Source organism: Psychromonas saccharinae, assembly GCF_051201515.1.
GTDB lineage: Bacteria > Pseudomonadota > Gammaproteobacteria > Enterobacterales > Psychromonadaceae > Psychromonas.
Genome location: NZ_CP195153.1, coordinates 1,211,101 through 1,268,771 on the forward strand (window position 1 = coordinate 1,211,101; position 57,671 = coordinate 1,268,771).

A 57,671-nucleotide genomic window follows, 5' to 3' on the forward strand; every position below is an offset into this window, starting at 1 on the left:
AGTTATCGAAACCTACCCAGATTTTTTCACCTAGACCATCCCAACTATAAAAACTGAGTATAAAACTTTCAACGATTGGATAAAGTACGTAAATGCTGAATAAAATTAAAGCAGGCGCCATAAATATCCAAGGAATAAATACTTTAGGTATTCGTTGGTGGACAACATTGGATTTATTGTTCGGCCGATTAACGCGTAATGTAGATGTATTTTGATTATTCATATCTGCTCCGTATTTTTTACCAGATATCCATTGCACATTATTGTTTTATGCAATATTTAAACGCATTTCTATGTAACCATTTCAAAAATTTATAGTGGTCACAATACGCCTGAAAATGTTTTACGCAAAAAAAATGGGGTAGCAAAATACAGAAATGAGAGTTTAAGCTCATAACTAAAAATTTAAATATAATCCGCCATATAACGTGAGGTTAAACGTATACATTATTTCTTTATTGAGTTATTTTTTTAAATGGTTTTGTTAAATAAGTAAGATTTTATAGGGGTTCTGAAAATGAACTTATTAGATAAGAATCCTATTTGAATACGTTTTCACTATTGGTTTCTTGCTATTTTATCTTCGTGATAGCGATGTGTGTTTTGATATGTATTTAGGGTATTGGCACACGCTATTGATAAGCTGTTTATTGGTATTCGTGATGTAACCTCAACTTAAGGTAAGCAAGACTATACAGTTATATTATTTGCGCGTATTGCTAATTAAGTGTTTCTGTTTATCGGTAAATTTACTTTAGACAATGCAAAGTAAATCGCGCGGTATAATATGAATTAATAAATAAGAATAGGGTGTCATGATCCCCGATTGAGATTATGCATTTTATTTGTTGTTTTAAACATTAACCTTTGTACAAGGACTCAAAAATGGCTGCAATTTCCTTGAATAACGTGGTAAAACGTTTTGGTGATATAGAGATAATTCATGGTGTGGATTTAGAAATTCAAGACGGTGAATTTACTGTTTTTGTTGGCCCCTCTGGTTGTGGTAAATCGACATTATTGCGTCTTATTGCCGGACTTGAAGATATTACTTCGGGGGAAATTTCCATTGGTAATGTCGATGTCAGTCATGTTGAACCTGCCGATCGTGGCGTTGCAATGGTATTTCAATCCTACGCGCTTTACCCTCATATGACCGTTGAAGAAAATATGGGGTTTGGTTTGAAAATGGTTGGTGTGGATAAGAGTGAAATAAAAAAACAGGTTGATTACGCGAGTAATATTTTACAATTAGGACCATTTTTATCTCGTAAACCAAAGGATTTATCTGGTGGTCAACGTCAACGCGTTGCTATTGGTCGTGCAATTGTGCGCGATCCCGAGGTCTTCTTATTTGATGAACCCTTATCAAATTTAGATGCTGAGCTGCGTGTTGAAATGCGTCTTCAAATAGCCAGTTTACATTCTCAGCTTGGTAATACAATGGTTTATGTAACCCATGATCAAGTTGAAGCGATGACCTTAGCTGATCGAATTGTTATTCTTCGAGATGGTGCGGTTGAACAAGTGGGATCCCCCTTAGATCTTTATTACAAACCTGATAATGAATTTGTCGCAGGGTTTATTGGCTCGCCTAAAATGAATTTTATTGAGGTAGAAGTCGTTAAGGTTGATGGGCTGAATTTAAGTATTGAATTACCCGATCAACAGCGAATTACAATTCAAACTAACGTATCTAATTGCCAATTGGGCGAGAAATTAAAATTGGGAATCCGACCAGAACATATACAATTAACCAAAAGTGAATCGAGTTTATTAATGCTAGATTTCCATGCAGATAATGTCGAACGTTTAGGAAATAGTACTTATTTGTTCGGTCATTATTTATCCCAAGCTAATTTCACTGTTCATATTCCAGCGGATCATCAGGTCGTTAAGGGAGATGATATGAACTTATTCCTAGAGGGGAGTAATTTACATCTATTTAATTCACAAGGCTTATCAATAAGAGATTACAGCACAATATTACGCGACAATAAATAATGGATGTTTATACCCGTTACCAATCAAGATGCGTTTATCAGTCACTAGCTCGGATACCAAGGCAAGGCGTGACATGATGACCTTTCGAGCGATTAACTGCGTTAATCCTCTATCGGTAGATGTAAAAACAAGACTTTACATCTTTAATGGCTAGTCCTTATCGAATGTTATAACGCAGTATTGCCATGGTTTATAAGAAACGAGCTCGTGACCCGCAGGGCAAGACGAGAGGCAAACATCTTCGTTGTTATAAAGTCTCAATTTAACCCGTTAGATCTTCACCTTTATGCCTAGAATCTGCTCACCTCTCGTCTTGCTGATTTCTGCATCTTGAATGGTAACGGGTATATACCATAATATCTCATGTTGCACCTTACTTTGGCATTCGACATTATGTCTGACAACGCCTATTGCGATAACCTGAGGATATTAAGGTACGGTGTTTATTAGTTAAAAAGTAATATGTCTTAACACATTAATTGTAGCTGTAAATTTTTGAGTATTTGAGCTGTTGCTCCCCAAATAAAGTTGTTTTTATAGGGGATACAATAGGTCACTCTTCGATGTTTATTGGCGATTAATGTGTGTAGATAAAAGTTGTGCTCGTCTAATAAAAAATTAACGGGCACTTCTAAAATCCGTCTTACTTCTTGCTCATCAATTTTAATGGTGTGTTCTTCTTCGATAAAAGCAATAAAAGGAGTGACGAGGAAACCACTGTTAGTGGTAATGGGAGTCAGCTTTCCAATTATTGTTATTTCTGTTTCTAAAATACCTATCTCTTCCTGCGTTTCACGTAATGCCGTATTCATTAAGTTATTATCATGTTGTTCATATTTTCCACCGGGGAAACTAATTTGTCCCGGATGATGGCGAAGGTGTAATGCCCGTTCCGTAAGTATTATGGTTAAACCCCGTTGACGTTTTACGATAGGTATTAATACAGCAGCATTATTTAAGATTTTATGCTTGGTGTGGAGCGTATTGTTAATATTATCTAGTTTATTATCTAAATTTAGATTTTTAAATAAGTACTGATTTAAAAATTTTTCTTTATTCATAGGTACCTAACATTTAATAAGATCTAACAATAATGTGAATTCCATGTTTATTGAATGACTGGAGAGCGATTCATTGGAAATGAGATGATTTATGCGGTAGATCATGCCCGTTGTGCTTTTATTTACTATTTATTGAATTTACCTAGATATGATTTTCTATTGTGCTATTTTTATTCTAATTATTTGTGAATTATATTCTTTTTTTTGGTTTTTGTTTTTCATTGTATGTTTGTTAAGCATAAATGACTATTCACCTACGTCACAAGTCTTTTTGAGTATCAAAATAATTTAGCTAATAGATACTTATTAATCGATCTAATTATTTTTATTATGGAAAAGTAAATATGAATAAACAACCTTTTTTATTTGGAATTTTTCTATTATTTCCTATTTTAAATTTTGTTAATGCGGCGGAACAGGATTTTACTGAAATCGGTTTTGATGAGTTGATGCAAATGGAAATCACCTCTGTGAGCAAGAAGAATGAAAAATTATCCGAGGCTGCTGCTGCTGTTTATGTCGTTACTGCCGATGAGATCCGTCGAACTGGGGCAACGAGTATCCCAGAAGTGCTGCGGTTAGTCCCAGGTGTTGACGTCGCCCAAATAGACCCGAATAAATGGTCGGTCAGCATACGTGGGTTTACCGGATTATTTGCTAATAAATTACTCGTATTAATTGATGGACGCAGTGTTTACACGCCTGCTTTTTCTGGTGTTTATTGGGAGTATTTTGATTATTTAATGTCTGATATTGAACGCATCGAAGTTATTCGTGGTCCGGGCGCTACCCTATGGGGAAGCAACGCCGTCAATGGTGTTATTAATATTATTACACGTAGTGCGGGAGAAAACCCTGGTGGTTCAATATCTGTCGATGTAGGTAATGAATATCAAGGTGTGGGAATGCGTCAAGGAGGAAGTCTTTCTGAAAATGCTCAACTTCGAGCTTATGCGAAAGCAAAGCATTTAGATGACTCAAACAATACTGACGGAGATAGCCAGGATAATGGGGGAGATTATTTACAAACTGGATTACGTTTGGATGGTCAACTCAATGATTCTCAAAGTGTTACATTAAAAGGTGATTTATATCGGACAGATTCAGGAGAGCAGCAGAATTTACCTGTTTTAGAAAGTTCATACACAAATCAGATTATCACTAACGATGTTAAGGAAAAAGGCGGTAATATTGATGTCAGTTGGAATAAGTTAACAGGGGTTAATTCTGAATTAAATATAGCATCGAGTTATACTTTTTATGATTACGATGGCATTAAATACGGTAATGATAATTATGCTTTTTCGCTAGAGTTACAACATCAATTTAGTCCATTTACTGATCATGACATCGTCTGGGGAGCGGGTTATAAATTAAATTATAATGACTTTACATCGAAACAATATTTAGACATGGAAAGTGTATCGAGTAACAGTAAAATTTGGAATGTATTTGTTCAGGATTCTATTTTATTCCCCGCTCAAAATATTGCAGTTACGCTTGGTGCTAAGCTTGAACATAATGATTACAGCGGTAGTGATTTTCAACCTAATTTGCGTATCAGTTGGGTGCCGCACGATGATTTAACGTTATGGGGGGCAATATCTCGAGCCAATCGTTCACCTTCATTGGGGGAAGTCGGCGGTATTGTTACCCTTGGGGTAGATGACCAGTCCGGTGTTCAAGTGTTAACACAAGTCCTTGGTAATAAAGATTTCAAATCAGAACAATTAGATGCTTATGAGTTAGGAATCCGTTGGATGCCATATACTAATTTGTCATTTGATCTTGCCACTTTTTATAATGATTACGATGATCTGCGTAGCTCAATTATAGGGGAAATAGATAGTAGCCATTTTGATTACACGGATTACTCTGGGTATTTAATACAAGCACTTGAGCTCGAAAACAATATGGAAGGATATAGTGTAGGGGGGGAGCTATTAGCGACTTGGCAAGCCACTTTACATTCTCGTTATCGCTTTGTTTATAATTACTTGCATATTGATATTACTGATACTGCTTACAATGAAGCAAGTCCCGCGCTTATTTCTTTAATTGAAGATAGGGCGCTTGAGCATCAATTATCTGTTTGGGGAAGTTTTGACTTGTCCGATACTGTCGAATTAGATCTACGTCTTTATTATAATGCGCCACGTTCTTGGTCTTCCTTTCAATATGAAGACGAGAAGATTTCAGGGTATTTTCAAGGAGACATACGTATTGGCTGGCAAGCCACGCCATCATTATCATTAGCCTTAGTTGGACGTAATTTACTGCATAATGAACAACAGGAATTTATTAGTGAATCATGGGGGGCTGCATCGGCAATTGAGCGCAGTGTCTTTCTTAATGGAACGTTAAAGTGGTAATGTTGATAGGATTGCATTATAAATGAGATTACTTCTTAAGCGACTTTATCCCCTTTTGTTATGTGTATTTATGTTTGCATACGCGATGACGCCAGCCTTTGCTCATGAGCTTAAAATGAGTGCGTTGAAAGTCGCTTATATCTACAATATCGCAAAGTTTACAAATTGGCCTGAGTCCACATGGTCTAATGCTTCTGATCCCTTCCATTTGTGTTTTTATGGTGATGATCAGGTTAGCGAGGAGTTTATTCAATTAAAAGATAAACAGATAAATGGCCATCGTATTGAGCTTGTTAAAGTGCAAAGTAACGATGACTATAAAAACTGTCATATTTTTTATATCGATACTGACGAGCGCCGCCGTTATCGTTATTTATTGTCATTGATAGATCAGCATTCTGTTTTAGTCGTAACTGATAACAGTCCTTTTTTTGATACTGGTGGACTTATTAATTTAGTTGAAACAGATCAGCGTTTACAATTTCAAGTCTCTAAAAAACAGTTGGCTGATTCTCAGCTAAAATTCAGTTCAAAGTTACTGAAGCTTGCCATTCTTGTTGATGATATAAGGTAGCTTTATGATCAAAATTAAACATTTTTCATTACGTACTCAACTTACTGCGATAGGGTTAATTCCCGGTGTGTTAGTAACCATTATTTTGATTATTTTGATTGGCTTTATGCAAAATTATTATAGTCACCTTGATTCAGAAAATGAATTGAAAGCTTTGGCGCGTTTAATGGCTTCTCAGAATACGGCAACATTATTTTTTCATGATAAAGATGCAGCAAAAGAAAGTTTGGATAGTTTATCTGCAAAGCAAGAAGTGGCCTTGGCAAGAATTTATGATAAAGAGAGTCAGGTACTGGCTGAGTACATTAAACCCGCATTTTCAAAACGTGTTTCACCATCTTTTCTTGATATGGGGCTTCAACAGCTGCAAGAAAGAGAAATGGATGAGGTGCTTTACCATTTGGAACCGATTAATTTTGAAGGTAAATTATTAGGACAAGTATTATTAATTGATGATTATAGTTTATTAAATGAACGTTTATGGAGCCAATTTGAATTTGCTCCACTCATTTTTGTATTAGGTACTTTACTTGCCTTATTGTTTGCTATTCGCATGCAACGCATTATTTCCTCTCCGTTATTAGACATTACACGCGTGATGGAAGAAGTATCTGAGAAAAAAAATTATCATTTGCGTATACCCGGTGAGCGCAATGACGAAATTGGTTCTTTAATGCATGGGTTCAACATGATGCTAGAGCGGGTTCAAATTCGTGATGAAGAACTTCAACAGCATCGAGATACGTTAGAAGAGAAGGTCGTACAGCGAACCCAAGAATTGATTTTAGCAAAGGAGAATGCAGAAGCAGCCAGTAAAGCGAAAAGTGAATTTTTAGCGACCATGAGTCATGAAATACGTACCCCAATGAATGGTGTGTTAGGGATGACGGAGTTATTACTGACGACGGACTTAAATAAAAGGCAAAAGCGATTTACCGAGACGGCTTATCAATCGGGGAAAAATTTACTGGATATTATTAATGATATTTTAGATTTTTCGAAGATAGAGGCTGGGAAAATGGAGCTAGAATCAATTGACTTTAATTTACGTGAGTTAATTGAAGAGCTTGGGGTGCTATATGGCGAATCTGCATATAACAAAAAAATAGAATTGGTCTTGTCTATTCCACCTGATTTTACAAATGTTTACAATGGCGATCCTGTCCGGTTGAGACAAGTATTAAGTAATCTTATTAGTAATGCCATTAAATTTACGGAACAAGGACAAGTTCTGCTACGGGTGATTGAGTTTGAAAAAGGAAAGTTACAATTTCAAGTGGAAGATACGGGGATTGGTATTTCCGAAAAACAACTGAAGCACATTTTTAGTTCCTTTGTTCAGGCTGATAGTTCGATCACTCGTAAATATGGAGGTACCGGATTAGGCCTGCCAATTGCGCAGCAATTAGTTGATATGATGGGCGGGATTTTAAATGTTAAATCTGAAATGGCAAAAGGCAGTTGTTTTTCATTTACTATTGAACTGGAACCTTTGCAAAATAGTTGCCAATCTAAGCCTATTTCTCTCTCTATTCTTAAGGATAAACGTTTACTTGTCGTTGATGATAACCAGACTAATCGATTAATTGTTAAAGAACAATTGGATGCGAAAGGTATTTATTGCGCATTAGCAGATAGTGGGGCGCAAGCTTTGCAATTATTAGCACGAGCAGAGACTGATAAACATCCCTATGATTTAATTATTTTAGATATGCATATGCCTGAAATGGACGGGCTTGCATTAGCTAAAACAATAAGAGAAACCGTTTCTTGGCAGCAACCTGAAATGATCATGCTGAGCTCCGTTGATCTCGAAAATAAATTGTTAGAAGAAAATAATATTCGTTTTTTCTTAAATAAACCGGTATTGCAAAAAGAACTGTATCAATGTTTGGCAAATACTTTTCATAGGGAAGAGAGTATTAATGCTATTGTGGAAGATGACGTGACCGTTCGAACGTATTTTGATTATCCATATAGTATTCTAACGGTAGAGGATAATCCCGTTAACCAGGAAGTTGCTTTGATGATGCTTGAGTCCTTCGGTTTACGGGTTGATATTGCAAATGATGGTGTCGAGGCAGTTGATGCGGTTAAAGGTAAGGTTTATGATTTAATTTTAATGGATATGCAAATGCCAAATATGGATGGTTTAGAGGCCACAAGGCAAATAAGAAAAATGGAAGATGCCTGTGCAATTCCCAAGGGCAATATTATTGTCGCTTTAACTGCTAATGCGATGGATGGTGATATGGCGTTATGTTTACAGGCAGGCATGAATGGTTATTTGAGTAAACCTTTCTCGACGGATCAGCTCTATGATGCCTTAACACCATGGTTACATATTCCACGTCAAAATAAACAGTCAGAATTTACTGCACAACATTCGCAGAATGAAAATGATTCAAGCATTCATAGTAAGCAATATAATGGTTGTGTTAATCCTCTTGCATTGGAAAAAATAGGTGCGCTTAATCCTGAACAGGCGGATTTATTTATCGCCAAAGTCAGTCGTTTGTTTTTAACTTCATTAGATGAGACGCTGGTCCAATTATACGAACCCATTTTACCGTCAGAAAATATTAGAAAGCTGGCGCATATGTTAAAATCCAGCAGTGCAAACGTTGGTGCGGAAAAATTATCTCAATTATCTAAGCAATTAGAATATGCAGCTACCTCCGATTCCTTATCCTTAATAAAGGAAATAATAGAGGAGATAAAGTTTGAATCTCAGCGGGTAAAAGATTATTTTTGTGAAAGGTTCCCAGATAAAAAGGATGATGTCTAATTGAGGTCCTATGAATAAAAAAACTATATTAGTCGTCGATGATGATGAAATGACGCGGTTGTTGATTCGACAAGCATTGTTATCGGATATTTATGAGGTTATTGAAGCGAAAGACGGTGCGCAAGGGATTGAATTATTTAATGAAAACGTGCCTGATTTAGTACTTTTAGATGTTGAGCTTCCTAAATTAAATGGTTTTGAAGTCTGTAAATTAATGCGCGCGGCTCCATGGGGGCAAAGTGTACCTATTGTTATGTTAACGGGAATGGATGATACGGATTCGATAGATAAAGCATATCGGTTAGGGGCAACGGATTTCATGGTAAAACCGATTAACTGGACCTTACTTAGTCATCATCTGCGTTATGTGCTTCGCAGCAGTTATTATTTCGAATCCATGAAGCAAAGTGAATCTCGATTAGAGTATGCACAGCAAGTTGCAAAGTTGGGCCACTGGGAATTATCAGATAATAACGGTCAATTATTGTTATCTCGTCAATTAGCGAAAATGCTATCATTATCAGCACTTCAGTTTGAACATGGATTTGATTTTTTGGTGGAATTGATTCACCCCGATGAACAGTTTTATGTGAAAGGTGTATTACAGGAAGCGTTTGTTAACGGTGAGGCGTTTAGTTTAGAAGTACGTATTAAGTTGATTAATGATGAGCTATTGTATCTTCATGTACAAGGTGAATTACTAACAAGTAACGATACTGGGATTATTAAATTATCCGGTGTTATGCAGGATATTACCGAACTTAAAAAGTCACAGAAGCAGCTTGTTCATGTTGCTCATCATGACGCATTGACTAATTTACCTAATCGAACTTTATTCCAACAGCACCTTGAGCGTGCTATGCAACGTGCTGATCGTAGTAATTTAAGTGTTGCATTATTATTTATCGATCTCGATCGTTTTAAAAATATAAATGATTCATTGGGTCATGATTCTGGTGATGCATTGTTACGGGAAGTCGCAATGCGTTTTAGTGCTGAGATGCGTCATTACGATATGGTGGCGCGTTTTGGTGGTGATGAGTTTGCGATTATTATTGATTCAGTTAAACATAATGAAGAAGTACTTGATTTTATTCAGCAACTTAAAGATCTTCTTCAAAAACCTTTTCTATTAGCTAATAAAATGGTGCATGTAGAAGCCAGTATTGGTATCAGTCTTTACCCTTCAAATGGAAGAACCAGCGAAGAGTTGTTACGTAACGCTGACACGGCTATGTATCAAGCTAAACGATCAGAGCAATATCATTTTGCTTTTTATTCTAGTGAATTAACCGAAAGTACCATTAGACGTTGGTCCTTAGAGAATGAATTACATCAATCCTTAAAAAATAATGAATTTTATTTATTGTATCAACCTAAAGTGGATGGTTTTACTGAAAAAATAGTCGGAGTTGAAGCGTTAATTCGTTGGGATCGTGAAGATGATACTGCCGTTTATCCCGGAGAATTTATTCCTTTAGCTGAAGAAACCGGTTTGATTATTAATTTGGGTAAATGGGTGATTGAGGAAGCGGTAAAACAATTAATAGAGTGGAAAAACACTATTTTTGCTGACTTGACCATTGCTGTTAATGTTTCTGGAAGGCAAATTTGCGATGAGAATTTTACTGATTTTGTTGAAACGTGCTTACAACAAGCAGATATCAATCCTCAACAGTTGGAAATTGAGCTAACAGAAGAACACTTAGTGTCTAGCCATCATGCGGGTAAAGGAATAGAAACCCTAAGAAGATTATATGATTTAGGGATTAAGATTGCGATTGATGATTTTGGCACGGGGTATTCGTCTTTATCACGTTTGAAACAATTACCTATTTCAACGCTTAAAATTGATAAATCTTTTGTTGATCAAATCCCTGATAATTCGCGAGATGTTGCGATAATAAAGTCGATTATTAGTTTAGCAAAAAATCTTGATTTACAGGTTGTTGCAGAAGGCGTTGAGAAATTAGAACAGCTGCTTTGTTTACAACATTATCAATGTGATTTGATTCAAGGTTTTTATTATTCAACTGCTGTTTCGAGTAAACAAATTGAAGCTCTTTTTTCTCAGGATAGTTTGAAAGAAAATTGCACTTATTCTCAGGCGAAGTAAAGAGACTGTTTAGTTAAACAGTCTCTTTATATGCAATTTAACTCAATGGTTTGATCGCTTTTTTAGCAATTAATAAAGCACGTTTAGGCGCAGGGTATCCTTCCACGGTTTTAGTCGGATCGTTCGGATCTAAATAATCTTCCAAGGATTCGTTAGTCATCCAGGCCGTACTGCGTTGTTCACCGGTTAATGTATCATTAATGTCGACAATTCGAACATCTTCAAAACCACACTTTTCGACCCAAAGTTTTAGTGCGGGGGCACTGGGTAAGAACCAAATATTACGCATTTTTGCATAACGATCATCAGGGACAAGTACGGCTTTTTCATCGCCATCAATGACCAATGTTTCTAGTACTAACTCTCCCCCTTCGATGAGTTGATCCTGTAATTGAGTAATATGATCCATTGGTGATTTGCGATGATATAAGACCCCCATCGAAAATACCGTATCAAAGGCCTGTAGTATTGGTAATTCTTGGATGCCTAATGGTAATAAATGGATGTGTTCATTTTTATTGGCAAAGTGACGAACGGCTTCGAATTGGCATAAAAATAATTCACTTGGATCAATGCCGACAACAAATTCAGCTTCTTCTCCCAACATGCGCCACATATGGTATCCACTGCCACAGCCAACATCTAATACATAACGATATTTAAGGGGACTGATATGGGGTAATAAGCGGTCCCATTTCCAATCACTGCGCCATTCTGTATCAATGTGAATACCATGAATATCAAAGGGGCCTTTACGCCAAGGGTGAAATTTTTGTAATAGATTTTCTAATTTCTTGGTTTCACCATTGGATAGTTCATCACCATTACCAATTTTTACTTGGTCCTTTAGCGTTATATGTTCAGTTTGAATATCGGGGAGCTTATTTAAAACGCGTATCCAACCGGGTAATTTACCGTGTACATGGTCGTTTTCCCATTCATGTAACTGAGAAGGTAGTGTTCGTAACCAGTGGCTTAAACGATTTTTAGCGATAATGCTGTAAAAATTTGTAAAGTCGATCATCTAATGAAATATCTCTTATTTGATTGATATAATTGAGCCAAAATTAAAGCATTGGTACCACAGATTACTGTGAGTGAAACCTGCTTGTTGCAAGCGATCGTAATGCTGCTTAACAGTATCTGCTATTAGTACATTTTCAAGGGAGGAGCGTTTTTGGCTTATTTCTAATTCGCTATAACCATGGCTGCGTTTAAAGTCGAGGTGTAAATCAATTAATAGTTGATGGCTAATTGGATCATCAAAGACAAATTTCTCCGATAAAACCAAAGCCCCTCCAGGAATTAACCCATTATAAATATTCGTTAATAATGCTAAGCGTTTTTCAGGGGTTAGAAATTGTAAGGTAAAATTCAACACGACCACGGACGCATTTTCGATTTTGACATTACAAATATCATCGCAAAGTACTGAAACAGGAATATCAGATTTATAGGCATGAATGGTTTGTTGACAACGTTCTACCATTGCAGGGGAGTTATCGACGGCAATAATGTGGCAGCCTGATTTATTATCTAAGCCACGACGAATTGACAGGGTCGCAGCACCCAGTGAGCAGCCTAGATCATATAAATTAGTATCATCCTTTGCACAACGCTCCGTTATCATGCCAATCGTACTGATGATTTGCTCGTAACCTGGCACTGAACGCTTGATCATGTCTGGGAATACTTGTACGACCTGTTCATCGAAGCTAAATCCATTGACCTGTTCAAGTGGTTTACTATAGATATTGTCTGTTTTGCTCATCTGGTAACCTATTTGGCTTGCTACTTAATATTTTTAAAGTGCGTATTTTACTTAAATTCATTGAGATGGTCATTTTTTTATTTAGCCATGTCACAACTATCTGTTTTCTTTTATAATGAGTTAAATTATTTGTCTTATATAGAAAACAGGAATCAATAATGCGCACGATGTATTGTGGTGAAGTGACCGAGGCGGTCATTGGTCAAGAGGTAGAATTAGTAGGTTGGATAAACAAGCAACGCGATTTGGGTGGTGTAACATTTTTAGATGTACGCGATCGTGAAGGTATTGTGCAAGTGTTTTTTGATGGTGATACTCCTGAAGCAACTGCGGTTGCAGCAACGGTACGTAATGAATTTTGTATTAAAATGAAAGGTATTGTGCGTGCCCGTCCAGAAGGGCAAATTAATAAAAATATGACAACGGGTGGTATTGAGGTTTGTGGTACTGAACTTGAGATTTTAAATCGTGCAGAGCCATCACCGTTAGATAGCAATCAAAAAAATTCAGAAGAACAACGTTTACGTTATCGTTACCTTGATTTACGTCGTCCTGAAATGGCACAACGTATGAAATTTCGCGCTAAGGTAAGTAGTTTTGTACGCCGTTTCTTAGATGATAATGGTTTCCTTGATGTTGAAACGCCAATTTTAACTAAAGCAACACCTGAAGGCGCACGCGATTATTTAGTACCAAGCCGTACTTACAAAGGGCAGTTTTTTGCGTTACCACAATCGCCACAATTGTTTAAACAACTATTAATGATGTCTGGAATGGATCGTTATTATCAGATTGTAAAATGTTTCCGAGATGAAGATTTACGTGCAGATCGCCAACCAGAGTTTACTCAAATTGATATTGAAACATCATTTATGACCGGTGAGCAGGTAATGGAAATTACCGAAAAAATGATTGTTAACCTGTTTAAAGAGATGCTTGATGTTGATTTAGGTGATTTTCCGAAAATGACTTACGCAGAAGCGATGTTACGTTTCGGTAGTGATAAACCAGATCTACGTATTGATTTTGAATTGGTAGAAGTAGCGGATTTAGTCAAAGATGTAGAATTTAAAGTTTTCTCTGGCCCTGCTAATGATGCTGATAGTCGTGTTGCGGCTATTTGTGTACCAGGTGGTGCTAAGCTTTCTCGTAAAAATATTGATGAATATGGTAAATACGTGACTATTTTTGGTGCTAAAGGTTTGGCATGGATGAAAGTCAATGAAGTTGCTAAGGGTCTTGATGGGGTTCAGTCTCCTATTGCTAAATTCTTAAATGAAGAAATAGTTGCACAATTACTTGAACGTACGAATGCAAAGGATGGCGATATCATCCTGTTTGGCGCCGATAAAGCAAATATCGTTGCTGAAGCAATCGGTGGTTTACGTCTTAAGGTTGCAGCAGACCTTGAACTGATTAAAGATGAATGGAAGCCGCTTTGGGTGATTGATTTCCCAATGTTTGAAAAACTTGAAGATGGTAATTTAACGGCGATACACCATCCATTTACAGCACCAGTTGGTTTGACTCCTGAAGAGTTAGAAGCTAATCCAGTCGGTTCTATTTCCGATGCCTACGATATGGTGTTGAATGGTTGTGAATTAGGTGGTGGTAGTGTACGTATCCATAAACAAGATATGCAAGCTGCTATTTTCCGTATCTTAAATATTAGTGACGAAGAAGCTAAAGATAAATTTGGATTTTTACTGGAAGCACTACAATTTGGTGCGCCACCACATGCAGGTTTGGCATTTGGTTTAGACCGCCTAATTATGTTAATGACAGGAACTGAATCTATTCGTGAAGTCATTGCATTTCCTAAAACGGCGACTGCAGCATGTCCGCTAACTAATGCGCCAGGCTATGCAAATCCGGCTGCATTAGAAGAGCTAAATATTGCGGTTATTGAGAAAGAGAAAAAAGAGCTGTAATTTTTGTCTTAATAGATAAAACCAAAAAAGGCGCTGATAATCAATTTATCAGCGCCTTTTTTATTCGATTTAATTTTTATTAATCGACCTGTTTAAATTTATCACTATCTTTACATTTTGCAAAAAGAGAGCCATCACTTAAATTGTAATGCCAACCGTGAATAAATAATTTACCGGCAGCCATTCGTTCCTGAACCCAAGGGAAGGTTTTAAGATTATTTAGCGACTGGATAATGCCTTTCTCTTCACAATTATGATAATGCTCGTCGGTTATATCGTGAGAATGACCCATTACTTCTTCACGCACATGTTCAATTTGTTGCATCCATTTAGTTGCAAATGAATTATTGACCGTATTTGGTGGTGTATCAATCAATGCTTTTATGCCACCACATTGTGTGTGACCCAATACAATAATACTTTCAACTTCAAGGTTAAGTACCGCATACTCTAACGCAGCACTGGTACCGTGAAATTTATCATCACTTTCACAGGGCGGGATTAAGTTAGCAACATTACGAATAACAAATAAATCACCGGGCTCACAATCTAAAATGGTAGTTGGGTCAACGCGTGAGTCTGAACAGCTTACAATACAAATTTTAGGCGATTGACCTTGCTTCGCTAATTTTGAAAGTTTACTTTTATGTTGCTTATAATAACCTTCTTTAAAACGATGGTGTCCTGCGATAAGTTTATCAACTGCTGGCATAGCTTTATTCCTTAATAAAAAGTCGGTTTAATCCATTTTATAGTAAAATATGGATTTACCTAGTTAACCTAATCTTAGGTTATTTTGATAATTACAGCGAGTCTACGCTATTAATTGCATTAATAATAATTAATATATATTATGAAAATCATAAATAATAATTTATGGTTAATGTTTATGCGTGCTTCATTACATCAATTAAAAGTGTTTCATAAAGTGTCTTTGGTCATGAATTATACCAAAGCTGCAAATAGCTTAGGCCTGACTCAACCGGCAGTCAGTATTCAATTAAAACAGTTAGAAGAAAACTTAGATCTGCCATTATTCGAAAAAATTGGTAAAAAGCTCTTTTTAACCCCTGCGGGTCAAACATTAAAAATATTTTGCGATGATATGTTTGAACGGTTTGATAATTTAGATATGGCATTAAGTGCGATGAAAGGGGATTTACAAGGGGAGTTTCGGTTAGCAGCGGTGAGCAGCGCAAAGTATTTCACACCGCATTTATTAGGTGCATTTAATAAACGTTATCCTAAGGTGAATCTTTTACTTGAAGTGGCGAATAGAGAGCAGATAATTCAACGACTAAATGACAATAAAGACGATTTAGTTATTATGGGATTAGTGCCAGAATTAAAGTCTTTAGCAAGTTACCCCTTTGTTGATAATCCAATTGTTGCAATCGCTAGCCCAAATCATCCATTAGCGGGTAATAAAAATATAAAACTGAGTGAATTGTCAGCGCACCCTTTTATTTTTAGGGAAAAAGGATCTGGTACACGTAAAGCATTAGAAGATTTTTTTCATAGGCAAGGGGTGACTATTCAGCCCAATATGTTGTTAGGCAGTAGTGAAACAATTAAACAAGCGGTGATGGCTGACCTCGGTATTTCAGCGCTTTCTCGTCATAGCGTGACATTAGAATTAGCGACAAACAGTCTTGTGGAATTAGATATTGAAGGTTTTCCATTAATTAGAAGTTGGTATCTCGTTCATCACGAGAAAAAGCACTTATCGCCCGTTGCTCAAGCTTTTATTAATTTTACATTATCGCCGGAAGAAAATGTTGCTGAATTATGTGATCGCTTTATGGAACGTTATTTTGTTGAAAAGTGATTATTTTAAAGGGAGAGGCGCTGTTACTTTAGGTCTTAATTAACAGGATAATAAGTCCTGTTTTGCGCCTAAAAAGACACAACAAGAAAAACCTTTAACAGCGCATACCGAGAGAAATTATTTGTAATTACTCAGGCCGTCGCCCTTTAAGCTTATTTCATCGTTGAAAAATGCTCATTTAAACCACTAAACTGCGCTTTTTCGCCTTGAACTAAGCATAAATGGCTTATCCCTGAGCATTTACATTCTATTTATGACAAAAAATCATGAAATTTTAAAGGGTGCTGAGTAGATACAATTATTTAATGCAGGTTAGTACTTTAAATCTATTGTTCTCATTAGTCAGTTTCATATTAGTAAACGCGTTTTGTAGTAAAGGTTCATATTTCAAAAATTTATTAGCCACAATTGATAAAATACCTTTATTTTTCAAGTGGGTCGGTGATTGGCTGATAAATGTTTCTGCTGCGTGGTAATCGGTTTCTTTGCCGGAATGGAAAGGTGGATTAGAAATAAGTAAGTCATACTTATTATTCACATCGGAAAAAACATTAGAAGGGAAAACGTTCCCCTGTAAATTATTTTCGGTCAAAGATAATTTTGCACTGGCCAATGCATAGCTATTAATATCAATTAAATCAATACAAAGGTGAGGGTGTTTCTTGAGTAAATAGCACGCGATAACACCTGCGCCACAACCGAAATCGAGTAACGAGCCTGTTAGGTTTTCGGGTAAATTTTCTAATAAGAGTTCGCTACCTTTATCTAACTCCCCATAACTAAACACACCGGGTAAAGAACAAATCTGTAATTCAGTACCATTAATATTAATAGGATAAGTTTTTATCCATTCAGTTTGCTTAAAAATGGGCACTGCTTTCTCTAATAGTGTATATAAAACACTACAATGTCGTGCAGAATCAATGATATTAGTTTTTGATGCATAAGGTGTTAGTAAGCTACCCGCACTTTTTATTCCGCAATTTTTTTCACCTACAAGGATAATTTCTGCATTATCTTGTAAATATGGCGTGAGGTTTGCTAGTAAATACTGTGTTTCCTGTTTTGCTTTTGGTAAAAATATCAAAAGTAGATCGAATTGTTTGTCTGTTTGATAATTTGCGGTGAAATGGCACTCAGAGGCTGTCAATTTATTGACTAAAACACTGTAATAGCGATAGTCATTAAAGCAAAAAGTGGTTGATTGTGCTAATGTTTCTAAGTGAATGGGGTAATCATCAACAATGTTTCCTGCAACTAAGATATTTTTATCTTTAAAAAGTGATTCGTTACGTTGTAGAAGCTGGCTTGGATTTGAATAAACGTTGTTTGCAAGTGGCATTGTATTTCCTGTAGACGTCAAAGTTGTCTATGCGCTAATTTAGGGAACTAAAAATTGTCAATATTATATACTGAAAATCGATGTAAATGCATAATCTCATAGTATGTCGACCGATATTATTAAGCTAAATATAAGTGATGAGATGGATATAATGAACAAGGAATTAAACGTTAGCGTCTTTAAAACGAATTTAAAATTAATCTCCTATAATACTATGACTTAACTTTAAGAAATATAAATATGCTTAACACTTTTTTCTCCAGCAAGCCCACTGCATCGATTAGTCTATTTTTAGGTATAGATCGAATTGCATTGTGCATTCGACAAAAAAAGCAGGTCAGCCTATTAGCGCAAACTGCTATTACATCGGATTCGCAATGGGCGGAAAAATTTGACTCATGGGTTGATGAATTTAAATTGCATAAATATCAAGTTTCAGTGGTATTGAGTCGCGATTTTTATCAAACCTTTGATATTGAAAAACCCAAAGTAGCAGAAAATGAATTGTTAGCTAGTTTGCCTTTTGCCATTAAAGACTTAATAACCGACAGTATTTTTGATGTCGTGGTTGATTATTATGATCGCCCCTTGGTACCACAGAAGGGGGAAATGATAACCGCAGTCTGTATTGCTAAGCATAAAGTGTTGCAAATTCGAGATATGCTGCTTAAGCACAGTTTGCTGATAAAAGAGATCACTATCGAAGAATTGGCCTTAGCGCGATTATTAGGTGAGACAGAGGAAGTCAATTTACTGCTCTCTCAGCAAAGTAATGAACTCATTCTTACGGTTGTTAAAAGTGGACAATTATTTTTTACCCATCGATTACGTGGATTCAACGAATTATTACAACAACCTTTTGCACAAGTAGAGGAAGAGTTACTCGATGGTTTAAGTCTAGAGTTACAGAGAGTACTTGATTACATTAACTCACAATTACGTTTAGCCTCAATTGCACATTTATATATTGCCGTTGTGTGTCAAGATATACAGTTATTATCTGAAAAGCTTGGTTTGTATCTCGCTAAAAATGTAGTTCCCTTTGGCGAAGATGAGCAATATGACTTTAGCAATATCCTCCCCTATGGCCTGTTAGTGGAGAGCAATGAAGAATGAAAAAACAGATCAATCTTTATCAACCAAGTTGCTACCCTCAGCGGGAAAAGGCAACATTTAAACAATTTATGGTTGTTTTTGCCCTTTCTATTATCTCTGTGATTGCATTAGTACTGGTTTTAAATAGTCAATTGGCTAGTTTGCAGGATAGGTCTGCGCAGCATAAATCAACGATGACTGAAAAACAAAATGAACTAAATCAGTTGATTTTACAATTACAGAATAACAGAGCGCCAGCAGACAAAGTTAAACAACAACAAAATCTCGAAGAAGAGATTGCGGCTAGACAAAATCTATTAGCTAGTTTATCGGGCGTTGAATTAGCGATGACCATCAGCTTTTCTGATTTAATGTGGGGGCTTTCTAGTGCAGATATGCCCACCATCAGCATTGAACAGTTCTCTATAATCGAAGGGAGTTTAAATATTACTGGGAAAGCAAAATACAGCGATTCCGTTGCATTATGGTTAACGAAAGCACAATCAACTGTTGAATTGTCTAATATTAGCTTCGAAAAAATTTCAATGGAATATATTGATGAGCAGCAACTATTTTCATTTAAGTTGATTAATCGTGTTAACAATGCAATCGAAGAGGAGAAGATGCAATGATTAACATGACTCCAATTGAAAATGCATTTAACAAAATAAGTTTACGTGAACGTGTGCTTATATTCGGCGCTTTATTGATTTGTGTATTGTCTATTTCGTATTTTTGGATCCTTGAACCCGCGATGGTAAAGCAAGCAAAAATACAAAAAAACTTACAATCTCAAATAAAACAAGAAGATGATGTAGCGAATGAAATAGCAGAGCTTAAATTACGTTTACAAAAGGATCCGCTCAAAGATATTAATACTAAAATAGCATTTTCCTTACAAACATTAGCGTCATTAGATAAACAGTTAGATGAAAAGCTCGTTAAATTTATTGATGCGAAAAAAATGCCAGTAGCCTTAAGTAAGGTATTAAGTCGTAGTCCTGGCGTTACGGTTGTATCTTTAACTACATTGCCCGTTAGTGCGTTTAATTCATCTATTGAACATAAAAATACGGTTTCTTCAGCAGATAGTTCGACACCAGAAAATATTTTTTATAAGCAAACATTAGAGATTAAATTAACGGGGACTTATGATGCTATTTACCAATATTTTGTCAATCTGGAAGCTATCCCTGAAAAATTTTATTGGTCAGTATTGGCCTATCAAGTGAGTCAATACCCGACTGCAGAAGTAACTATCAGAATATACACCGTTAGCGAACAACAGGACTTAGTGAGTGGTTAAATTTACTTTTTTATTTTTTTTATTTATCGGTATGGGGGCTCAGGCTTCAGGCTTAAGTGATCCGACAAAACCGATAAATTATAAAACGAGCACAAAGGGAGTGACGCAAAGTTCATCTGCGACATTGCCAAGATTGCAAAGCATATTGGGCAGCAGTGGTAATTTAAAAGCGATTATAAATAATGAGCTGTACCGTGTAGGTAAGCAGGTTAACGGTTATCGGATAACGAACATTACATCGGATGCAGTCTCCTTAACCTATCAAGGTAAATCATATCGATTGACTCTATACCCCGATAACAAGAAATTTATTGAATAAATGGCTTTTTTGTAAATAGAAATAATGTTGTTTTAAACGTAAATTTACGTGATGGAAAAGATGAAATGAAAAAAACTATTGTACTCAGTTGTTGCTTTATATTGCTAAGCGCATGTCAAACGACGAAAAAGAATACTGCAGAGCAGCAAAAATTAGTATTACAAAGCAATTTAAATCAACATCAAGTTGAAAATTTGATCGTGCCCGGCGATATTGAAGCTGAGTTATATTCTGAATTATCACAACCATTAGTCGATTTACCTTCTCAGGAAAAGCGCATTGATATTTCAGCAAGGGATGTTGATGCAAGCGTTTTTTTTACTTCATTGATTAATGATTCTGCTTACAGTGTTGCCGTTCATCCCGATGTAACTGGAAAAATTTCTCTTTCTTTAAAGCAAGTCACTTTAGCTGAAGCTCTCAATATTATTGAAGATATGTATGGCTATGAAATAACACGACAAAATAGGATCTATCATGTTTATCCTGCCGGTTTGCGAGTTGCAAGCTTTACCTTAGATTATCTATTTATGAATCGTATGACAGGATCTAGAACCAGTGTCTTATCGACCAATATAAGTTCAGAAGACTCGGATGATTCAGACTCCGATTCAGATAGTTCATCGTCAAGTTCTTCCTCTACAACCGATGAATTCTCAGGTAGTTTTTCAAGTAATGGAATGAATGAAGGGACTGATATCGTTACGGTGACAAATAGTAACTATTGGGCCTATTTAGAAACAAAGATTAAAACACTATTAAAAAACAAGGCGGGGCAAGAGGTCGTTGTTAGTCCAATGTCAGGCGTAGTAACCATTCGTGCTTATCCTAATTATATTCGTGAAGTAAAAGCATTTTTAGAAAAAGAGACCGAAAACCTGAATCGCCAAGTGACATTAGAAATGCAAATTATTGAAGTTGCTTTAACCGATGAGTATCAACAAGGTATTGATTGGGATAGTGCTTTTTCAAGTATCAGTCAGTTAGCCGATAGTACGATTCAAAGTACGATTGGTGGTGGTGGTGCGTTAACTATTTCTAATGGGTCATTTAATTCAGTCATAACATTATTAGCGACGAAAGGTGATGTGAATGTTCTATCTAAACCTCGTATCACGGCGATGAATAATCAAAAAGCAGTGATTAAAGTAGGGGGCGATGAATATTTTGTGACGGATTTTTCAGTGACTTCGGAAACAACAGATAGCACAACGACAACGACTCCGGATATTGAGTTAACCCCTTTCTTCTCAGGTATCTCCGTTGATGTTACGCCTAAAATAAATGCTGATAATACCGTGTTACTTCATATTCATCCGGTTATTGTTGATGTTGAAGAAGAATCGAAAACTATTTCCTACGGTTCCGATGACAGTGCTAATGAATTAATTTTACCTTTAGCTAAAAGTGAAGTGCGTGAATCAGATACGATGGTCAAGTCTAATTCTGGTGATGTCATTGTTATTGGTGGATTAATGAAAACCGACCAACAAGATTATACTTCTGAAACTCCCTTTTTATCGGATCTTCCCTTTGTTGGTGAGCTATTCACTAATCGTCAGAAAATTAATAATAAATCTGAATTAGTTATTTTAGTGAAACCACAAGTTGTAACTAAAAATACATGGAATATGGAGATTCAAAAATCCTCTGTATTAATTGATAACTGGTATCCAACTGAATGATTTACTTAAAGCATTTTGGGCTACAAAAAGCACCATTTTCATTAACGGCTGATCCACACTTTTATATCGACTTTATTCCACATAAAGAAGCATTAGAAGTGATAACAACGGCGTTAGAATTGGGCGAGGGCATTTTAAAGATAAGTGGTGAAGTCGGTACTGGAAAAACCCTGTTATTCAATAAATTACAAGAAGAGCTTTCCAGTGAATACATGCTTTGTTGTATTGATAATCCTTATTTAACTGCCCATGAATTACGCTGTGCCCTTGCTGATAAAATTGGCATTCAGAAAGCCGAATTTGATGATCAATTTTTATTAACTGGATTGATTAAAGATCAATTATTAACCTTAACTGAACAGGGGAAGAAAGTCGTACTCTTAGTTGATGAGGCACAGGCATTACCCGATGTAACGTTAGAAGCATTAAGGTTATTTTCAAATTTAGAAATTGCATCGCAGAAATTATTGCAGGTGGTTTTATTTGCCCAACCTGAGTTAGATATGCGTTTAGCGGATACAAAATTAAGGCAATTACGGCAGAGAATTACTTTTTCCTATCAATTACGGCCCTTAAGTGATGATGAAATCGAGCATTATATTAGTCAGCGTTTAACCCAAGCGGGATATCGTGGCGCAACGTTATTTAATCGTAAGGTCTGTTGGCAAATTAGTCGTGCAAGCCGAGGTATTCCTCGGTTAATTAATATCCTATGCCATAAAGCATTGTTAATCAGTTATGGTCAACAACACTATAAAATTACGCCTAAATTAGTTAATCAAGCAATTGCCGATACCGAAGATGCCTATCCCTTGGATAAATTAAAATATTGGTGGGGATTATTGGTGTCATTTCTCGTGCTTAATATCTTTTTATTATTGTGGTGGAAAGGGCTGCTATGAGCGTGATTAATAAGATGCATCATGATTTTAGAGAGTCTCAAAAAGATGGGCCTGTCATAAAGGGAGTACCGGATCATTCACGTTCAAAAAAAGCCATAATTGTGGTTATGATTGGCTTACTTATTTTATCTGCAATGGGTTTTGCGATATTAATATTTAACCAAGACCCGCATGCAAATGAGCAATCGATTACTGTACATAAAGATAATCATTTAGACGTAAATAATCATGTAGAAAAAAAATCAAAACTAGTGGGGGAAATCGTAAAACAAAGTGAGGTCGATATAGATACACACAATATAGTAAAAGAAGCTGTTGTAACCCCTATCGTATCGAAACCAACTGCCGCAATACCACCTGTTAACTTGCATTCCGAAAAACAACAACCACTAATAAAAGCAATTGTTGATGTTGAAACACCCAGCAAAATTGAGCAAACAACAGTGCTTCCTGACTTTACCCCGAGCAATGTTGAGGCGATTGACAATAGCATCATAGAAACGCAATCGGTCGATTATGTTTTATCTGACGATAGCACATTGGAGATAGAACCGACTCAAGGGAAGTTAGAAATAAAAAATGCACAACTGACCAATGAAGAGCTTGCCGGTATTAAATTAAAAGAAGCACAGATAGCTGAAGATCAAGGTGAGTTAAATATCGCGGCGGATAAAAGAGAACAAGCTTTACGTTTTTACCCGGGTCTTAACGATGTTCGAAAATCCCTTGCTTTGTATTTTTATGGCACAGGTAATATTAGTAAAGCAAAGCAATTATTACAGACAGGTGCTGTGCTTTCGCCGGATTATGCTGAATTCAATTTAATGTTATCCCGACTTGCTTTAAAAGAGGGAGATCCTCAAAAGGCGTATTTGTATTTAAATCAGCATCCGCCATCAATAAAGGGACACTTAGATTATTATGTGAGTTATGCCATTTTGGCACAAAAATTTGGTAAATATGAACAGTCTGAACAATTATATACGCGTTTGCTGTCTGAACGACCTAATAATGGACGTTGGTTAATGTCATTAGCGATTGCGCAGGATAAACAGAATAAAGTTGAATTAGCTGCATCGCATTACAAACGGGCTTTATTACAACCGGATTTATCAGAGAAAGCTAAAGCTTATATTAATCAACGAATTGCTTACTTAGAGAAAAGCCGATGAAACCAAAATTAAAAAAACGCTTAGGTGACTTGCTGGTTGAAGAAAGATTGATTAGTGAAGCGCAATTAAGCAATGCATTACAACAACAGAATCAATTAGGATTGAAATTAGGTGCAACTTTAATCCATCTTGGTTATATCAATGAAGATCAAATCCTTTCATTTCTTTCTCGTCAGTTAGATATAAAAATTGTTGATTTATTAAAAGTAAAAATAGATCCCAATGCGGTGCAATTAATTCCAGAGGTTCACGCTCGTCGTCTTCGAGCGTTAGCTATCCATGATACTGGTGATATGATTTCATTGGTGGTTTCTGATCCCGCAGATTTACATAGTCTAGATGTATTAACCAGTCTATTAAAGGGACGTCAATTTGAGTTGTTGCTTGCTCGTGAAGATCAATTAATAGAATCCTTTGATAGAGTTTATCGCCGTACTAAAGAAATTGCTTCGTTTGCTGTCAAGCTTAGTGAAGAGCATGGTGAAAATGCTCAATTTGATGTCACTGCAAGTTTAAACCTTGAGGGCGAAGGCGCTGATGCAACCGTTGCAAAACTAATCCAATCGTTGTTTGAAGATGCAGTCCAAGTGGGGGCATCGGATATTCATATTGAACCCGATGAACATGTATTGCGGATCAGGCAGCGTGTTGATGGGGTCTTACAGGAAACATTATTGCCCGAAAGTAGTATTGCTAGTGCACTTGTTTTACGTTTGAAATTAATGGCCAAATTAGACATTTCAGAAAAGCGTTTGCCACAAGATGGACGTTTTAATATTAATGTCAAAGGGCGCAGTATCGATATTCGTGTGTCAACCATGCCGATTCAACAAGGTGAATCCGTTGTGATGCGGTTATTAGATCAATCTGCAGGTGTATTATCTTTCAAAGAAATAGGTATTCCCAATCATTTACAAGCCCGTTTAAAGTTGTTACTTAAACGCCCAAATGGATTGATTTTAGTGACTGGCCCAACGGGGAGCGGTAAAACGACAACCTTATATTCATCATTAGCAACATTAAATGAACCCGGAAAGAAAATTATTACCGTTGAAGATCCCGTCGAATATCGCTTAGAAAGGGTTAATCAAGTTCAAGTTAATAGTAAGATAGGATTAGATTTTGCGACTGTCTTACGAACGGCATTGCGCCAAGATCCAGATGTTTTATTAGTTGGTGAGATGCGTGACAATGAAACCATGCAAATAGGGATTCGTGGTGCTTTAACCGGTCACTTAGTGTTATCAACATTGCACACTAATGATGCCATAAGCAGTACATTACGTTTACTTGATATGGGAGCTCCGGGGTATTTAGTTGCAAGTGCATTACGCGCTGTGATTGCTCAACGTTTAGTTCGTCGGTTATGTGAAAACTGTAAAAGTGATGGACCCGCTTTACCGGAACAACAACTTTTACTTGAGCGTATTACCGATGAAAATTTAAAACAGACGCATTTCCATTCGGCACTCGGGTGTCAACGCTGTCAATTTACTGGCTATAGAGGCCGTATTGGGGTATTTGAATTATTAGAGTTAAATGAACAGATGATCAGTGCTTTACGTTTAGATGACAGTGATGGTTTTGCTAAGGCAGCTAAACAATCTAAATATTTTAAACCATTGGCACTGGCGGCATTAGATTATGCGAAGCAAGGATTAACATCACTAGAAGAAGTCTTTAAATTAGTTGATCATTTTGACCACGTAAAAAAATCCGATGATGAGATAGAAATAACGCCTTCAATACGTGATAGTGGTTTAACGTTAACTCCTCTTGATGAAAGTCATCATGCTTTACCTTCTGAGATAAATGATTAATGGCTATTTATAAATACGTCGGGCGAGACGGCCAAGGAAATACGGTTGAGGGGGAAGTCGAAGCAAATTCTAAGGAACAAGCGGCAGATTTAGTTGTGCAGAAAGGAATACTGCCTTCTGAATTAAGTGAAGTGAGTGAGGGAAGCGAAAGCATTGATATTGCCTCTTTGCTTGTTCGTCAGGTGAAATTGCCTGATTTAATTATTTTCACTCGACAAATATACTCATTAACTAAAGCTGGGATTCCTATTCTTAGAGCGGTGAATGGGTTAGCTGATTCTAGTCACTCTAAATTATTAAAAACCGCCTTGTATGATGTATTAGATCGTATGCATAATGGTTATTCGCTTTCTGCTGCAATGGCTGCTAACCCTCGCGTTTTTTCACAACTCTATATTTCATTGATTCAAGTTGGCGAAAATACGGGGCAATTAGATAAAGTGTTCTTACAATTATCTGAATATCTTGAGCAGGAATTAGAAACGCGTAAACGGGTTAAGGCCGCTATGCGTTATCCGTCTTTTGTTATGATTGTATTAGTCGTTGCAATGGTGGTGTTAAATATTTATGTTATTCCTGTTTTTGCTGGCATGTTTGCTAAATTTCATGCTGAACTCCCCTGGACAACACAATTATTATTAGCAACATCGTCTTTCTTTGTAAATTATTGGCCTTATTTATTGTTGGTTTCTATCGCAACGATTGTGGCGCTGAAAGTTTGGTTAAAATCAGATAAGGGCAATTATACTTGGGATAAATGGAAGTTACGTATTCCTATTATAGGAAGCGTTATTGAGCGTTCTTTATTAGCGCGATTTTCACGAAGTTTTGCTATGATGTTAAGTGCGGGGGTTCCACTAAATAATGCTTTATATTTGGTTGCTTTTGCCGTTGATAATCATTATTTAAAAGAAAAAATATTGGCAATGCGTGGACGTATCGAATCCGGTGAAACATTATTAAAAACCGCTTCTAGTGCGCAATTATTTACGCCTTTAGTGTTACAGATGATTGCCGTTGGTGAAGAAACAGGACAGGTTGATGAGTTACTGAATGAGTCGGCTGATTTTTATGAGCGTGAAGTGGATTACGAGCTTAAGAATATGGCTGCAAAAATTGAACCGATTTTAATTTCTATTGTTGCAGTAATGGTACTTATTTTGGCGCTCGGTATTTTCACTCCAATGTGGGACATGATGGGAGCGATTAAAGGGCGATAATAGTGAGTTTTTTAATCAAAGATAGTAAATGAAATAGGAGATAATTAAGTGAAAAAAGTTATTCTTTTAATACTTAGTTTGATTTGGGTAGGTAATGTCTTTGCTGTCGATAATAAAGCTTATATCGTCTTTTCCGCTGGTCTTAATGAAATAGATGATCCAATGGGGAGTTATGCTGAATTAGCGTCGCTGTTATCCGATTATCGTGCGACCCAAACACCTACTTTTTTTGTATTCGGGGGGAATAGCCTTTTCCCAAGCACCTTATCTTCCTTTGACCATGGCGCCCATATCATCGATTTGCTTAATACATTGGAACCTGATGCTATGGCTGCAAATAAAGGTGATTTTGCATTTTCGGTGGATGAATTATCCCTACGTAGTTATGAAGCCGCTTTTCCCATTGTACAAAGTAATGTGATTGGAACTGGATCTAAAAAACGCATAGAGGGAATTACAGGCTCTGCTATTATGGTAAAGGGCGATTATCGAATTGGGTTTATCTCGCTAATGGATCGTAGTGATATTGAGTCTTACAATTTACAAAATGTCACCGTACAATCGATTGAGGTTGCTGTTTCCGAAAAGGTCAAAAGTTTTCGAGATGAAGGCGTTGATTTTGTAGTTTTACATTACGCGGGAAACGAATTTAATTGCGTTGAATTTTTAGAAAAAGGCATGGTCGATATTGTTTTACGCAATCCTCCCCATGTCACTTTGTCAAAGCAAGTTAAGTTACAGCAACATCCTCGGCAAATCTTTGTTTCCGATAAAGACAAGGCTGCTGTTATCGAATTTAGTTGGGACACTCTGGCGCATAAAAAAACGCAAATGCATGCGCAACTTAAAAGGCTTTCCGATTACCCTAAATTTGCAAGTGTCGAACAACAAATACAAGACTATTCAAGACATCTTGATTTATTATTGGATGATACTATTGGTATAACAACGACCCCGATTGATCTTTCTCGAAAAAATTTACGTGTAAAAGAAAATGGCTTTGGTAATTTACTTGCAGATTTAATGAAAGCACATACGGGGGCTGATGTCGCAATTATGAATAGTGGCGCTATTCGTGGAGAAGGTATTTATAAAGCGAATAGTCGGTTGAGTCGTGGTGATATTATTAAAGCGTTACCTTATCGAGATCGTGTTGTTTTATTAAATGTTAATGGAGCTCAAATATTATCTGCGTTAGAAAATGGCTTTTCAGAAATAGAAGGGATGAAAGGGCGTTTTCCACAAATCACAGGGATGCAGGTTACTTATAATTCAAAGGGGCGCGTAGGGCATCGTATTATTTCTATTATGATTAACAACCAACCACTTGAATTACAGAAACAATATAAACTTGCAACAACACCTTATATCGCGAATGGTGGGGATGGATATAATATGTTTAAGGATAATATTGAAGTTACTTATGCGCAGCAGATGACGGAATTACTGTCCGATATATTAATTAATAAGTTACGGCTTAATCATCGAATTTCTCCTAAAGTTAATGCGAGAATAATTGATACGGCTTCAGTCAAGTCGAGTATTAATTGATATGGAAAATAAACCAGCAGGCAATGGGCGCAGTCGTTTATTCAAAATGCTTTGTGGGCGGCGTTATTCCCTTGCAAAAATCATTACGAGTGGATTTATAGCGATTGTTATTTTGTTTCTGATTGTGGTTGTTTTGTTTTCTTATCGCTTACAAAGCGTTCAATCATTACTTGGTCATATTACCGAAGAATCCTTTCCTGAAATGACTTATTCCAACGCCATTCATAGTCAAGTGAATGAATTACTTTATTTTAGTAGTCATCTGGTGGGCGCAAATACAGACGTTGGGTTACGTATTACGAAGAGGAAAATTGACGCCAAGATAGCAAATATTAAGAAACAAATAATGGAGCATGACAATAATCAAAATCAGTTGAATCAACTGCAAGTGATTAGTCAAGAGCTGGATAATTTGCATGATTTAGTCAAACAAAAACGTGAGCGGCAAGATCTTATTATTGTTGATCAAAATAAGCTTTATTTATTACATGAAGCCGTTTTTAAATTATTACAAAACATACCTTCTCAGGTGGATGCATCCTCTTCAACCGCTGACTGGATTTTAACCTATTCAGAAGTTATTACATTAACAAGTAAAGGCTTAATAAAGCAGCGTTTACAGGAAGTTAGACAAACTTTATTTTTAGTACAACAGAAAATTGATTTATTAAGAAAAGAAATTATCTCTTTGCCGAAGGAAAGCCAGTCCATTGCTATATCACTGACGAATGAATTACAACAATTGTTACTAGAAGACAATGGTTTGTTATTACTTAAAATTGACCAATTGCGGATAATTGGGCGAGTGGTTGGGCGTGATAATTTTGTTAAAAATTTAATCGATGATTTTTCTCGTGATGCCGAGTTTAGAGCCTACCAAATAAACACGATGCTAGTGAATGAAACGGATGCCATTGTTGCTCATGGCAAGCGTGATGTTAAATTAATTAGCCTCATTTCATTACTCATTTTTATGTTGCTATTCATTGTGATTGTATTCATTCAACAATGGTTTGTTAAGCGGATTGTGACGCTCAATAAAAAAGTAATGGCGCGGTTGTATGGGCACTCGGGGAAAATAGAGATTGGTGGAAATGATGAAATATCCGATATCGCCGATGCATTTGATTTTTTTGCCGTTAAAGTTGAACAACAAAAGCATAGTTTGGAAGCCCTCTCATTAACCGATGGATTAACTGGGATCCCAAATCGTCGAGCTTTAGATCAGCGCTTAGCCTATGATTTAAAAGCGGCTAATAGGCATTCTTGGTCTGAAGCCGTTATGTTAATGGATATAGATTTCTTTAAAAAATACAATGATACCTACGGGCATATTGCAGGTGATGCATGTTTACGACACATTAGCTATTCGCTTTCCCATCATTTAACTCGTGCAATTGATTTTGTTGCGCGTTATGGTGGTGAGGAGTTTATTTTCTTATTACCTAATACCGATCTTTTGGGGGCACAAAAAGTTGCTAACGCAATTATTAGACAAATTGCAATTTTACAAATAGAGCATCAAAGTAGCGATATTGCAGACTACGTTACCTTAAGTATAGGAATAACAATATTTACCCCCGACGATAAGCGTTCAACCCAATGTTTACTTGAAGATGCAGATCGTGCGTTGTATGAGGCTAAGTCGAATGGTCGTAATCGTTGGTCGGTGTATCAACCAGAAGATAGTCATCTTGATAAAGTTTAGCTGAGGCGAGGATATAGAGCGTAATAAATACGCTCTATTAATTAATATTATTTGACCTCTTCACCAGCAGCTTGAAGATCTGCATGATAAGAAGAACGAACAAAGGGACCACAGGCTGCATGACTGAAACCTAACTGTCTTGCTTTTTCGCCAAGTTGATCAAACTCTGCTGGTGGAACGTAACGCTCTACGGCTAAGTGATGCAAGCTAGGTTGTAGATATTGTCCCAGTGTCAACATCGTGACGCCGTGTTCGTATAAGTCGTGTATAACCGTTTCAATATCTTCATTCGTTTCACCAAGTCCCATCATTAATCCTGATTTTGTTGGGATTTCCGGATGAAGCGTTTTGAATTTTTGAAGTAGTTCTAGTGACCCTTTGTAGTTTGCGCCAGGACGTACTTTTTTGTAAAACTGAGGAGCTGTTTCGAGGTTATGGTTAAAGACGTCAGGTAAGTTGTCTTCAAAGCAGGCGAGTGCTTTATCGATACGGCCTTTGAAGTCGGGGACTAATATTTCAATCTTAATATTAGGCGACAGTTTGCGAATTTCTCGAATACAATCAACAAAGTGTTGTGCACCACCATCGCGAAGATCATCTCGGTCAACGGAAGTAAGTACAACATATTTTAGTTTCATATCTTGAATTGTTTGTGCAAGATTTTTGGGTTCGTCAACATCCGGTGCTAACGGTTTACCGTGGCCGACATCGCAGAAAGGGCAGCGTCGTGTACAAACATCACCTAGAATCATAAATGTTGCTGTGCCGTGGTTAAAACATTCGTTTAGATTTGGACAAGAGGCTTCTTCACAGACCGAGTGTAATTTGTTTTTACGCATTGCATCTTTAATTTCAGTAACGCGGGTATTGTCTGCCTTAATTTTTATTTTCATCCACTCAGGTTTTTTTAAAATGCTATCTTTATCTGAAGGGATCACCTTAATTGGAATATGTGCAAGTTTATCTGCATCGCGCAGTTTTTCACCTGCGGTTAATTTTCTTGGTTTATCACTCATTAAAAAAGCTCTCTATTTTTGAGTAGGTTAATCGGTCTTTTAATTTATCTATTAATAATGGGGCTAGTTCATTTACAGAAAGTGCAATACCTTCGTTTTTACATTGTGTCATTTCCAAGCCTGCATAACCGCAGGGATTGATTTGTAAAAACGGTGATAAGTCCATATCTACATTTAATGCCAGACCATGGAAAGAGCAACCTTTGCGAATTTTTAACCCTAATGACGCTATTTTTTTATTGTTAACATATACGCCTGGTGCATCAGCTTTTGCAATCGCATCGACTTGATTATCTGCTAAGATGCTAATCAGGCTATTTTCAATACTCGAAACTAATGTGCGGATATTAAAATCTTTACGGCGAATATCAATCAGTAAATAAGCGATTAGTTGTCCTGGACCATGATAGGTTACTTGGCCACCGCGATCAGTTTGAACAATAGGAATATCAGTGAGTTGCAAGATATTCTCAGCTTTACCTGCTTGTCCTTGGGTGAATACGGGAGGGTGTTCAACAATCCAAATTTCGTCTATTGTATGATGATTGCGCTGTTCGGTAAAGTCGTGCATTTTTTCCCATGTGTCTAGGTAGTTCTGTACACCTAGATATCGCACATGTAGTTGGTCTGCAATAGTGGTCATTTCATTTATCTCATTAAAGAATATAACGAACTCGTTCTAGTGTATTTAACTCTGTATAAATGGTTTCAATATGTTCCTTACTAGTCACAATCACAGGAATTGTTAAGGATTGGTAGTTACCTTTTGAGCTTGGCGTTATTTTAGGTGAGTAATCGCCAGGGGCATGTTTTTGGATAACATTGAGCACATCTTCAATCATTTGGGATTCTGCAACACCCATTATTTTAAATGCAAAGTTACATGGGAACTCTAAAAGCTCATCAAATTTAGTGTTTAAGGACATTTGGAACTCCAAAGGTGGTGATACAAAATTATATTAATTAATCATTTCGTTAATTAATATAATTTTGTATAAAGAAAAAAGTGAGGCAGGAGCCTCACTGGGTAATAATACTAGAACTCATTGAGGATACGAATCAATAAGATCTGTTGTTAGTTATTATATGGGGATTAAATTAGCCAAACCAACCAATAAATAATAATTTTATGTAATCAATAAAACGGCTGAAGAAACCACCTTCTTCAACGGTTTCAAGCGCGATTAGGTCGTAGGTTGCAACGGGCTCATCTTGAATTGAATAATGCACTTCACCGACTTTTTCACCTTTTTGAATTGGTGCGCGTAATTCATCTGCAATAATAAAGCTTGCAGCTAAGTTTTTAGCTTCGCCACGTGGTAATGTGATTGGTGTGTTTACTGATACACCTAAACGGATCATTTCTTGTGAACCCATCCAAACACGTTCTTTAGCAAGCTCATCACCCGCTTTGTAAGGGGTGATAGTTTCGAAGAAACGGAAACCCCAGTTGAGTAGTTTTTTACTTTCAACTTTACGTGCATTTTCTGATTTTGTGCCCATCACGACGCTGATTAAACGCATGCCATCTTTGGTTGCTGAAGAAATAAGGCTGTAGCCTGCTGCATCAGTATGACCGGTTTTCATACCATCTACATTTAAGCTCTTATCCCATAACAAACCGTTACGGTTATATTGTAAAATACCGTTATATTTGAAAGATTTTTGACTATAGATTTTATATTCTTCAGGTACATCAGTGATTAATGCTTTTGCAAGAATCGCCATATCTTTAGCTGTTGTATAATGTTCGCTATTATGTAAACCATGGCTATTAACAAAATGACTGTTTTTCATACCTAGTTGTGCAGCCCATGAATTCATTAAATCAGCGAATGCACCTTCACTTCCCGCAATGTGTTCAGCCATTGCGACACACGCATCATTGCCTGATTGGATAATAATACCGTGATTAAGGTCATCAACGGAAACTTCTTTACCGACTTCAATGAACATTTTAGAAGAATCAGGGAAATTTTTTGACCATGCATTTTCTGAAATAGTCACTTTATCATCGCGATTTAAATTACCGGATTTAATTTCTTGTCCAATAATATAACTGGTCATCATTTTAGTAAGGCTAGCTGGCTCAAGTCGTTCTTCACTGTTATTTTCAGCCAGTACTTTTCCTGAGTCAAAGTCGATTAGTAGATATCCCTTAGCTGCAATTGAAGGGGCATTTGGGATAACTCTGGGGGTTGCTAGAGCATTAAAACTTAGCGCGAAAGTGATAAGCAGTAGGCTTATTTTTTTCATGTGATTTACCTTTGATGTGTTATACCCAAGTGCTTGGGTAGAAATGATGAAAATTTATTGTGCACTATATCAGATGCCCGCTCAGGAGAGAAAATATTTATCTGTTAAGGCACTGTAATAGTGAGTCAAGACTGTTCGATTATCCTTTTGATTGAATACCTATAAGTTGAACAGCTTGTTTGAACAATACATTCGTTATTAGTTCAAAATTAAAGATCAATAAGCTTAATCGTTAGCATTAATTGATAGTCTTCAAAGTGATTGAATAATAATGAGTTAATAGAGTGCATTATATCTCTTAATATTGATGTGTATCCCTTGTATATGTTTTATCTTGGTCTTTTTTATGGGCAATTCTAGCAATTAAAATGTAAATGATCTTTTTTGGTGCGGCGCGAGACTTTTAAGTGCACTTTCATGGTGCTTCTATGGGGTTTTATATTGAAATTTAACTGTAACGTGTTGATTTTTATGGGTTGATAAAAATGGCATGTTATTTGTTATATCTAATGCATTAGAAGGTGATTGTACCGCACGGATAAAAAAAGGATTAGTAAGCGTTTTTATTTTATCGGTATCTATATGTTTAATATTATATAAAAAGGGAATAACCATGAAAATGTTAACCGCAATAATTAAACCGTTTAAATTAGATGAAGTCAGAGAAGCTATTATGGATGCGGGTATTGCTGGCGTCACTGTTTCAGAAGTCAAAGGTTTTGGTCGTCAAAAGGGTCACACAGAGCTCTATCGTGGTGCTGAGTATCAAGTTGATTTTTTACCAAAAGTAAAATTAGAAATTGTCGTTAAATCTGAGGACGTTGAGCGTTTAATTGAAGCAATCACTATGGCTGCAAATACAGGGAAAGTAGGTGACGGTAAAATATTTATTCAATCAGTTGAGCAAGTAGTGCGTATTCGTACTGGTGAACTTAACGATGAAGCACTTTAATTTAGTTTAATATTTTTAAAAGGTAATTATTATGGAAAGCACAGTAACAGAGCTTAAGTTTGCGTTGGACACATTTTATTTTCTAATTTCAGGTGTCTTGGTTATGTGGATGGCAGCGGGATTTGCCATGTTAGAATCAGGTTTAGTTCGTTCTAAGAACACTACTGAAATTTTAACTAAAAATATCGTACTATTTGCAATCGCTTGTATCATGTTCTTATTAGTTGGTTATAACATCATGTATGTTGATAACGCTTCTGCTGGTTGGTTACCTTCTTTCGGTACCTTAATCGGTACGCAAGCTGAAGGCGCAGATCACTCTTTAGAGTCTGACTTCTTCTTCCAAGTCGTTTTTGTTGCAACGGCAATGTCGGTTGTTTCAGGCGCGGTTGCTGAACGTATGAAGTTATTTGCGTTCTTAGCATTCGCAGTTGTATTTACTGCTGTTATCTATCCATTAGAAGGTTACTGGACATGGGGCGGTGGTTTCTTATCAGAAGCTGGTTTCAGTGATTTCGCTGGTTCAGGTATTGTTCATATGGCCGGTGCAGCAGCTGCATTAGCGGGTGTTCTATTATTAGGTGCTCGTCGTGGTAAATTTGGTAAAAATGGTTCTGTTAACCCAATCCCTGGTTCAAACATGCCACTTGCTACATTAGGTACATTAATTTTATGGATGGGTTGGTTCGGATTTAATGGTGGTTCTCAACTATTGATTTCTGATGCTGAAAATGCAACAGCAGTTGGTCTTGTGTTTGTAAATACAAATGCAGCAGCGGCAGCAGGTTTAGTTGGTGCACTTATCGTTAGTAAATTGAAATGGGGTAAAGCAGATTTAACCATGATTCTTAACGGTGCATTAGCAGGTTTAGTTGCGATTACAGCAGACCCAGCTTCACCATCACCTTTATTTGCTTCACTTATCGGTTTAGTTGCGGGTGTGATTGTGGTTTACAGTATCACTTCATTTGATGCATTAAAAATTGATGATCCAGTAGGTGCATTATCAGTACACGGTGTGTGTGGTATTTTCGGTCTTCTTGTTGTTCCACTAAGCAATGACGGCGCAAGTTTTGGTGCTCAACTATACGGTGCAGCAGTTATCTTCGGATTTGTATTTGTCGCTTCATGGATTGTTTGGAGTATCATTAAAGTAACAATGGGTATCCGTGTTACAGCTGAAGAAGAAGAAACAGGTATGGATTTAATTGACTGTGGTGTAGAAGCTTACCCAGAGTTTTCAAAATAAATTTATTATCCTAAAATAACTTAAGTTATTTAGCGCCCTGATTTAGTGATAAATCAGGGCTTTTTTTTGTTTAGTAAAACTCGTTACACTTAATAGCAAGGTGTGAAGCAAACGGTTCATCCTATTCGATATTTTATTTTCAATATATTTATCCCACAATGTTGGGCATTACTTCTTAAAACGTTGTAATTACTCAGGCCGTCGCCCTTTAAGCTTATTTCATCGTTGAAAAATGCTCATTTAAACCACTAAACTGCGCTTTTTCGCCTTGAACTAAGCATAAATGGCTTATCCCTGAGCATTTGCATTCTATTTATGACAAAAACTCATGAAATTTTAAAGGGTGCTGAGTAATTACAAAACGTTTTTATTAAGGATAAGTGCTCCCTGTCAATTTATTTTTATCAATCCCTCACATTTTCTATTAAACAAGTTGAAATTTATTTTTTGTATTTGGTATGGATATTGCTTTTACCTAGTATGTGTCAATAAACGGATAACGAATATGAATATTAATAACTCTGCTGCATTTAATGATTTAGCGATGCCAACCCTACAAACTAAAGGGATTGATACTGAAACTTTAACTAAATCAACAAGCTCTACTCATGCTGATTTTTCACAAATGTTCAAGCAAGCTATCGATAATGTTAATGGACTTCAACAAAATACGTCAGATTTACGTACTAGCTTTGAAATGGGTGATAAAGATGTCAGTTTAGGTGAAGTGATGATTGCGGCGAATAAATCGAGTTTAGCATTTGATGCAACGGTACAAGTTCGTAATAAAATGGTCGAAGCATATAAAGAAGTGATGAGTATGCCTGTTTAGGCTGTTATCTTCTGTATTTAGATAAAAAGGAATCTCCGTGGCTGAAGCAATTAATAATCCCGATATGCTTATTGAAGGCAGCAATTTAGAAAGTGATAATTCAGTTTCTGTACCTGAAAAAGGGGCGGTAGCTTCATTCTTTTCTAATATCGATGTATTACGTCAAATCAGTATGATTATTGGTTTACTTATCGTTTTAGCGATTGTTGTTATTATTTGGTCGTGGGGCAAAGAAACTGAATACCGCCCATTAGGAACGTATCAAACAGAAGAGTTGATCACAACGCTCGACTTCTTAGATAAACAAGAAATAAAGTATAAGCTAGAGGGAGATTCAATACTCGTTGCTTCGGATCAATATCAAAAAATTAAACTTGTGATGACTCGAGCTGGTTTAGTGAACGATACAAGCGATGATGGCGATGATATTTTATTACAGGATATGGGCTTTGGGGTTAGTCAACGTGTTGAAAAAGAACGTTTGAAATTAAGCCGTGAGCGTCAATTAGTACTTGCAATCAAAGCGATGAAAAATGTTACTAATGCGCAAGTATTATTAGCGATTCCAAAAGAAAGTGTGTTTGCACGTAAAGAAAGTAAAGCAAGTGCTACCGTTGTCGTAACCACTAACCAATCTTATACTTTATCGCCACAGGAAATTGACTCTATTGTTGATATTGTTGCTTCGGCCGTTCAGGGGTTATCGCCTAATAATGTGACTGTTAGCGATCATCGTGGACGCTTATTACACTCGGGTAGCAAAAGTGGTTTATCGGCACAATCAAATACAGAGTTTGCATTGGAGCGTCAACGTGAAGATGAATATAAGGCGAAAATTGATGCTATTCTGATTCCTGTTCTGGGGCTTGCTAATTATACATCTGAAGTTGATTTAGCAATGGATTTTACCGTTGTGGAAGAAACGAAAAAAACATTTAACCCGAGTAATCAAGCCGTGCGTAGTGAAATGCTGGTAGAAACTAAATCAACGAATTCTACGGTTGGCTCTGTCCCTGGGGCATTATCTAATCAACCTCCAGCGGCTTCTTCCATTCCAGAGGAAGTCAAAGATGCAGAAGGGACAAACAAATTATCAGATGGTACTTCGCATAATGAAGAAACACGAAACTATGAAGTTGATACGACGGTTACTCATATTAAACATAAAGTTGGAAAGGTAGAGCGTTTAGGTGTCTCCGTTGCGTTAGATTATGTTATGACGACCAATGCCGAAGGTGAGGTTACATACGAACCGCGTTCACCTGAAGAAGTGGCTAATATTCGTCGTTTATTATTAGGTGGGTTAGGCATTAATGATGAACGTGGCGATGTGTTAGAAATAGCATCGGTTAGTTTCAATCGTCCTGAATTAGAAGCGCAGGAAGAAGAGGAGTTTTGGAAAACAGAAACCTTCCAAGGATATGTCCGATTTGGTGGGAGTATGTTTATTATTATACTAACCTTATTGTTGATTGTTCGCCCTATTATGAAAAAACTACTTTATCCTGAAGCGATAGAGCAAGTTGAAGAATATGATTTAGGTGGTGCAATTGGTGATTTAGGTAATGATAATTTACAGTTACTTAACGATGATGATGATAACAGTGTTGAATTTGGTATAAGTAATGGACAGATTAGGCTACCAGATTTACATAAAGATGAAGATTTATTAAAAGCGGTTCGTGCATTAGTGGCTAACGAACCTGGTTTATCTGCACAAGTAATTAAAGAGTGGTTAACTAATGAGTGATGATGAAAAAGTGAAAGATGGGGCCATTGAATATGATGTTTCCAGTTTAACGGGAGCAGAGAAGTCAGCCTTGTTAATGCTTAGTTTAACCCCTGAAGATGCCGCTAAAATTTTCCGAAATTTAGAGCCTAAACAGGTACAGAAGTTAGGGATGGAAATGGCCGCGCTTCAGGATTCATCGCAAAGTAAAGTATCGAGTGTACATCGTGCATTTATCGAAGATATTCAGAAATACAGTAATATTGGTTTAGATAGTGAAGATTTCGTTCGAGCTTCATTAATTGAAGCCTTAGGTGAAGATAAAGCCGGTAATTTAGTTGATCAAATCATTTTAGGTAGTGGTTCTAAAGGTTTAGATTCATTAAAATGGATGGATGCGCGCCAAGTAGCCTCTATTATTCAAAATGAGCATCCCCAAATTCAAACTATTGTTTTATCCTATCTTGATCCTGAACAATCAGCAGAAATACTGTCACAATTTGCAGATAAAGTTAGATTAGATTTAATGATGCGTATTGCGGATTTAGAAGAGGTTCAACCTGCTGCATTACAAGAATTAAACGAAATAATGGAAAAACAATTTGCCGGTCAAGCAGGGGCTCAAGCTGCTAAAATGGGCGGAACGAAAGCTGCTGCAGATATAATGAACTATCTCGATACTAATATCGAAGGTGCGTTAATGGATTCTCTACGTGAAGCAGATGAAGATATGAGTCAACAAATACAAGATCTTATGTTTGTCTTTGAAAATCTTATTGATCTTGATGACCGTGGTGTTCAAGCATTATTGCGTGAAGTACCTGGCGATCAATTACAGCGTGCGATTAAAGGGGCTGATGAGCAACTTAAAGAGAAAATATTCAAAAATATGTCTAAACGTGCAGCAGAAATGATGCAAGATGATCTTGAAGCAATGGGCCCAATTCGTGTAAGTGAAGTTGAAGCTGCACAGAAAGAAATATTGACGATTGCACGTCGATTATCTGACGCAGGTGAAATTATGCTCGGCGGCGGTGGCGGTGGCGACGAGTTTTTATAAAATAATGTAACATTATCGCGTATTAATTTTTTAGATTGGGCGATAAATTCTTTTTAAAAGGCAGATAATAAATCGTGGATAATGAAAATCAGTTTAAAAATTGGATTATTCCAGAAATTGACGAAAACAATGCAGAATCCATTGAAGATAATACATTATTTGGTAAGCCTCCTTCATGGTATCGCGGCGATGAAAAACATGAGCAAGAAGAAGAGGTTGAAGATTCGCCTAAACCATTAACCCTTGATGATATTGAAGAAATCAGACAATCGGCTTATGAAGATGGTTTTAAAGAAGGCAAGGAAGCAGGGTTTGTTAAGGGGCTCGAAGAGGGAACAGCTCAGGGGTTACAAGAGGGCATAAATAAGGGCAATGAGCAAGGGTTGCAAGAGGGTCTTGCAGCGGGGCAGCAACAAATCGATAAGTTAACCCAAAACTGGGAGTCATTAATCGAACGACTACATCATCCACTTGAAAAATTAGATGATAACGTTGAATATCAATTGGTTTTATTGGCAACCAATCTAGCAGAGCAAATTGCGCGCAGTGAAGTGCAAACTAATCCTCAAATTATTTTACAGGCATTAAAGCAAGCAGTTGATGCACTGCCTGTCTCTGAACAAACATTGAAAATTTTATTACACCCTGACGATTTACTTTTTGTTCAGTCTGCTTATTCACCGGAAATATGTGAAAAACGCGGTTGGGATTTGCAGGGAGACCCTGTTTTAGCGCGTGGTGATTGTCAAATTCATACTAAAACATCGAGTATTGATTACGCCTTTTCACATCGAGTGGAACAGGTATTAACGCATTTTTTTAAGCAAAACCATGCTCAACTTCCTGAAAAAAATGAGGATTCAAATTTACTGAATGAGCAACCGCTAGCGACTAAAAAGACGTCACCTGATAATACAGTCGATATTAATGATGAAAAAATTAGTGGCAATGCCGATGAAAATTTAACAATGAAAACAGAGACGGCTGAATAAATATGAATGATCTCGGGCAACGCCTTGCTCAATATAAGTCTGGGGAGTCGATTACACATCCTACTGTTTCGGGAAAATTAGTGCGAGTTGTCGGTTTAACACTGGAGGCAATTGGTTGTAGTGCTGCGGTTGGTAGTTTATGCCGGGTTGAAACAAATGATGGTTTTATTGATGCAGAAGTTGTTGGTTTTTCTGGGGAACGTTTATTTTTAATGCCTAGCGAGCGATTAACGGGTGTTTTACCTGGTGCTAAAGTCATTCCACAAACTCAAAGCCAAGGGATTCCTGTTGGGATGGAGTTGTTAGGGCGTGTACTTGACGGAATAGGTAACCCTATTGATGGTAAAGGCGACATTATTACTGCACAACATAGTCAATATAATAATCCACGTATTAACCCACTCAGTCGAAAAGCGATTAAAGATCCACTCGATGTAGGTATTAAAGCGATTAATTCTTTACTTACTGTGGGGAAAGGGCAGCGAATGGGATTATTTGCTGGATCGGGTGTGGGAAAAAGTGTGCTATTAGGCATGATGACTCGAGGTACCGATGCCGATGTTGTTGTGGTTGGATTAATTGGTGAGCGTGGTCGAGAAGTTAAAGAGTTTATCGAGGAAATATTAGGTGTCGAAGGTCGCAAACGCTCTGTTGTGATTGCAGCGCCAGCAGATGCTTCACCATTAATGCGTTTAAAGGGGTGTGAAACGTCTTTAACTATTGCAGAATATTTTCGTGATCAAGGACTTAATGTCCTATTGCTGATGGATTCGTTAACACGTTTTGCTCAAGCGCAGCGTGAAATCGCATTAGCAATTGGTGAACCTCCTGCCACAAAAGGTTATCCCCCTTCGGTTTTTGCTAAGTTACCTGCTTTAGTTGAGCGAGCGGGAAATGGGAATGAGAAACAAGGTTCGATCAGTGCGTTCTTTACCGTATTGACGGAAGGTGATGATCTTCAAGATCCGATTGCAGATGCATCTCGGGCTATTTTGGATGGTCATATTGTATTATCTCGTGATCTTGCTGATTCTGGTCATTTTCCTGCTATCGATGTGGGTAAATCTATTAGCCGTGTAATGCCTATGGTTACCTCCGATGAGCATCAAACATTAGCACGTGCATTGAAGCAGGCATATTCCTTATATCAAGAAAATAAAGAGTTGATTACTATCGGTGCCTATGCAAAAGGAAGTGATCCGCGAGTTGATAAAGCGATTGTTATTAAACCAAAATTGGATCATTTCTTGCAGCAAGGCATGAAAGATACAATCAGTTATAACGATTGTTTGACACAACTGGCTGCATTAACACAGGCCTTCGTGAATAGTTAAAGGAATAGGGTTATGGCAAGAGATCCTCTACAACTTGTGTATGAACAACGAGAAAAGCAAGTAGAACAGGCTTTACAAGCATATAAAAATGCACAGCGACAGTTGTTTGAGCAACGTAATCAGTTGCAAAATTTGCATCAGTATCGTCGTCAATATGTGTCGCAATTAACGGTAAAAGGATCACAGGGTTTATCAATTGCAGAGTTAGGTAAATATCAACAGTTTATTGTTCAACTTGATCAAGGTATTACAAAGCAACAACAGGGAATTGTTAAGTTTGAATATGATGTTCATACTGAAAAAAAACGTTGGCTGGAAAGTCAAGTTAGTTGCAAAGCAATGGCAATGCTATTAGAGAAAAAAGCACGGCAAAAAGCTAAAATTGCTGATAAAAAAGAACAACAATTACTCGACGAATTTGCCACATTTCAATATTTTCAAAAACAATCCTCACAATAACGATTTAGTATTTAAATCTGGTCTGTAAATTGCTTGTTATTAGATAATAACTATTTTTAGTGACTGAACAGGCATTCATGTTCCCTTTATTGCTGTAAAGCGGCAATTTGTTTTCTTTATAAAGAGCCAGTGTATGATGCAATCTATTTTATTAGCTACCCCTTCTTCGTCCGCAACTGGAGAAAATACTCAAAGTGTCACGATGGGGAGTCTTGGGCTTCCGGCTGACGACTCATTGACGGAGCAAGTATCATCAAATAAGTTTTCTGGTGTACTTGGAGAAGCCATTGAACTTCCTGAAAAAACAAAGACGAATGCAACTGCTGCTCAATTATTATCTAAAATAACCTTAAAAGAAGGAAACAACCCAATTACAGTCGGCCCGATGATGGCAGATCTCGAAGGTGATAGTGGTATAAAAAGTACAGTTGAAAATACTCAATTAGCAACCGACACTTTAATTAAAAAACCCTCTCAATCAACGGATTATTCTGCAAGCTCGAGTTTGCTTCAATCGCAAGCAGCATCAGCTGAACAACTTGATTCAACAAATATATTGGAACAAATTCAAGCAGCACAAAATATTGACACTCAATTGTCGGGAGCAGTAAAAGTGTCAGAAAAAAATTCATCTATGCAGGTTGATTCTTATGCCGACACCACATTACCGTTTAAGGCAACGGTAATTGCAAATTCTGTTGCTAATAATCACAATGAAATAACCTCAGGTAATATTGAAGTCGATTTGAATGGACATGTTAGTGAAAAACAAGATTCACAATTTAAAAATAATACAGATAATAGCAATATGCTGCCAACGGATATAAATGCTGGCCTATTAAGTGAATTAAAGCAGAAAGAAAAACTGACAGACTTGCCAGATGATATTGGGGTGGATAGTGGGATTTTAAGTGCGGCTATAGATACCCCTAACTCAGACGCTACGGTTGTTGTTAATTCAAGCGAAGCCATCAATACAATAATGAGTGATGATGAACAACTTAATATCAATCGTCTTTCGCAAGGCGAAGCAATGGAGAATACTACATTTACTCAAGCTGATGGAATTAAACCCCAATCTCTTACCTCTACTAATAATAAACCTTCTCTTGAAGTCGTTGAGCCTCAGGTATTGTCAACTCTAGGCGTTAATAATAAAGATGTTTCTATTGAAGCTGTTAATTCTGATATGTCATCTATTAAGGATGGGAATAAAAATATATCTAAGGAAGTTATTAATCTCGAAACTTCAATGGTCAAGGATGCGAATAAAAATATATCGTCGGAAGTCACTAATCTTGAAGCTTCAATGGTTAAGGATGTGAATAATAAGATATCGTCGGAAACTATTAACCTTGAAGCTTCAATAGTTAAAGATGTGAATAAAAAGGTATCGACTGAAACAGTTAATCCTAAAACGCTTGTTTCTCCCCAAGATAATAATGAAATTCTTACGGATGGGCTTTCTCTTGATGCATTTACCACTGGTAGTGTTACTACCCCTGAACTACAAACTGAAGATGTAGAGTCTCAATTAAAAACCTCCAATGAGGTAGGGAATGCACAAGCGTTAAGTGATGATCAACTTCGAGAAATTTCTTTGGATCATATATCTGTCAATACTACGGGTGGTCTAGCCTCGTCAAACCTATCTCAGGACACAGTTTCTCCAGCGATTGATATAGAGCAAACCAAAATGGATATCAGGGCAGACAGTCAACCGTTAACAAATAGCGTTACATCTGAGATTACACCTAATTTAACTAGTGCGGGACAAGTTTCACCCTTAAATTCAGGGGCAAATGAATCATTAGATAGTACAGGTGCTCAGGTGAGCAAAAATGATAAAGTAGGGCAGTTTACGGCAGACAATACAAAAAATAATATTCACCAATTAGCATCTGAAGGTATATCGCACCTGACGGGCGTTGCTTCAGAATTTAATGAGAGTGATAAAGCCTCATCACAGAAACTGCCTCTAGTCGACAGTACTACATCGAATTCTACCCCAGAAAAACAAACCGAAGGTTTAATCGTAAATCATACGGAGTCGGCAAAGGTATCAGTTAATCATCTTGGTGAAGCTTCAGGTTTACGTGTTTCAGATATTAATGCTTCAAGTACGCATAAAGTAGAACCACAGTCATTAGCGGCTTCTAATACTGCGTTACAACAGACGCTTGATTTACATGCAAAGCATTCAGCTGCGATGATTGGAGAGCGGGTATTGATGATGATTAATCAAGGTAAACAAGAGGTACATATTAGATTGGATCCTGCTGAACTTGGTTCTATGCATATTAAATTACATATGCATCAGGATCAGCTTAATATGTCTATTCAAACGGATGCGAGTCAAAGTAAAGATATTATTGAGCAAAATTTACCAAAATTACGCGAGCAACTTGCGCAGCAGGGAGTGAATTTAGGCAATACAAGTGTTGAACAAAATGCGCGTGGACAACAGCAAAACACTAATCAACAAGGGCAAAGTGGTTCCCAAAATAAAAGCAATGTATCAACCAGTGGTGATTTTTCTCAAGGACATGATGAAGAAATAATGACAAGAACGGTTAAAATTCCTAATTCAGAGCAAGGAATAGACTATTATGCATAGAGCGCTTCAATTATTACTGAATTCATAGAAAAGATGCATTAAAATTGCCGCGTTAATTTGAAATATAAAAATATTATTTAAATTGCATTCGTATTACTAAGCATAAGGGTAAAAACATGGCTGGCGAAAATAATGAAGAGCTTTCATTAGAAGGTGACAATGAAGCGAAAGGCGGTGGTAAGAAAAAATTAATTATTATTATTATTGTTGCTGCTGTTTTGTTATTAGGTGGTGGTGCAGGTGCTTTCTTCTTCTTTTTTTCTGGTGATGATAGTGCCGAAGTCGTTGAACAATCAGAAGAGCAAGCAAGTAACGATGAATCAGGCGAAGTTCAATTAGCGTCCTATGTGCCGATGCCTCGCCCCTTTGTTTTTAATGTTATGGATGGCAAGCGAGATCGTTTAGTACAAATTAAAGTACAGTTGTTAATCCGAGGGAGTGATAAAGTTAATTTAGCAAAAAAACACATTCCTTTGTTAGAAGACACATTAGTGCGAGTTTTTTCAGCTGCTTCAGTTGAGCAGTTACGTAGTCCTTTAGGGAAAACTGAACTTCGTGCTTTTTCATTGAAAGCGTTAAACGAAGTCACGACTAAGTATGAAAATAAAGCATTAATTGACTCAGTATTGTTTACTGGCTTCGTTTTACAGTAAGTATTAAAAATACAGCAGCGATTATAAATATATTTTTTTAATACCAATCGTAGTAATTAGCTGATCTATTTTACTGGTTAAAATGATTTATTTCTTTGTTGAAAGTTTCGTAAAGGGAACAACCATTTACATTAACTTTCGTCTCGAACTAAACCATTTTCCCTGCGTAAAATTTAGATCATATATTTAATACAATCGGGATAAATTAAACCGCTGCATATTGATATTGTTTATTAGCATTGCAGAAATAAACGATATTATTTTCCAATTATTATTTTGATATAAATAGGATTTTTAATGGCAGATCTATTGTCACAGGACGAAATTGATGCGCTATTACATGGTGTTGATGATGTTGAAGATGAGCTTGTTGAAAGTGAGGGGGAATTAGATGAAAGTCTTGTCCACTTCGACTTCTCTTCGCAGGATCGTATTGTGCGTGGGCGAATGCCAACCCTTGAATTGGTTAATGAGCGATTTGCCCGTCATCTAAGAATTAGTTTGTTTAATATGTTACGTCATACCGTTGAGGTTTCTATTAATGGCGTACAAATGCTCAAATTTGGCGAATACTTGCATACGTTATTTGTACCGACAAGCTTAAATATGGTGCGATTTCGTCCATTGAAAGGAACTGGACTTGTTACCATGGAAGCACGTTTGGTGTTTATTCTGGTTGAGAATTTTTTTGGTGGAGATGGTCGTTATCATGCCAAAATAGAAGGGCGAGAGTTTACTCCGACAGAGCGTCGTATTATTCAAATGTTATTGAAGATTATTTTTGAAGATTATCACGATGCGTGGGCCCCTGTAATGGATGCTGAATTTGAATATTTAGATTCAGAGGTAAACCCTGCAATGGCTAATATTGTTAGTCCTACAGAAGTCATTGTGGTGAATTCATTTCATATCGAGTTAGACGGCGGTGGTGGTGATTTTCATATCGCGATGCCGTATTCGATGTTAGAGCCTATTCGAGAACTGCTTGATGCAGGGGTACAAAGTGATAAGGAGGATACGGATCAACGATGGAGTCAAGCATTAGCCGATGAAATTATGGATGTGCCCGTTGAATTTAATGCGAAATTACTTGAAAAAGAGTTAACCCTGAGAGAAATGATTGGCTTGAAAGCAGGTGATATTATTCCCGTTGATATGCCTAACTCAATGTTGGTCTCAGTTGAAGGTTTACCGACATTTCGTGCAAACTTAGGTAAATCACATAAAAACTTAGCGTTAAAAATAACGGAACGAATTAGTCGTCCTGAAATACAAAGTACTAAGTTAAAATTAGAAAACTTAAAAAGTGATGCACATTCCGAATAAAAATAGTGTTAATTATAAGATAGGAAAGCAATATGAGTAATGAACAGGATATGGCCGACGAATGGGCTGCGGCGCTTGAAGAGTCGGAAGGTGAAGGAAAAGCGAATAATGTTGAATTAGATGAGCTTAAAGATACATCTGAACCTTTGTCCGATGAAGAACATGCGCGTTTGGATAGTATTTTAGATATTCCGGTTACTATTTCGATGGAAGTTGGACGTAGCAAAATTAATATTCGTAATTTATTACAATTAAACCAAGGTTCTGTTGTGGAATTGGATCGCGTTGCCGGTGAGCCGCTAGATGTGTTAGTTAACGGAACATTAATTGCGCACGGTGAAGTGGTTGTGGTCAATGATAAGTTTGGTATCCGTTTAACCGATGTTATTAGTCAAACTGAACGGATTAAAAAATTAAAATGAGACGCTTATCTATTGCGCTATCCATTATTGTTCCTATCCATGCATTTGCAGCGGAAGATAAGGCTGGTGGGCCGCCTGACCTTGCGATAACTAGTATGCTTGGATCATTGCTTTTGGTGATCGTGTGTATTTTTATTTTTGCTTTTTTAATGAAGCAAACGAACTTACTTAAAAGTGCGCGTGGCAAAAGTCAGATAAAAATCATTGCGACGCAACCCTTGACTACCAAATCAAGAGTGCAAATGATTGAGGTAAATGGACAGCAATATTTATTAGGTGTTACGGAGCAAAATGTGACATTACTTGATAAATTAGATAAATCTATAACCGTCGATGATACTCCTGAAATAAAGCACGTTGATACGCCTTTTTCGACATTATTATCTAAAATAAGTAAGAAATCCGATGACTAAAATACTGTCTTTTATTGCACTTATATTATTGTTTTTCTCTCCATCATTGTTGGCTCAAACGGGCGCGTTGTCGGCTGTAACGGTTACAACTAATTCAGGTGGTGAACAAGAGTATAGTGTGACACTACAGGTTTTGGCGTTTATGACGGCGCTAAGTTTTTTACCTGCAATGTTAATTTTGATGACGTCATTTACACGTATTGTAGTGGTAATGTCTATTCTCCGTCAGGCAATGGGGCTACAACAAACTCCCTCGAATCAGGTGGTTAACGGAATCGCTTTGTTTTTAACGTTTTTTATTATGGCGCCAGTCTTTGACCGGATCAACGAAACGGCTTTACAGCCTTATTTAAATGAAGAAATGACTATTACAACCGCGTTTGAAAATGCCAAGGTTCCGATGATGGAATTTATGCTTTCTCAGACACGCTTAAAAGATTTACAAATGTTTACTGAGATTGCCGATGTTCAGGTTGATACACCGGAAGAGGTGCCATTTCGAGTGCTTATTCCGGCATTTGTAACAAGTGAATTAAAAACTGCGTTTCAAATTGGGTTTATGATTTTTATTCCTTTTCTAATTATCGATTTGGTGGTCGCAAGTATCCTTATGGCAATGGGGATGATGATGTTATCACCCATGATTATTTCTTTACCCTTTAAGTTAATGCTATTTGTTTTGGTTGATGGCTGGAACCTTATTATGGGTAGCTTAGCTAATAGTTTTGGCTTATAGGAGTTCCAATGGAGCCTGAAGTCTTTGTAAGTATTTTCCAACAAGCATTATGGCTGGTGGTTATTTTGGTTTCAGCCGTAATTGTGCCGAGTCTATTAATTGGTTTAGTGGTCGCAGTATTTCAAGCCGCGACATCGATTAATGAGCAAACACTAAGCTTTTTACCTCGTTTAATTATGACATTAGTCGCTTTAGCGTTTGGCGCTCATTGGGGAATGAATAAATTGATGGAGTTTTTCATCAGCATGATTGACCAAATCCCACAAGTAGTTGGCTAATGGTTTTCTCTGCGGATTTAATCCTTAATTTATTGGCGACTTATTTATGGGCCTTTGCTCGTATCGCGGCCATGTTAATGGTGATGGTGGTGGTTGGTTCGAGAACCACACCAACTCGAATCCGCCTTTTTTATGCCCTATCTATTACCTTTGCTGTATTACCTGTTATTCCTGCTGCCCCCGTCAACATTGAATTATTTTCTTTTGCTGGTGTGCTTGTGCTTTTACAGCAAATTTTGATTGGTATTGCGATTGGTAGTATTTCAGTCTTTGTTGTACAAACATTTGTTGTTGCAGGACAAATTATTGCAATGCAAACAAGCTTAGGGTTTGCATCCATGGCGGATCCCAGTAATGGCCAGTCATCTCCCGTTGTCGGTCAGTTTTATGTGCTATTAGTGACATTATTATTCTTAACATTCGATGGTCATTTACTAATGATTGAAATGATTATTCGTAGTTTTGAAACATTACCTGTTTCGATGAATGGTTTATTAGCGGCTGATTATCATCAATTAGCGAGCTGGTTTTCGATTATGTTTAGTGCGGCTCTTGCTTTTTCAGTCGCATCAATGGTAGCAATGTTATTGGTTAATTTGTCCTTTGGTATAATGACAAAGGCTGCACCGCAGTTAAATATATTCAGTTTAGGTTTTTCGGTGAGCATGGTGTTTGGCTTGTTTGTGCTATGGTTAACGTTAATTAATGTACCTACTCATTTTGAAAATCAATGGATGCGCGGTATCAATATGATGTGTGAAATATTAAATAATGTGTGTGAGAACCCCTAGCGTATTTTGATTTTAGGAGTCTGAACGATGGCTGAAAATGAAAATGGAACAGAGCGTTCCGAAGAAGCCACCCCCGAACGGCTTAAAAAGTCCAAAGAAAAAGGCCAGGTTGCTCGGTCTAAGGAATTGGCGACTGCCTCTGTTTTAATTTCTGCTGCTTTTTCATTTTTAGTTTTTGGCGATAGATTGGCCTATGAATTATCTTTGTTAATGAAAGCTTCTTTTACCTTTGAACGTGCTTCTATTTTTAATCCTGAACAAATGTGGTTAGACCTTTCTCGCAGTGTGAGTGGTTTAGGCATGCCTATGTTTACTATCTTACTGATGTTATTTGTTATTTCGATTCTTGGTAGCTCCTTATTAGGCGGGGTATTATTTAGTACTAAGGCGATGATGCCCAAATGGAGTCGGTTAAGTCCTGCTGCTGGATTGAAGCGTATGCTTGGAATGCAGGCTTGGGTTGAATTATTGAAATCGATATTAAAAGTTCTTGTTGTCGTCGGTGTTGCTTGGTGGATATTTGGTGCTACTTTTGATCACATATTAAAATTATCCGTCACGCCTTTACCGGGTAGTGTATTTGAAGCGTTAGATATGATCACTTGGATGTTTATTTTCTTATGTTGTTCATTGCTAGTTATTGTTGCCGTTGATGTGCCATATCAAATTCATAAACATTCACAAGAATTGAAAATGACCAAACAAGAAGTCAAAGATGAATTTAGGAATTCCGAGGGGAAACCCGAAGTTAAGCAACGAATAAGACAACTGCAATACGAGGCTTCTCAACGTAAAATGATGGGCGATGTCCCAGATGCTGACGTTATCGTAACGAACCCAACTCACTACTCCGTTGCCCTAAAATATGAGCAGAATGGTAATCGAGCCCCCTATGTTGTTGCAAAAGGTGTCGATTTTATGGCGCTCAAAATTCGAGAGGTTGCACGTGAATATGAAGTGCCAGTGATGCAGTCACCGCCATTATGCCGTGCTATTTATCATACTACCGAAATAGATGGAGAAATTCCTGAAGAATTATTTGCTTCGGTCGCACAGGTTCTCGCCTATATTTATCAATTGGAACAGTTTCGTAAGGGGCGTTCAAGTCGCCCTAAAACTCTGCCTGATGATTTAAATATTCCTGAAGGATTTCAGTACAATGATTAATAAATAGTCATAATAAATAAATGTTTAGGAAAATAATTACAAAATAGTGTCGATGGCACTACTATCCTTATAGTTAATATAGGCACCCCTAAATTTTTATGGCATCATTAATTATTAGCATACTTATCAAATTGACATAGGTTATTCATATCAAAACACTATTTAACTCAATCTGGCAAAACAAATCAAAACTGGGTTCAGGGTTAGGTACTCCTGTTCTTGTTTTAGCTGCATTAGGCATGGTTATTTTACCTATGCCGACGGTGCTGTTAGATATGCTGTTTACCTTTAATATTGCGTTGGCTTTAGTGGTGTTATTAGTTTCTGTTTACACTAAAAAACCCTTAGATTTTGCTGCTTTTCCTAGTGTTCTTTTAATCGCTACGTTATTACGTTTAGCGCTTAATGTTGCGTCAACGCGAATTGTTTTACTTGAAGGTCATCAAGGTGGTTCAGCTGCTGGTAATGTAATTGAAGCTTTTGGCTCGGTTGTTATTGGTGGTAATTTAGCCGTTGGGTTAATTGTTTTCCTTATTCTAATGATCATAAACTTTGTTGTTGTAACTAAAGGTGCGGGTCGTATCTCAGAAGTTAGTGCTCGCTTTACTTTGGATGCAATGCCAGGTAAACAAATGGCGATTGATGCCGATTTAAATGCTGGTTTGATTGATCAAGAGCAAGCCCGTACACGTCGAGAAGAAGTCACTATGGAAGCTGACTTCTATGGTTCTATGGATGGTGCCAGTAAATTTGTAAAGGGTGATGCAATTGCCGGCATAATGATTCTGTTCATTAACATTATTGGCGGCTTTATCATCGGTATGATGCAATACGATCTTTCCTTAGCTGAAGCGGCCAAAATTTATACTCTATTAACGATTGGTGATGGTTTGGTCGCGCAAATACCTTCATTACTATTATCGATCGCAGCAGCAATTACCGTAACGCGAGAAAATACAGAAGCGGATATGGGCGGACGAATGCTGGGTCAAATGTTTGACAACCCTAAAGCATTGATGATCACATCTGTATTACTTTTGATTATGGGCATTGTACCTGGCATGCCTCATATCGCTTTTTTGACACTCGGGGGGATTTCTGCCGGTGGTGCATATTGGCAATTAAGTCGTCAACAGGCTAAATCATCTACTGAATTACAAGCGCAAGAAGCCGAGGCAACGGCTGAGCCATCAGAGGCAAAAGAATTAGGCTGGGATGATGTTCGTAGTGTCGATACTATTGGCCTTGAGGTTGGGTACCGATTAATTCCTTTAGTAGATAAAAGCCAAGGCGGTGAATTATTAGATCGTATTAAAGGTGTGCGTAAGAAACTTTCTCAAGAAATGGGCTTTTTAGTGCCAGCGGTACATATTCGGGATAATTTAGATCTACCACCAAATCATTACAGTATCTCATTAATGGGAGTGGGGTGTGGTCATGCTGATATATATCACGATAAAGAAATGGCGATTAATCCAGGGCAAGTTTTTGGCCCCATTGAAGGGGTGACGGGTATCGACCCCGCATTTGGCTTAGAAGCAGTGTGGATTGATGAGGTGCAGCGTGAGCAAGCACAAGCATTAGGCTATACCGTTGTCGATACGGCGACGGTTGTGGCAACCCATTTAAGTCAAATATTGAGTAATAATGCAGCGCAACTTTTGGGGCACGAAGAAGCACAAAGTTTGCTTGATTTATTAGCCAAGAGACACCCTAAATTAGTTGAGGGGGTAGTACCAGAGATACTTTCATTAAGCTGTGTTGTTAAAGTTTTACAAGGTTTATTAAATGAAAATGTTGCAGTTAGAGATATTCGTACTATTGTTCAAACATTAGTTGATTACGGACCTCGCAGTCAGGACCCCGAAGTATTAACCGCAGCGTGTCGAATTGCATTAAAACGTATGATTGTTCAAGAAATTGTAGGAAATGATCCTGAATTACCTGTTATTACTCTTTCTAGTGAGTTGGAACAGATATTGCATAAATCTATGCAGGCTGGAGGAAATGATGGTGCAGGTATTGAACCTGGATTAGCGGAAAGAATTCAGGCGTCGTTGGTGGAAGCGTCACAACAACAAGAGTTACAAGGACAAGCTTCTGTATTACTCACATCAGGTGTGTTGCGTAGTACCTTAGCAAAATTTGTAAAACATACAATTCCAAGCTTACACGTACTTTCATATCAGGAAATACCTGATGATAAGCAAATTAAAATAATTAGCTCAATAGGGCAGTAATTGGTTGTAATAAATGAAAATTAAACGTTTTTTTGCAAAAGATATGCGTACTGCGATGACCGAGGTTAAGGATGTACTTGGCCCTGACGCTGTGATCATGTCTAATAAAAAAGTGGTAGGCGGCATTGAAATAGTTGCAGCTGTTGATTACCAAGGTGAAAAAGCAGAGTCTCAGAAAAAACAACAAAGTGATGATTTATTTGCTGGGCTAGCCGATGATAACGTCCAGCTTTCTACCGATACTAAACAAAAAACAAAAGCTCCAATTAAAGCACAAAAAAGTAACCGTCCTGGTTTTAAAGAAAGCGGTGAAGATTTTGCTAAATCACTCAATTCATTTTTTGGTAAAGTAAATGCTCAACAAGCAAAACAGAATAATAAACCGAGTGAGTTTAACAAAAACAATAACGAAGACCGTTTCTCTCCTTTAACCAATCAGCAAAATAAGTTAGATGGTGGTTTTAACCAACCAAAGACATTAAGCGAACAACAACATTGGTCACATGAAAATGGGCGACAACAACCGTTAACTAATAATCGCCGCAGCAGTAGCTCGACCAAAAATACGAGCAATAAAGAAATAGCTCAAATTAGTGCAGAAGTTGCCTCGTTACGTAAATTATTAGAGCATCAAGTGTCTGGATTGATGTGGCAAGAAATGGAGCGGAAAGAGCCGGTTAGAGCAATGGTAATCAAATGGTTAAGTTCTGCTGGTTTTTCCGATGATATGGCCGATCAATTAGCCGGTTATATTCCTGAGGATGCATCATCTGCTGAAGTGCAAGAATACATTCAAACCTTATTACAAGATAAAGTTTTTATTGGTAATAATGATATTCTATTACAGGGTGGCGCTATTGCATTACTTGGTCCAACTGGGGTTGGTAAAACGACAACAATTGCAAAACTTGCTGCACAATTTGCAATGAAATATGGTGCAGATCAGGTTGCTTTAATTACTACCGATACTTATCGAATTGGTGCACATGAACAATTAGCCACCTACGGAAAAATTATGGGCTGTAGTGTGCGTGTTGCGAAAGATGCAGATGAGCTATCGGAAATATTGTATCAATTTAGAGAAAAACGTTTAGTACTTATTGATACCGCAGGTATGGGACAGCGTGATGTTCGATTATCAGAACAATTAGATACACTAATGCGCAATAGTCGAGTTAATATTCAAAGTTATTTGGTTATTTCATCGACTTCGCAACGTCGAGTGATTGAAGAGGCGTTAGAGCACTTTAAAAGAATTGCACTTTCAGGTTGCATCTTAACAAAGGTAGATGAAAGTATTGGATTGGGTGAAGTACTTAGTGTCACTATGCAACATGCTTTGCCTATTACTTATGTTACCACCGGACAACGTGTTCCGGAGGATATCGAAATAGCAAATACAGATAATATAATTGGTAGCACGTTGAATATAATGAGTAAATTATTTGAACAACAGCACCAATGGTTTAGTAGCTTTGATAATGAATGAGCTTTAGTTACATTAAATTAATAATTTTAGATAATGAGTAATATGATGATTTCAGATCAAGCAAGTGGCTTAAGAAGATATAAAAACAACCGCGTGAAAGTTGTAGCGATCACTGGTGGTAAAGGTGGGGTTGGGAAAACTAATGTCACCCTCAATATGGCTGTTTCGCTTGCTCAATTAGGTAAGAGAGTGCTAGTGCTTGATGCCGATTTAGGGCTAGCTAATGTCGATGTATTATTAGGGCTTCGAGTTACTAAAAATTTATCACATGTGTTAACCGGTGAATGTACTTTGGATGAAGTCATTGTTGAAGGACCTGAAGGCATTATGATTGTTCCTGCAACTTCGGGGACTCAGTCGATGGTTGAATTAACGGACGTTGAACATGCAGGGTTAATTCAGGCGTTTAGCTCCTTACAGACTCCCATTGATATGTTGCTTATTGATACTGCTGCTGGTATCTCAAATATGGTCGTGAGTTTTGCACAGGCCGCGCAAGACGTCTTAATGGTTGTTTGTGATGAACCAACGTCGATTACCGATGCTTACGCATTAATAAAAATTCTCAGTAAGCAAAATGGCGTTTATCGCTTTAAAATCGTGGCGAATATGGTGCGAAGTTTACGAGAAGGGCAGGATTTATTTACTAAGCTGACACGAGTTACAGATCGCTTTTTAGATGCATCTTTAGAGTTAGTTGCGTGTATTCCATTTGATGCCAATGTTCGCCAGGCAGTTAAAAAACAACGGCTTGTTGTTGATGCGTTTCCAAAAACACCGGCTTCATTGGCATTTAAAGCATTAGCGAATAGAGCCTGCGATTGGCCAATACCTCATCAACCGGGTGGCCATTTAGAATTTTTTATTGAAAAATTATTGTTAAACGATACTGATGAGATAAGAGAGTTGCTATAAGTGATAAAAGCGCAAGGTTATTATAATAATACCGCTGATCTGATTGAGCGTCATACTCAGTTAGTGAATAAAATAGCGTATCATTTACTTGCTCGATTACCAGCTAGTGTGTTGGTTGATGATTTAATTCAATCTGGAATGATTGGGTTATTAGAAGCAGCAAGGAATTTTGATAGTAGCAAAGGGGCGAGTTTTGAAACCTTTGCGGGTATTCGTATTCGTGGTGCAATGTTAGATGAAATGCGTCGCGGTGATTGGGTACCTCGTTCTGTTCATAAAAATAGTCGTAGTATTGCTATGGCTATTTCTGAAGTTGAAAAAATGACAGGGCGTGATGCTAAAGAAGCCGAAATAGCGGATCAATTAGGTGTTGGCTTGCTTGAATATCAGCAAATGCTAAGAGATGTAAACTGTGCCAAACTTGTTGCTTATGAAGATCTTAATGGCTCAGAGGATGCAATGAATACTGATTCTGCACCACAGGATTGTATTTTTCATGAAGTGAGTGAGGCGCAGTTTTCAGATAAACTTGTCAGTATGATCAAGCAGCTTCCTGAACGAGAAGCACTTGTTTTATCGTTGTATTATGATGAAGAATTAAACTTAAAAGAGATTGGTTTAGTGCTTGAAGTGAGTGAATCACGTGTGAGTCAAATTCATAGCCAGGCATTACATCGATTAAAAGCAAAGGCTCAGGCTGCTTAATACTCGGCTGTAATTTTTGCTAGTCAGTAAAGATTTGAGATGAATTTTTTGGATAAAAAAGAGATGAGTCATAGTTACGTTAATAAGCTTGTCTTTTTTGTTGTTTGTTTATTTATTTATAACTAAATTTATTGAAAGTAAATAAATTAAAATTTTATTAGGGGATTGTTTTGGATAGAAATATGAAAATTTTGATTGTTGATGATTTTTCAACAATGAGAAGAATTATTAAAAACTTATTACGTGATCTTGGTTTCACTAATACTTTTGAAGCGGATGATGGCAATACTGCATTACCGATGCTTAAAGAAGGTGACTTTGAATTCGTTGTAACTGATTGGAATATGCCAATCATGCAAGGAATAGATCTACTAAAAGAGATCCGTAAAGACCCTGAATTAAAGCATTTACCTGTATTAATGGTAACTGCAGAAGCAAAACGTGATCAAATCATTGAAGCTGCTCAAGCTGGTGTTAATGGATACATTGTTAAGCCTTTTACAGCGGGAACATTAAAAGAGAAATTAGATAAAGTTTTCGAACGTCTAGCTTAACAAGGAGAGATAAATGGCAAATGAATTAGTGCCACTACTATCTCTTTCAGAAGCTAAAGCGTTGGTCACTCATTTAGAAAACAATGAAGTCAATGCTGCAAATGAAATTATAGAAAGTGCTAGCAACATAAAAAATAATGAAGATAACGGTATGTTTTCTCAAGTTGGTGAGTTAACGCGTGAGCTACATGATGCATTGGTAAGTTTTCAAAGTGATACTCGCTTAATTGATATGACCGGGCATGATTTACCGGATGCAAAGGATCGTCTCAATTATGTGATCGAAATGACCGATAATGCTGCTAATAAAACTATGGATGCGGTCGATACATGTTTACCTGTTGCAGATAAATTAATTGCAGATCTTGAATCCGTTATGCCTAATTGGCAAAAATTAATGGGAAGAGATTTACCATTAAATGAATTTAAAGAGCTTTGTCATCAACTCGATAACATGCTGCTAGAGTCAAACAAAAGTGCCTTAACATTAAGGACATCGCTGACTGATATTTTAATGGCACAGGACTTTCAGGATTTAACCGGACAGATGATTCGTCGAGTGATTTCATTGGTTCAAGAAATTGAATCGAAATTGGTGGGAATTTTGACGGTATGTCATGACGGAAATCTAGAAGAAAAAATAAGCGATGATAAAAATAATGTGAAGCAATCAATTGAAGCCGAAGGACCCATTATGCATGCTGAAGAGCGTGATGATGTTGTTAATGGTCAAGATGATGTAGATGATTTGCTTTCAAGTTTAGGGTTTTAGGGGAATGGAAAATGACATTTGAAGTAGATGATGAGATCCTGCAGGACTTTTTAGTTGAAGCTGGAGAAATTTTAGAATTACTATCTGAACAACTAGTTGATTTAGAAAATAACCCTAACGATACAGAGTTACTCAATGCCATTTTCCGT

The 57,671-nt window shown here is 37.1% G+C and carries 52 protein-coding genes (2 of these 52 only partly in view); 42 read left to right on the forward strand and 10 right to left on the reverse strand.

From position 1 onward, the window contains the following. Positions 1–223, reverse strand: partial view of a carbohydrate ABC transporter permease gene (locus ACR30L_RS05380; RefSeq protein ID WP_435237009.1) — the 5' end (the start) only. It extends 704 nt beyond the left edge of the window; 223 of the gene's 927 nt are visible here — the first part of the coding sequence; the start codon lies at positions 221–223; the stop codon falls past the left edge of the window. Positions 224–885: 662 nt separating this feature from the next. Here ACR30L_RS05380 and ACR30L_RS05385 point away from each other — a divergent pair. Then, positions 886–2,004 (forward strand): ABC transporter ATP-binding protein, encoded by a 1,119-nt coding sequence (locus ACR30L_RS05385; protein ID WP_435237010.1) that lies wholly within the window; start codon positions 886–888, stop codon positions 2,002–2,004. A 467-nt stretch (positions 2,005–2,471) separates the two neighbouring features. Here ACR30L_RS05385 and ACR30L_RS05390 read toward each other — a convergent pair whose 3' ends face one another. Continuing rightward, positions 2,472–3,065: a CoA pyrophosphatase gene (locus ACR30L_RS05390; protein ID WP_435237011.1), complete on the reverse strand. Its 594-nt coding sequence runs from the start codon at positions 3,063–3,065 to the stop codon at positions 2,472–2,474. Positions 3,066–3,409: 344 nt separating this feature from the next. Between ACR30L_RS05390 and ACR30L_RS05395 the strand changes: the two genes are divergently transcribed. From ACR30L_RS05395 to ACR30L_RS05410, 4 genes are all read left to right on the forward strand, one after another. Then, a complete protein-coding gene (locus ACR30L_RS05395) occupies positions 3,410–5,437 on the forward strand; it encodes a TonB-dependent receptor plug domain-containing protein (RefSeq protein WP_435237012.1) in 2,028 nt (675 codons plus the stop codon). 70 nt (positions 5,438–5,507) lie between these two features. Next, positions 5,508–6,011 carry a YfiR family protein gene (locus tag ACR30L_RS05400; RefSeq protein WP_435237013.1) on the forward strand — a complete coding sequence of 168 codons (504 nt, stop codon included), beginning with the start codon at positions 5,508–5,510 and terminating at the stop codon, positions 6,009–6,011. Between the two features lie 4 nt (positions 6,012–6,015). Beyond that, a complete protein-coding gene (locus tag ACR30L_RS05405; protein WP_435237014.1) occupies positions 6,016–8,799 on the forward strand; it encodes a response regulator in 2,784 nt (927 codons plus the stop codon). 10 nt (positions 8,800–8,809) lie between these two features. Then, positions 8,810–10,915 (forward strand): two-component system response regulator, encoded by a 2,106-nt coding sequence (locus ACR30L_RS05410; RefSeq protein WP_435237015.1) that lies wholly within the window; start codon positions 8,810–8,812, stop codon positions 10,913–10,915. A 37-nt stretch (positions 10,916–10,952) separates the two neighbouring features. Here ACR30L_RS05410 and cmoB read toward each other — a convergent pair whose 3' ends face one another. Beyond that, a complete protein-coding gene (gene cmoB / locus ACR30L_RS05415; RefSeq protein ID WP_435237016.1) occupies positions 10,953–11,939 on the reverse strand; it encodes a tRNA 5-methoxyuridine(34)/uridine 5-oxyacetic acid(34) synthase CmoB in 987 nt (328 codons plus the stop codon). A 15-nt stretch (positions 11,940–11,954) separates the two neighbouring features. Next, positions 11,955–12,686: a carboxy-S-adenosyl-L-methionine synthase CmoA gene (gene cmoA, locus ACR30L_RS05420; RefSeq protein ID WP_435237017.1), complete on the reverse strand. Its 732-nt coding sequence runs from the start codon at positions 12,684–12,686 to the stop codon at positions 11,955–11,957. Positions 12,687–12,844: 158 nt separating this feature from the next. Between cmoA and aspS the strand changes: the two genes are divergently transcribed. Further along, positions 12,845–14,617, forward strand: coding sequence for an aspartate--tRNA ligase (gene aspS / locus ACR30L_RS05425; protein ID WP_435237018.1), 1,773 nt, complete (start codon positions 12,845–12,847; stop codon positions 14,615–14,617). A gap of 79 nt (positions 14,618–14,696) precedes the next feature. Here aspS and ACR30L_RS05430 read toward each other — a convergent pair whose 3' ends face one another. Beyond that, entirely contained in the window at positions 14,697–15,329 is a 633-nt protein-coding gene (locus tag ACR30L_RS05430; protein WP_435237019.1) for a carbonic anhydrase, read from the reverse strand. Positions 15,330–15,506: 177 nt separating this feature from the next. Here ACR30L_RS05430 and ACR30L_RS05435 point away from each other — a divergent pair, with 177 nt between their 5' ends. Then, positions 15,507–16,445, forward strand: coding sequence for a LysR family transcriptional regulator (locus ACR30L_RS05435; protein WP_435237020.1), 939 nt, complete (start codon positions 15,507–15,509; stop codon positions 16,443–16,445). A 298-nt stretch (positions 16,446–16,743) separates the two neighbouring features. Here ACR30L_RS05435 and rsmC read toward each other — a convergent pair whose 3' ends face one another. After that, positions 16,744–17,787 carry a 16S rRNA (guanine(1207)-N(2))-methyltransferase RsmC gene (gene rsmC / locus ACR30L_RS05440; RefSeq protein WP_435237021.1) on the reverse strand — a complete coding sequence of 348 codons (1,044 nt, stop codon included), beginning with the start codon at positions 17,785–17,787 and terminating at the stop codon, positions 16,744–16,746. A 240-nt stretch (positions 17,788–18,027) separates the two neighbouring features. Between rsmC and ACR30L_RS05445 the strand changes: the two genes are divergently transcribed. The 11 genes from ACR30L_RS05445 (at position 18,028) to ACR30L_RS05495 (ending at position 30,565) form a co-directional block, all read left to right on the forward strand. Continuing rightward, positions 18,028–18,903 carry a hypothetical protein gene (locus tag ACR30L_RS05445; protein ID WP_435237022.1) on the forward strand — a complete coding sequence of 292 codons (876 nt, stop codon included), beginning with the start codon at positions 18,028–18,030 and terminating at the stop codon, positions 18,901–18,903. Then, on the forward strand, positions 18,900–19,514 hold the full coding sequence (locus ACR30L_RS05450; RefSeq protein WP_435237023.1) for a hypothetical protein: 615 nt from the start codon (positions 18,900–18,902) through the stop codon (positions 19,512–19,514). Before ACR30L_RS05445 ends, ACR30L_RS05450 begins: the two co-directional genes overlap by 4 nt. Further along, a complete protein-coding gene (gene gspM / locus ACR30L_RS05455; protein WP_435237024.1) occupies positions 19,511–20,188 on the forward strand; it encodes a type II secretion system protein GspM in 678 nt (225 codons plus the stop codon). Before ACR30L_RS05450 ends, gspM begins: the two co-directional genes overlap by 4 nt. Further along, positions 20,181–20,507, forward strand: coding sequence for an MSHA biogenesis protein MshK (locus ACR30L_RS05460; protein WP_435237025.1), 327 nt, complete (start codon positions 20,181–20,183; stop codon positions 20,505–20,507). The genes gspM and ACR30L_RS05460 overlap by 8 nt, the downstream gene beginning before the upstream one ends. A gap of 65 nt (positions 20,508–20,572) precedes the next feature. After that, positions 20,573–22,192, forward strand: a complete 1,620-nt coding sequence (gene mshL / locus ACR30L_RS05465) for a pilus (MSHA type) biogenesis protein MshL (RefSeq protein ID WP_435237026.1) — start codon at positions 20,573–20,575, stop codon at positions 22,190–22,192. Further along, complete coding sequence (locus ACR30L_RS05470; RefSeq protein ID WP_435237871.1) at positions 22,192–23,094, forward strand: ExeA family protein; 903 nt, start codon at positions 22,192–22,194, stop codon at positions 23,092–23,094. The genes mshL and ACR30L_RS05470 overlap by 1 nt, the downstream gene beginning before the upstream one ends. Continuing rightward, positions 23,091–24,266, forward strand: coding sequence for a tetratricopeptide repeat protein (locus tag ACR30L_RS05475; RefSeq protein ID WP_435237027.1), 1,176 nt, complete (start codon positions 23,091–23,093; stop codon positions 24,264–24,266). Before ACR30L_RS05470 ends, ACR30L_RS05475 begins: the two co-directional genes overlap by 4 nt. Continuing rightward, on the forward strand, positions 24,263–26,086 hold the full coding sequence (locus ACR30L_RS05480) for a GspE/PulE family protein (RefSeq protein ID WP_435237028.1): 1,824 nt from the start codon (positions 24,263–24,265) through the stop codon (positions 26,084–26,086). Before ACR30L_RS05475 ends, ACR30L_RS05480 begins: the two co-directional genes overlap by 4 nt. Continuing rightward, positions 26,086–27,306 (forward strand): type II secretion system F family protein, encoded by a 1,221-nt coding sequence (locus ACR30L_RS05485; RefSeq protein WP_435237029.1) that lies wholly within the window; start codon positions 26,086–26,088, stop codon positions 27,304–27,306. Before ACR30L_RS05480 ends, ACR30L_RS05485 begins: the two co-directional genes overlap by 1 nt. Positions 27,307–27,354: 48 nt before the next feature. Further along, entirely contained in the window at positions 27,355–28,857 is a 1,503-nt protein-coding gene (locus ACR30L_RS05490) for a bifunctional metallophosphatase/5'-nucleotidase (RefSeq protein ID WP_435237030.1), read from the forward strand. Position 28,858: 1 nt separating this feature from the next. Continuing rightward, positions 28,859–30,565 (forward strand): diguanylate cyclase domain-containing protein, encoded by a 1,707-nt coding sequence (locus tag ACR30L_RS05495; RefSeq protein WP_435237031.1) that lies wholly within the window; start codon positions 28,859–28,861, stop codon positions 30,563–30,565. A gap of 47 nt (positions 30,566–30,612) precedes the next feature. On the opposite strand, the gene lipA is transcribed toward ACR30L_RS05495, so the two are convergent. The 4 genes from lipA to ACR30L_RS05515 all read right to left on the reverse strand — a co-directional run bounded on the left by lipA (position 30,613) and on the right by ACR30L_RS05515 (position 33,837). Continuing rightward, positions 30,613–31,581: a lipoyl synthase gene (gene lipA / locus ACR30L_RS05500; protein ID WP_435237032.1), complete on the reverse strand. Its 969-nt coding sequence runs from the start codon at positions 31,579–31,581 to the stop codon at positions 30,613–30,615. Further along, positions 31,574–32,224, reverse strand: coding sequence for a lipoyl(octanoyl) transferase LipB (gene lipB, locus ACR30L_RS05505; protein ID WP_435237033.1), 651 nt, complete (start codon positions 32,222–32,224; stop codon positions 31,574–31,576). Before lipB ends, lipA begins: the two co-directional genes overlap by 8 nt. A gap of 13 nt (positions 32,225–32,237) precedes the next feature. Then, complete coding sequence (gene ybeD, locus ACR30L_RS05510) at positions 32,238–32,507, reverse strand: DUF493 family protein YbeD (RefSeq protein WP_435237034.1); 270 nt, start codon at positions 32,505–32,507, stop codon at positions 32,238–32,240. 172 nt (positions 32,508–32,679) lie between these two features. Further along, positions 32,680–33,837: a serine hydrolase gene (locus ACR30L_RS05515; protein WP_435237035.1), complete on the reverse strand. Its 1,158-nt coding sequence runs from the start codon at positions 33,835–33,837 to the stop codon at positions 32,680–32,682. 613 nt (positions 33,838–34,450) lie between these two features. Between ACR30L_RS05515 and ACR30L_RS05520 the strand changes: the two genes are divergently transcribed. The 24 genes from ACR30L_RS05520 to ACR30L_RS05635 all read left to right on the forward strand — a co-directional run. Then, positions 34,451–34,789 carry a P-II family nitrogen regulator gene (locus ACR30L_RS05520; protein WP_435237036.1) on the forward strand — a complete coding sequence of 113 codons (339 nt, stop codon included), beginning with the start codon at positions 34,451–34,453 and terminating at the stop codon, positions 34,787–34,789. Between the two features lie 31 nt (positions 34,790–34,820). Beyond that, a complete protein-coding gene (locus ACR30L_RS05525) occupies positions 34,821–36,038 on the forward strand; it encodes an ammonium transporter (protein WP_435237037.1) in 1,218 nt (405 codons plus the stop codon). Between the two features lie 505 nt (positions 36,039–36,543). Further along, positions 36,544–36,870 (forward strand): flagellar hook-basal body complex protein FliE, encoded by a 327-nt coding sequence (gene fliE / locus ACR30L_RS05530; protein WP_435237038.1) that lies wholly within the window; start codon positions 36,544–36,546, stop codon positions 36,868–36,870. 37 nt (positions 36,871–36,907) lie between these two features. Continuing rightward, complete coding sequence (gene fliF, locus ACR30L_RS05535) at positions 36,908–38,620, forward strand: flagellar basal-body MS-ring/collar protein FliF (protein ID WP_435237039.1); 1,713 nt, start codon at positions 36,908–36,910, stop codon at positions 38,618–38,620. Then, entirely contained in the window at positions 38,613–39,659 is a 1,047-nt protein-coding gene (gene fliG / locus ACR30L_RS05540; RefSeq protein WP_435237040.1) for a flagellar motor switch protein FliG, read from the forward strand. The genes fliF and fliG overlap by 8 nt, the downstream gene beginning before the upstream one ends. A gap of 74 nt (positions 39,660–39,733) precedes the next feature. Further along, positions 39,734–40,651, forward strand: a complete 918-nt coding sequence (gene fliH / locus ACR30L_RS05545) for a flagellar assembly protein FliH (protein WP_435237041.1) — start codon at positions 39,734–39,736, stop codon at positions 40,649–40,651. Positions 40,652–40,653: 2 nt separating this feature from the next. Continuing rightward, complete coding sequence (gene fliI, locus ACR30L_RS05550; RefSeq protein ID WP_435237042.1) at positions 40,654–41,985, forward strand: flagellar protein export ATPase FliI; 1,332 nt, start codon at positions 40,654–40,656, stop codon at positions 41,983–41,985. Positions 41,986–41,997: 12 nt separating this feature from the next. Next, the gene (fliJ, locus tag ACR30L_RS05555) at positions 41,998–42,444 is read left to right on the forward strand and encodes a flagellar export protein FliJ (protein ID WP_435237043.1); all 447 of its coding nucleotides are present in this window, start codon (positions 41,998–42,000) and stop codon (positions 42,442–42,444) included. Between the two features lie 133 nt (positions 42,445–42,577). Beyond that, positions 42,578–45,061, forward strand: coding sequence for a flagellar hook-length control protein FliK (locus ACR30L_RS05560; protein ID WP_435237044.1), 2,484 nt, complete (start codon positions 42,578–42,580; stop codon positions 45,059–45,061). Between the two features lie 116 nt (positions 45,062–45,177). After that, entirely contained in the window at positions 45,178–45,714 is a 537-nt protein-coding gene (gene fliL / locus ACR30L_RS05565; RefSeq protein ID WP_435237045.1) for a flagellar basal body-associated protein FliL, read from the forward strand. A 297-nt stretch (positions 45,715–46,011) separates the two neighbouring features. Continuing rightward, the gene (gene fliM, locus ACR30L_RS05570) at positions 46,012–47,040 is read left to right on the forward strand and encodes a flagellar motor switch protein FliM (protein ID WP_435237046.1); all 1,029 of its coding nucleotides are present in this window, start codon (positions 46,012–46,014) and stop codon (positions 47,038–47,040) included. 32 nt (positions 47,041–47,072) lie between these two features. After that, the gene (gene fliN / locus ACR30L_RS05575) at positions 47,073–47,462 is read left to right on the forward strand and encodes a flagellar motor switch protein FliN (RefSeq protein ID WP_435237047.1); all 390 of its coding nucleotides are present in this window, start codon (positions 47,073–47,075) and stop codon (positions 47,460–47,462) included. Continuing rightward, complete coding sequence (gene fliO / locus ACR30L_RS05580; RefSeq protein ID WP_435237048.1) at positions 47,459–47,875, forward strand: flagellar biosynthetic protein FliO; 417 nt, start codon at positions 47,459–47,461, stop codon at positions 47,873–47,875. The genes fliN and fliO overlap by 4 nt, the downstream gene beginning before the upstream one ends. Next, entirely contained in the window at positions 47,868–48,611 is a 744-nt protein-coding gene (gene fliP / locus ACR30L_RS05585; RefSeq protein WP_435237049.1) for a flagellar type III secretion system pore protein FliP, read from the forward strand. The genes fliO and fliP overlap by 8 nt, the downstream gene beginning before the upstream one ends. Positions 48,612–48,619: 8 nt before the next feature. Further along, complete coding sequence (fliQ, locus tag ACR30L_RS05590; protein ID WP_435237050.1) at positions 48,620–48,889, forward strand: flagellar biosynthesis protein FliQ; 270 nt, start codon at positions 48,620–48,622, stop codon at positions 48,887–48,889. Next, positions 48,889–49,680: a flagellar biosynthetic protein FliR gene (gene fliR / locus ACR30L_RS05595; RefSeq protein ID WP_435237051.1), complete on the forward strand. Its 792-nt coding sequence runs from the start codon at positions 48,889–48,891 to the stop codon at positions 49,678–49,680. The genes fliQ and fliR overlap by 1 nt, the downstream gene beginning before the upstream one ends. A gap of 27 nt (positions 49,681–49,707) precedes the next feature. Continuing rightward, positions 49,708–50,847 (forward strand): flagellar biosynthesis protein FlhB, encoded by a 1,140-nt coding sequence (gene flhB, locus ACR30L_RS05600; RefSeq protein WP_435237052.1) that lies wholly within the window; start codon positions 49,708–49,710, stop codon positions 50,845–50,847. 143 nt (positions 50,848–50,990) lie between these two features. After that, a complete protein-coding gene (gene flhA / locus ACR30L_RS05605; protein WP_435237872.1) occupies positions 50,991–53,087 on the forward strand; it encodes a flagellar biosynthesis protein FlhA in 2,097 nt (698 codons plus the stop codon). Positions 53,088–53,100: 13 nt separating this feature from the next. Continuing rightward, complete coding sequence (gene flhF, locus ACR30L_RS05610) at positions 53,101–54,576, forward strand: flagellar biosynthesis protein FlhF (protein ID WP_435237053.1); 1,476 nt, start codon at positions 53,101–53,103, stop codon at positions 54,574–54,576. Between the two features lie 45 nt (positions 54,577–54,621). Next, positions 54,622–55,491, forward strand: a complete 870-nt coding sequence (locus tag ACR30L_RS05615) for a MinD/ParA family protein (RefSeq protein WP_435237873.1) — start codon at positions 54,622–54,624, stop codon at positions 55,489–55,491. Continuing rightward, on the forward strand, positions 55,492–56,196 hold the full coding sequence (locus tag ACR30L_RS05620) for an RNA polymerase sigma factor FliA (protein ID WP_435237054.1): 705 nt from the start codon (positions 55,492–55,494) through the stop codon (positions 56,194–56,196). A gap of 170 nt (positions 56,197–56,366) precedes the next feature. Further along, entirely contained in the window at positions 56,367–56,750 is a 384-nt protein-coding gene (gene cheY / locus ACR30L_RS05625; protein WP_435237055.1) for a chemotaxis response regulator CheY, read from the forward strand. Between the two features lie 13 nt (positions 56,751–56,763). Further along, the gene (locus tag ACR30L_RS05630) at positions 56,764–57,522 is read left to right on the forward strand and encodes a protein phosphatase CheZ (protein WP_435237056.1); all 759 of its coding nucleotides are present in this window, start codon (positions 56,764–56,766) and stop codon (positions 57,520–57,522) included. Positions 57,523–57,533: 11 nt separating this feature from the next. Beyond that, positions 57,534–57,671, forward strand: the start of a protein-coding gene (locus ACR30L_RS05635) for a chemotaxis protein CheA (RefSeq protein WP_435237057.1). The gene runs 2,040 nt beyond the window's last position; only the first 138 of its 2,178 coding nucleotides appear in the window; its start codon is at positions 57,534–57,536; its stop codon lies beyond the right edge, outside the window.

Coding starts and splice junctions, on each gene's coding strand:
- ACR30L_RS05390 (WP_435237011.1), bottom strand. CDS start 3,065: ATGAATAAAGAAAAATTTTTAAATCAGTACTTATTTAAAAATCTAAAT.
- rsmC (WP_435237021.1), bottom strand. CDS start 17,787: ATGCCACTTGCAAACAACGTTTATTCAAATCCAAGCCAGCTTCTACAA.
- ACR30L_RS05525 (WP_435237037.1), top strand. CDS start 34,821: ATGGAAAGCACAGTAACAGAGCTTAAGTTTGCGTTGGACACATTTTAT.
- cmoB (WP_435237016.1), bottom strand. CDS start 11,939: ATGATCGACTTTACAAATTTTTACAGCATTATCGCTAAAAATCGTTTA.
- flhB (WP_435237052.1), top strand. CDS start 49,708: ATGGCTGAAAATGAAAATGGAACAGAGCGTTCCGAAGAAGCCACCCCC.
- ACR30L_RS05405 (WP_435237014.1), top strand. CDS start 6,016: ATGATCAAAATTAAACATTTTTCATTACGTACTCAACTTACTGCGATA.
- lipA (WP_435237032.1), bottom strand. CDS start 31,581: ATGAGTGATAAACCAAGAAAATTAACCGCAGGTGAAAAACTGCGCGAT.
- fliI (WP_435237042.1), top strand. CDS start 40,654: ATGAATGATCTCGGGCAACGCCTTGCTCAATATAAGTCTGGGGAGTCG.
- fliG (WP_435237040.1), top strand. CDS start 38,613: ATGAGTGATGATGAAAAAGTGAAAGATGGGGCCATTGAATATGATGTT.
- ACR30L_RS05495 (WP_435237031.1), top strand. CDS start 28,859: ATGGAAAATAAACCAGCAGGCAATGGGCGCAGTCGTTTATTCAAAATG.
- fliM (WP_435237046.1), top strand. CDS start 46,012: ATGGCAGATCTATTGTCACAGGACGAAATTGATGCGCTATTACATGGT.
- ACR30L_RS05485 (WP_435237029.1), top strand. CDS start 26,086: ATGGCTATTTATAAATACGTCGGGCGAGACGGCCAAGGAAATACGGTT.
- ACR30L_RS05385 (WP_435237010.1), top strand. CDS start 886: ATGGCTGCAATTTCCTTGAATAACGTGGTAAAACGTTTTGGTGATATA.
- fliR (WP_435237051.1), top strand. CDS start 48,889: ATGGTTTTCTCTGCGGATTTAATCCTTAATTTATTGGCGACTTATTTA.
- gspM (WP_435237024.1), top strand. CDS start 19,511: ATGATTAACATGACTCCAATTGAAAATGCATTTAACAAAATAAGTTTA.
- fliQ (WP_435237050.1), top strand. CDS start 48,620: ATGGAGCCTGAAGTCTTTGTAAGTATTTTCCAACAAGCATTATGGCTG.
- ACR30L_RS05475 (WP_435237027.1), top strand. CDS start 23,091: ATGAGCGTGATTAATAAGATGCATCATGATTTTAGAGAGTCTCAAAAA.
- ACR30L_RS05450 (WP_435237023.1), top strand. CDS start 18,900: ATGAAAAAACAGATCAATCTTTATCAACCAAGTTGCTACCCTCAGCGG.
- ybeD (WP_435237034.1), bottom strand. CDS start 32,507: ATGTCCTTAAACACTAAATTTGATGAGCTTTTAGAGTTCCCATGTAAC.
- fliP (WP_435237049.1), top strand. CDS start 47,868: ATGACTAAAATACTGTCTTTTATTGCACTTATATTATTGTTTTTCTCT.
- lipB (WP_435237033.1), bottom strand. CDS start 32,224: ATGACCACTATTGCAGACCAACTACATGTGCGATATCTAGGTGTACAG.
- fliJ (WP_435237043.1), top strand. CDS start 41,998: ATGGCAAGAGATCCTCTACAACTTGTGTATGAACAACGAGAAAAGCAA.
- flhF (WP_435237053.1), top strand. CDS start 53,101: ATGAAAATTAAACGTTTTTTTGCAAAAGATATGCGTACTGCGATGACC.
- ACR30L_RS05520 (WP_435237036.1), top strand. CDS start 34,451: ATGAAAATGTTAACCGCAATAATTAAACCGTTTAAATTAGATGAAGTC.
- fliL (WP_435237045.1), top strand. CDS start 45,178: ATGGCTGGCGAAAATAATGAAGAGCTTTCATTAGAAGGTGACAATGAA.
- ACR30L_RS05560 (WP_435237044.1), top strand. CDS start 42,578: ATGATGCAATCTATTTTATTAGCTACCCCTTCTTCGTCCGCAACTGGA.
- ACR30L_RS05445 (WP_435237022.1), top strand. CDS start 18,028: ATGCTTAACACTTTTTTCTCCAGCAAGCCCACTGCATCGATTAGTCTA.
- ACR30L_RS05615 (WP_435237873.1), top strand. CDS start 54,622: ATGATTTCAGATCAAGCAAGTGGCTTAAGAAGATATAAAAACAACCGC.
- ACR30L_RS05515 (WP_435237035.1), bottom strand. CDS start 33,837: ATGAAAAAAATAAGCCTACTGCTTATCACTTTCGCGCTAAGTTTTAAT.
- cmoA (WP_435237017.1), bottom strand. CDS start 12,686: ATGAGCAAAACAGACAATATCTATAGTAAACCACTTGAACAGGTCAAT.
- fliO (WP_435237048.1), top strand. CDS start 47,459: ATGAGACGCTTATCTATTGCGCTATCCATTATTGTTCCTATCCATGCA.
- ACR30L_RS05435 (WP_435237020.1), top strand. CDS start 15,507: ATGCGTGCTTCATTACATCAATTAAAAGTGTTTCATAAAGTGTCTTTG.
- ACR30L_RS05630 (WP_435237056.1), top strand. CDS start 56,764: ATGGCAAATGAATTAGTGCCACTACTATCTCTTTCAGAAGCTAAAGCG.
- ACR30L_RS05480 (WP_435237028.1), top strand. CDS start 24,263: ATGAAACCAAAATTAAAAAAACGCTTAGGTGACTTGCTGGTTGAAGAA.
- ACR30L_RS05395 (WP_435237012.1), top strand. CDS start 3,410: ATGAATAAACAACCTTTTTTATTTGGAATTTTTCTATTATTTCCTATT.
- ACR30L_RS05410 (WP_435237015.1), top strand. CDS start 8,810: ATGAATAAAAAAACTATATTAGTCGTCGATGATGATGAAATGACGCGG.
- ACR30L_RS05400 (WP_435237013.1), top strand. CDS start 5,508: ATGTTTGCATACGCGATGACGCCAGCCTTTGCTCATGAGCTTAAAATG.
- fliE (WP_435237038.1), top strand. CDS start 36,544: ATGAATATTAATAACTCTGCTGCATTTAATGATTTAGCGATGCCAACC.
- ACR30L_RS05430 (WP_435237019.1), bottom strand. CDS start 15,329: ATGCCAGCAGTTGATAAACTTATCGCAGGACACCATCGTTTTAAAGAA.
- mshL (WP_435237026.1), top strand. CDS start 20,573: ATGAAAAAAACTATTGTACTCAGTTGTTGCTTTATATTGCTAAGCGCA.
- fliN (WP_435237047.1), top strand. CDS start 47,073: ATGAGTAATGAACAGGATATGGCCGACGAATGGGCTGCGGCGCTTGAA.
- aspS (WP_435237018.1), top strand. CDS start 12,845: ATGCGCACGATGTATTGTGGTGAAGTGACCGAGGCGGTCATTGGTCAA.